Raw genomic sequence first — 57,671 nt, 5'->3', positions numbered from 1 at the left:
ACTGATCGCACGGTTTGCCGAGCTGAAAAATCAGCATGGTTTCTCACTCTTACACATTGCCTGCTGTCAGGAAACGGAAGAAGATCGCGGCACGGTGCAATATCTGCAGGATTGTGCGCTGGAAGCGGAACTGGCGAGCGAGTTTCTGTATATCGAAGAGATCGGCCTGGGCGAGCGCGGGCAATTTACCGATCCGCAGGATCAGGTAATTTCCAATCTGTTTAAGCTTTATCCGTGGGAATTTATGTTCCGCGAGATCTTCGCCACCAAGCTGGAAGATGCCGGTGTACGCTGGCTGGAACCCGCCTGGAAAGCCATTCTTTCCAACAAAGCATTACTGCCGTTGCTGTGGGAAATGTTCCCGGATCACCCGAATCTGTTACCGGCGTATTTTGCCGAAGACCCGCATCCTGAACTGGATCACTACGTGGTGAAACCGCTGTTTTCACGCGAAGGGGCTAATATCAAGGTCATCGAGAAAGGTCAGGAAGTGGCCCGTGTCGAGGGGCCGTATGGCGCGGAAGGGATGATTGTGCAGCAGTTCCACCCGCTGCCGGTGTTTGAAGGCAGTTACACATTGATCGGCAGCTGGCTGGTTAACGATCAGCCTTGCGGGATCGGCATCCGTGAAGATAAAGCGCTGATCACACAGGATCTGTCACGTTTCTATCCGCATACCATCGTCGGATAAAAAAACTAAAAAGGGATAATGTGATCTTTCATTATCCCTTTTATTCACCGAATTAACCTGCCTGAACGGACAACATCGACAACGATCCCATGACGATCCCGTCGGTTGGCTGCGTGATCGGCTCTTCACCGTTCCATGCCCCTAAAATATATAACAATGGCAAATAGTGATCCGGTGACGGATTCGATAACGCCCCCCCTTCATGATCCATAAAGTTCACCAGAGGATGATCCTTCGCCTCACCCTTCCAGCTCAGATTATCTTTCACAAAGTTCTCGAAAGAAATCGCCCACGGATAAGGCTCGCCCTTTCCGTCCCATTTCACCATGCGCAGGTTATGGACCACGTTTCCGCTGGCGACGATCATCACCCCTTCGTCACGCAGAACCGCAAGTTTTTTACCCAGCTCATAGTGATATTCCGGCGGTTGGGTTCCGTCGATACTCAACTGGATCACCGGAATATCGGCCTGCGGATACATCTTGATCAACACACCCCAGGTTCCGTGGTCGAAGCCCCATTCACTGGTATCAGACAGAACATGTATCGGGCTGAGCAATTCCTGGACGCGTTTTGCCAGTGCCGGTGAGCCCGGAGCAGGATAACGTTTGTCGAACAGCGCCTGCGGAAAACCACCAAAATCGTGAATGGTGCGCGGGTTTTCCATTGCCGTCACGGCGGTTCCACGGGTAAACCAGTGTGCAGATACCGCCAGAATCGCCTTTGGTTTCGGTAGTGATTCGCCCAGCGCATGCCAGGCACGGGTATACGTATTATCTTCCAGCACGTTCATCGGGCTGCCGTGACCTAAGAAAAGTGCGGGCATACGTTGAGTCGTCATCATGAATTCCTTACCGCAAATGAAAGAGAGCGGGTGGTGAACCACCTTCCGCGTAATGCCAATACGGTACTCTTTTTGACTGGCGGTGACAGCCGGATAACGGTGAAGGAGATGTTCAATAAATTTGAAGGGAAAAATCAAAGGTGATGCGCAGACATGATGTTAAAAAAGGCGGTAAAGACAAAATTCGGGAATAAAAAGCAAAAAGGCCGCATAAGCGGCCTTCGAACGGGAATAACGCTCTGTCAGCTTGCCTGACGGGTCTGCGCCTGACGATATTCCACCAGGTCCGCGATCGTAACAACGGGCATATTATGTTGTTTCGCAAAGACAATGGCTTCAGGCGCATGCGCCATGCTGCCGTCATCGTTGGTCAGCTCACACAGCACGCCGAAAGGTTTAAGCCCGGCCAGTGTCACCAGATCGATAGACGCTTCGGTATGGCCGCCACGGGTCAGCACACCGCCAGCCTGCGCGCGCAGCGGGAAGATATGCCCCGGGCGGCTCAGGTCGGAAGGTTTCGCGCCATCTTTGATGGCGGTGCGAATGGTGGTGATGCGGTCAGCGGCAGAAACACCGGTCGTCACGCCTTCAGCTGCTTCAATGGTCACGGTAAAAGGTGTCTGGAACTGGCTGGAGTTGTTCTCCACCATCATCGGCAGATCGAGCTTTTTACGGCTGTCTTCGTTCATGGTGAGGCACACAATCCCGCTGCCGTGACGAATGGTCAGCGCCATTTGTGCAACGGTCATGTTTTCAGCGGCAAAGATTAAATCGCCTTCGTTTTCACGATCTTCGTCATCCAGTACCATCACACCAACGCCGTTACGAATAGCGTCAATAGCACGCTCAACGCGTTCAGCGGGTGTACCGAATTCGGAAAGTAGGGTCTGATTCATGGTAAAAATAACCTCATGTTCTGTATGTGGATTACCAGAATCAGGGCGTCTTGAGGAGGCTAGCTGCAGCGGCCTGATGGCGTGCTACAGTTATAAAAAATAACGCAGCGGACAAAGCTTGTCCGGCTTGAATCGTTACTCTCTCCCATCCGGACTTTAACCGTCGGCCCCGGAATTACACCGGATCTGCTGACCTCTAACCCCGAAGGATTGAGCGCTCGCGGGCTTCCACGTGGAAGGATTTATGGCCTTCCGGTACGCTGTGGTTTACCGCCGGTGGGGACTTTCACCCCGCCCTGAGAATAAGCAAACCAACTATAACGCCAATAAATGACCAGAGCAATCCTGCGGTTTGGCCAATTAGTGCCCCGAAAGGTTTATAGAAACGTCATCAGCGATTACACTAGTCAAAAGCATCTCCTTCGAGAAAAGGAAATAATATGATTGACCCGAAAAAAATTGAACAAATCGCCCGCCAGGTTCACGAATCCCTGCCAAAAGGGTTCCGCGAGTTTGGTGAGGATGCCGAAAAGAAAATCCGCCAGGTATTGCAGGCACAGTTCAGCCGCATGGATTTAGTCAATCGCGAAGAGTTTGACGTACAGACGCAGGTTCTGCTGCGCACCCGCGAAAAACTGGCCGTGCTGGAGCAACGTCTGGCCGCGCTGGAAACGAAACTGGCTGACGCAGAAAAACCACAAGATCCGGTTTGATTTTTCAGTACCCCAGAAATGACCAAGGCCTGCACAGCAGGCCTTTTGCTTTTATCACACTCAGAAATTATCGCGTGTGAAGCACGGTTTTCGCGCGGGGCAGCAGCAGCCACAGCGCAGCAAATATGATCAACGCATACGAGGCTTTCCAGCCCACCATCGCCAGCAATCCGCAACACAGCACCGCGCCAAGCCGCGCCATCCAGATCGAACGCCCTTTCAGGATCCGCGAGCCCGCCAGCATGCATAATAAATAGATCAGGATGAAGATCCCGTTGGCATAAGTGATCAGCGCATCGAGCGGCAAATGTAGCCAGTAAATCAGCAGAGTAAACAACACGCAGCAACCGACCACCAGATTGAGTGCCGCCACCGGCACGCGCTGAGCCGAAAGTTGTGCCAGCTTGCTCTGCGGTTTCAGTTGCGCCTGTGACCACACCAGCCGGGCGAAGCTTTGAGTATAAATATTGACGCTGGCGAAGCACGCCAGATAGCCAATAATGCAGGCCACCCACAACGCTTTCTGCCCGAACAATTGCACCACGATGCCTGGCAACGACGCGCCCGCTTCCCGCCCCTCACCCCAGGCTTGGAATTTCAGCACCGCCACGGTACATCCCCAGTAGACCGCACCTGCGACCAGCATACCGATGAGTAACGCGCGCGGAAAATCGCGTTCCGGATGACGAAACTCCGTCGCCAGATGGGCAAAAGCTTCCAGGCCGACGAAGCACCAGAACATCACGGCCAGCGCGTCAAACAGGTTCGATGGCGAGATATCGTGAATGGCGGGCAGCGGAATTTGCGGCAATGAAATATCCCCTTTCCACCAGATCGCAACAACCAGTGCAATCACCAGCGCTGCAATCAGCGTCTGAATATTGGCGCTGGAACCGGCGCTGCGCGTGCCGAGGAACCAGATGACCAGCAGTGTGCCAAGCTGGACAAGCAGCAGATTTTCACTGCTCCAGCCAAATGCTGCCTGCCAGAAGCCAGCGGCGATGTGCAGCGCGGCAGGCAAACCGACCGGGATCACCGACAAAAAGAGCCAGCCGGTGACCCTCGCCATGTGCGGGCCAAAGGCTTTCCCAACGAAATGTGCCGCACCGCCTGCGCTGGGGAAATGTCGTCCGAGCGCGGCAAAACCAATGGCAATGGGAAACACCAGCAGGATCAGCACCGGCCATGCCCACAGGCTGTCGTTTTGCGCCAGCTGTGCCGCCAGCGCGGGCACGGCGAAAACACCGGTACCGAGTAACGAGGTGGAAAGCAATCCGACGCCCTGCGCCAGACTTAATTCCTGTTTTAATCCGCTCACAACTGAGTCATTTCCTTTTGGCGTCTGTAATTCAAAAGCTAAAAAAAAGGGCTTATCAGATAAGCCCTTCGGTCAGCGTGTGGATGACAGGATCACTCCTGTGATTTGATCTGATTGATGATTTTGGTGGTCGATAATCCGTCTTCAAAATTCAGCACGCGGACTTCACCGCCGTTAGCCCAGACTTCTTCACTGCCGGCAATCTGCTCCGGTTTATAATCGCCGCCTTTGACCAGCAGATCCGGCAAGATCCCGGCGATCAAACGCTGTGGGGTGTCTTCTTCAAACGCCACAACCCAGTCCACTGCGCCCAGCGCGCCCAGCACGATCATGCGGTTTTGCAGCGCATTCACCGGACGGGTTTCCCCTTTCAGACGTTTGGTGGACGCATCGCTGTTCACCGCGACAATCAGACGATCGCCCAGCTTGCGCGCGTTCGCCAGATAGGAAACGTGGCCGGCATGCAGGATGTCAAAAATGCCGTTGGTCATCACCACTTTCTCACCGCGCTGACGCGCCATGGCCACAGCGGCTTTCAGTTGCTCTTCAGTCATCACGCCGAAACCGACGTCAGAACGGCCACCGATAGCATTTTCCAGTTCGACCGGAGATACAGTTGATGTTCCGAGTTTACCCACCACCACGCCCGCCGCGGCGTTAGCCAGGAAACAGGATTCTTCCAGCGTATTGCCTGCCGCCAGCGCCGCCGCCAGCGTACCAATGACGGTGTCACCGGCGCCGGTCACGTCATACACTTCCTGCGCCTGCGTAGGCATATGGAAAGGTGCTTTGCCCGGCTGTAACAACGTCATACCGTGCTCAGACCGCGTGACCAGTAATGCGGAAAGCTCGAAACTGGCAATAAGTTGCATACCGCGCGAGACGATTTCTTCTTCGTTTTTGCAGCGACCGACGACCGCTTCAAATTCGGACAGGTTTGGCGTCAGCAGCGTGGCACCGCGATAACGCTCAAAATCAGATCCTTTAGGATCGACCAGTACCGGCACACCGGCTTTTCGCGCCAGCTGAATCATCTTCTGCACTTCTGTCAGTGCGCCTTTGGCATAATCTGACAGCACCAGCGCGCCGCTTTCCGGCAAAGCCTGTTCGATTTTAGTCAGCATCGGTTGCAGATCGACGCCTTCAAAACCTTCTTCAAAGTCGAGGCGGATCAGTTGCTGGTTGCGCGACAAAATACGCAGTTTGGTAATGGTCGGGTGCGTCGGTAAGGCGACAAAATCGCAGTGAACCTTCACTTCTGCCAGACGCTCGCCCAAGGCGCGCGCCGCATCGTCCACACCGGTCAGGCCGATCAGACGCGAAGAGGCACCCAGGGATGAGATGTTCATCGCCACGTTAGCCGCGCCGCCGGGACGTTCTTCGATGGTATTCACCTTCACGACCGGTACCGGCGCTTCCGGTGAGATTCGGTTGGTCGGGCCATACCAGTAGCGGTCTAACATTACATCACCGACCACCAGCACACCGGCACGGTGAAAATCAGGCAAAGTCACTTTCATCCCAAGACTCCAAAACAGGTAAAACCAAACAGAGAAAAATAGTGCGCCGGATAATATCACAAGCACCTATTCCCCCACTAAAAACCCTCAGCCGAGCCATTTCGCCCAGCTGGCGCGGATTTGCTCACGTTCTGTCGCAAAACTGCCTGCGGCGACTTTGCTGCCGTGTTCCTGCAGCGCGAGGTGATGGATTTCATCGCGCAGCGTGACGTAAGCCTGCGTCAGATTTCGCGCTTCGTCTTCAGGCATGATGTCATTTTGCGCCATCAGTTCGAAAATACGGACGTTATCCGACCAGCGTGTCAATTTCGGCTTCTCATGTGCAAAGCGTAAGACCAGATATTGTGCAATGAATTCAATATCGGTGATGCCACCCGGATCGGCTTTCAGATCAAATTCAGCGGACTTTTTACTGCCGAGGTGGGCATACATTTTTTCCCGCATCTCGCGGACTTCTTTTCGCAGCCCCTCCCCCTCACGCTCGCGGCAGAGAATGTCGTGACGCGTGGCGTTGAACTGCTGCGCCAGCTGCGGATCGCCGTACACCACCCGCGCGCGCACCAGCGCCTGATGTTCCCAGGTCCAGGCTTCACTGGCCTGATAATCGGCAAACGCTTCGATGGTGCTGACCAGCATGCCGGAAGCACCGGAAGGACGCAGCCGCGGATCGACTTCATAGAGAATGCCGGAGGCGGTACGCGTGCTGAATAAATGCATAATGCGTTGCGCCAGACGCAGGTAAAACTGACGTCCGTCGATGCTACGTTCGCCGTCAGTCATCACTTCTGGCGCGCAATCGAGCAGGAAGACCAGATCCAAATCTGAGCTGTAACCCAGCTCCCAGCCGCCCAGTTTTCCATACCCGACCACGGCAAAACCGCGCCCTTCGCGCTGCTGAAGGTGCGCCGGCTGGCCGTATTTGACGACCATCTGATCCCATGCCTGCTGCACAACCACGTCCAGAATGGCTTCGGCAAGATAGGTTAAATGGTCGCTCACTTTCATCACCGGCAGTGCGCCGGAAATATCACCGGCGGCAATGCGCAGATGTTGTGCCTGCTTGAACTGCCGGACAGCTTCCAGCTGTTGCTCTTCGTCTTCCGTCGGCACACGCATCAGGTACTGACGCAATTCATCACGGTACGCGCCGGGCTCAATCGGATGATAAAGGGTGCGGGAATCGAGCAGTTCATCGAGCAACAGCGGGTGTCGCGCCAGCTGTGAGGCGACCATCGGTGAGGCGGCGCACAGCCGGATCAGCTGTTTGAGTGCGCCGGGATACTCCACCAGCAGTTCTATATAGGTCGTGCGCGTGACGATGTTCAGCAGCAATTGCATCAGACGTTGCAGGGTGACATCGGCATTTTTATAGGTACACACCTGCGCCAGTAGACGCGGCATCAGCAAATCAAGCTGATCTCGTCCACGCGGTCCGATGGTCCTTTTATCGACATCACGACGGAATTCGGCAATCTGCTGCAGGATATGACGTTGAGCATTGTCGTCCAGCAGCGGCACCCACGGCGCCAGCTCGGAAGGCTCCAGCGTATCGATCCACAAACTGCTGAATTGCGACTGCTGCTGATCGTCGTCGACGTCCGGTGTGTCATCACCAATCAGATCATTAAATACCGCCCGCACGGCCTGCATGTGAGCATTTACGGCATCAAGAAGCTGCGGCCAGTCCGGATAATTCATTCCCCAGGCCAGACGCGCCTGATTCAGTTCATCCGCGGGCAGAGTCTGGGTTTGTTCGTCGGCGATCGCCTGTAAAAGGTTTTCCAGACGACGCAGGAACAAATAGCTGCCGCGCAGTTGCAGAACCTGCTCAACGGGCAGCAGTCCAAGTTTTTCCAGCGCCTGCAAGGTCGGCAGCAGGGCACGTTGTTGCAGGGCCGGTTCGCGCCCGCCACGGATCAGCTGGAAAACCTGCACGATAAATTCGATTTCGCGGATACCTCCGGCGCCCAGCTTAATATTATCTTTCAGACCACGGCGACGTACTTCGCGGGCGATCATCCCTTTCATGTTGCGCAGGGACTGGATCACGCTGAAGTCGATATAACGGCGGAACACGAACGGCTTCAGCATCTTGCGCAGTTCCTGGCTGCTGCTGTCCTCCGCGCCGCCCATCAGACGCGCTTTGACCATCGCGTACCGCTCCCAGTCACGTCCTTGTTCCTGGTAGTAATCTTCCAGTGCAGAAAAACTCATCACCAGCGGCCCGCTTTCACCAAACGGACGCAGGCGCATGTCGACCCGGTACACAAAACCGTCGATGGTTGGCTGATCCAGCGCTTTAATCAGGCGCTGCCCGAGACGCACAAAAAACTGCGAATTTTCCAGCTCACGGCGACCACCGCGCGTCTGGCCGTTTTCCGGATATGCAAAAATCAAATCGATATCCGAAGAGAAATTCAGCTCACCGCCACCCAGTTTCCCCATGCCGAGGATCAGCATTCGCTGCGGTTCACCCGCCGCATTCACCGGCGTACCAAACTCACGGCAACAGGCGTCATACAGCCAGTCGCGGGCGCTGACGATCAGTAACTCCGCAAGCTCGCTCAGCTGTTGCAGCGTGTCTTTCGCTTCGCTGGTTTGTGCCGCCTGTGACCAGGCAATGCGGGAGAGAATTCGCCGGCGAAACAGGCGCAGCGCCTTCATTAAACCGGCTTCATCACTGACGCCGGTTAGCGAGGCTTCCAGCCACTGGCGGTAAAACTGCCATTCCTGCGACTGCGGCGGATTTTGTTCGATTTCATGCCACCACTGCGGAAACGCCAGCAGGCTGTCCGTCACGAACTGACTGCTGGCCAGCACCGCCAGCGCAGCCTCGTCGGGAAGGGGCAGATGTTCAGGATGTTCACGCCATTGCTCAAGCAAACTCCGGGCGTGGCTTTGCAAAACAGGGGAAAGTGGCAACATGAAATCAGATTCCTTGCAAAAAAAAAGCCCGGGCAATGAGCCCAGGCTTATCAGTCAATTAACGTGGCTGGCCGTTTAGCCAGAAGGCATCCATCATCAACGCCTGCGAACGGGCAGAATCCTCCAGCGCCAGTTGCTTCTGGATAATCGCCTGTTGCAGCTCGGTCCAGCCCGCCAGATACGCGGCAACGTCACGCTCAGGGTAGGCACCTGACAGCAAATGGAAGGTGATGATCTGACGCTTCAGGCGTGCCAGCTGGTCGCGGTAACCTTCTTCGGTCAGCGGTTGTGCAAAGGCTTCTTTCAGATCGGCAGCGGTACGGCCAAGCATGATGTCGGAGAAGCGTTTGAAAGAACCTTCGAGCTTCTTCGCTGATTTATCATCGATAAACGGCGTCCAGCCCGACGTTGTCAGCCATGAGGTGAGCACTAACTTACATTTCAGATAGGCAGCGCTGAAGCAGACTTCCTGCGCATCGGCGGATTTCTGTTCCAGCACCGGCACCAGGTCTGTCAGCAAGGTGCGCAGCTCAGCAGAAGCCTTACGCGGCACCAGCCCGCCAAACAGCACCAGAATCTGACGCACAGTCTCTACGGCCTGCAACACTGCCGGACGCGCCAGTTTATCGCCGCGCACCCACAGTTCTTCGTGATACTGCCAGTGATCAAGCGCCAGCTCGAACATCCCTGCCATCGCCTGTTCCACGGTGGCTTTCGGTTTGGCCTGGAAAACCGGCAAAGGTTTGATTTCACGTACCGGATTGCCTTTCGCCAGATGGTAACCGCGCGCTGCTTTGCTGAACCCACCCTGACGTAAACCGCCGTGCTCAGCGATTTCTGCGGCCAGCGCCAGTAAATCTGCGGTGTTACCTTTTTTCAGCTCGAGTTCGATTTCAGACAGCGGCTCAGACAATTCACCCACCACCACCTCGCCCAAATCAAGACCCAGTTCGATCTCGCTTTCGCCGTAAGTGATCACCCACTTCTCACGGGTGAAATCCGTGCGGAATAACGGTGCCAGCGCTTTTTGCAGCGCCGCTACCTTGCAGCCTTCCGGCCAGATATCTTTCGGGAATGCGCTGAGCTTAAGCACCGGCTTTTTTAGCTCAACATTATACTCCGGCCGCTGGTGTAAACCGCCCACCACTTTGCCGGCGGTTTTAAGGGTCATTTCATACTGATCGTCGAAACCGCGGATACGTAAGCCAATGTCGTGCGAACGTAAATAGTTTTCCGCAGTCTCAAAATAGATGTTGGTGAGTTTCGTAGGCGCGGTGTGCTCAGTGGTAAAACGAGCAAGTTGCGCGGGTAACTCGGCAATGGTGGCCGGGGTGGCGATAAATTTTAATTCTATTTCTACGGTCATAAGGGTCTTCACACCGATTCTTTGCTGCCAAAAGGGATAAATGCGTCTGTCCAATTCTACCATAAGCACTGCGCGCAAGCCGCATGTTGCGGGATTGTAAGATAGTTCTCATTCCGGTTTATGCATTGCGTCGTCACACTGTTGCCCTTACTATCGGTCACCAAATTAATGCGATCGCTAATAACTGCGGTTGCCAGAAGACGTATCCTGATAAGACGGATCCACACTTCACGTTCCCTAAATTCACAAAGAAACGATGAAATAATGCATAAATTACGCCTGATTGGTTTCGCTTTGCTTGGCTTAAGCATCACTTGGGGCGCTCATGCCGATGAGAAGCGCTACATTTCCGACGATTTGATTACGTATATCCACAGTGGTCCGGGTAATCAGTATCGCATTGTTGGCACGCTGAATGCCGGTGATGAAGTCACCTTACGCAGCGTCAATGACAGCACTAAGTACGGTGAAATCATTGACTCAAAAGGGAAAACCGCCTGGATCCCTCTCGATCAGTTAAGCAATCTGCCGAGCATCCGTACCCGCGTGCCTGATCTTGAAAATCAGGTAAAAACGCTGACGGACAAGCTGACGAATATCGATTCCAGCTGGAACCAGCGTACTGCGGAAATGCAGAGCAAAGTGGCTTCCAGTGACAGCATTATCAACGCCCTGAAGAAAGAAAATCAGGAGTTGAAAAACCAGAAGATCATCGCCGAGAAGAAGGTTAACGCGGTGAATGTTCAGCTCGACGACAAGCAACGCACTATTATTTTACAGTGGTTTATGTACGGTGGCGGTGTGGCGGGCGTAGGTTTGGTTCTGGGTCTGCTGTTACCGCACCTGATCCCGCGCCGCAAGAAAAAAGATCGCTGGATGAGCTGACAGGCTAACGCCTTCACGGGTTCCTGTTCAGAGTTAACGCTAAGGCACTTCGGTGCCTTTTCTTGTTTCCATTATCCGGTAAACAAACAGCACTTACCGGCGATGATGAAGACCAGGTTTGCTATGATAACGTCAGAGTCCATTCTTTATTTTCAGCGCCGAGATGTGCTGAATTGACCTTACTTCAGGAGTTATCGCGTGGAGATTTACCTGGTTGGCGGCGCAGTCCGAGACAGTTTATTAAACCTGCCTGTGTCTGAACACGATTGGGTGGTCGTAGGCGCTACGCCTGAATACATGCTGGAAAACGGTTATCAGCAGGTCGGTAAAGATTTTCCGGTCTTCCTGCATCCGGTCAGCCGCGATGAATACGCGCTGGCGAGAACGGAACGTAAATCAGGTGCCGGTTACAACGGATTTACCTGTTACGCCGCGCCGGACGTGACGCTGGAACAGGATCTGATGCGTCGGGATCTGACCATCAATGCCATCGCCAAAAGCAAAGAAGGCGAACTTATCGATCCTTACCACGGCCAGCGTGATATCGGGCTGCGCCTGTTGCGCCACGTTTCCGACGCTTTCGGCGAAGATCCGCTGCGTGTTCTGCGCGTTGCCCGCTTTGCCGCGCGCTTTGCGCATTTAGGTTTTACGGTTGCCCCGGAAACCCGCACGCTGATGCAGCAGATGGCAGAAAGCGGTGAACTGGAAGCCCTGACGCCTGAACGTGTGTGGAAGGAGACGGAGAAAGCGTTGCAGACGCAGGATCCGCAGGTGTTTTTCCAGGTGCTGCGCGACTGTGGCGCCCTGAAAGTCCTGTTCCCGGAAATTGACGCGCTGTTTGGCGTACCCGCGCCGGAGAAATGGCACCCGGAAATCGATACCGGCATACACACCCTGATGACGCTGAAAATAGCCAGCCAGCTGACGCCAGATGTTGATGTGCGTTTTTCGGCGCTTTGCCATGATTTGGGCAAAGCCCTGACACCGCCGCAATTCTGGCCAGCCCATCACGGCCACGGCCCGGCGGGCGTGAAACTGGTGGAGAACCTCTGCCAGCGGCTGAAAATCCCGACGCATATTCGTGATCTGGCCAAGCTGGTGGCAGAGTTCCACGATCTCATCCATACCGTGAATAAATTGCGCCCGGAAACCCTGTTAAAACTGTTTGATACCATCGATGTCTGGCGTAAACCGCAGCGTCTTGAGCAAATGATCATGACCAGTGAAGCCGATGCTCGCGGGCGTACAACCTTTGAAAACAATCCCTATCCGCAGGGAGATTACCTGCGTGAAGCCTTTAACATCGCGAGCAGTATTTCGAATAAAGAAGTGCTCGATGACGGTTTTCAGGGGATAGAAATCCGTGATGAGCTGAAAAAGCGACGGACGCAGATTCTGGCACAATGGAAAGCCGCGCAGGAACCCGCAATCTGATCATCCGGTGCGGCGGAAAACGCATGAAAAAAAGCCCCGGACATTGTCACGGGGCTTTTTTATATTCGCTGAAATCAGGCAATAAAGACGAAGTAAACCGCCAGTGCCACGAAGAAGCGGTAGATTGCGAACGGAATAAACGAGATGCGCTTGATCACGGCCAGGAAGGTTTTGATCGCAAACAGCGCGACGATAAACGCTGTCACAAAGCCGGTGGCGAACATCGGCAAATCGGCCATGCTCAGGAAACCATAGCTTTTATACACATCCAGCACCGTGGCGCCCAGCATCATCGGCACGGCCAACAGGAAGGAGAATTCGGACGCGGCAAAACGGCTGACGCCGAGTAACATCCCGCCACCAATGGTCGCTCCCGAACGGGAGAACCCCGGCCACAACGCCAGACACTGGAACACACCGATCAAAAATGCCTGTGCGTAAGTCATGTCATCCAGCCCTTCAGCACGCGGCTTCTTCGGCTTGAACAGTTCGGCGGCAATCAGTAAAAAGCCGCCGACGACCAGCGCATACATCACATTTTTAGGTTCAAACAACGATTTGATCTGCGAGTGCAACAACAACCCCAGCACTGTCGCCGGGATCATGCCCAGAAGGATATGCAGCAGATTCAGACGGCGGGTTCCTGTGCCTTCGTGAACCGGTGGCTTACCAAAGTGCAGACCAATCATGCCGAACAGGCGACGCCAGAACATCACCACCACGGCCAGAATAGAACCCAGCTGGATGATCACTTCGAATGATTTCGCTTTATCCCCGGTGAACCCTAAAAGATTACCCACAATGATCATATGCCCGGTGGAGGAAACCGGTAAAAACTCGGTCAGCCCTTCCACCACTCCCATAATAACGGCAACCAGCAAAGAATGACTTTCAGCAATCATTAGCTTACCCAACCCCATCAGATACCCGCTTGCGGGAAAATATGCTGCACAGCAGACAATAAAAAAGCGACATCGTACTGAGCCGCTTCAATCAGCAGAGGCCTGTGAACCGGCATCTACTTTTAACGCTTCTTTATGACAATCAATAGACAAGCAGTTTCTGATTTCTATCCATCACCGGAATTAAAAACGTTGGCCGCGCTCGATGATCACCCCGACGTTCGCCGCCTGCGCCACTGCGCCGGGCTTGCTGAGTTTGATCCGCACCCACGGAGAATTAAATCGTTGCAGAAGCAGCGTCGCCACTTCTTCTGCGACACGTTCCACCAGAGCAAAGTTTTGCGAGGAAACATGCGCGATCACGGCGTCACTGACATCCGCGTAGCTTAAACAGTCATTCACATCATCGCTGGAAGCCGACTTGCGGTTATCCCACGCCATTTCGATATCGAACACTAGTTTCTGTTTAATGGTCTGTTCCCAATCGTAGGCACCAATAGTAGTGATTACATTTAGTTGCTCAATAAATACGATATCCATCACGCGTTTCTCTGTTTTTAGCCAAGCCGGATACCACTTCCAGCAGAAAATGCGTATTATCCATGGATGTTGCGATTAAAACGACCCTTATTAGACGGAACGGCTTTATGAGTGCTACCGCGCTTGGAATGATTATTTTCGCCTACCTTTGCGGCTCGATTTCCAGTGCGATTCTGGTCTGCCGGGTAGCCCGTTTGCCTGATCCACGCACCGCAGGATCCTGTAATCCCGGCGCGACAAATGTGTTGCGGCTGGGCGGACGCCTGGCTGCCGCTGCCGTCCTGATCTTCGATGTGCTCAAGGGTATGCTTCCCGTCTGGCTTGCCTACAGTTTCCACATTCCACCGATGTATCTTGGCCTGACGGCCATTGCGGCCTGCCTCGGTCACATTTACCCGGTCTTCTTCCGCTTTAAAGGTGGCAAGGGCGTAGCGACAGCCTTCGGTGCTATCGCCCCTATCGGCTGGGACCTGACCGGCCTGATGACCGGTACATGGCTGCTGACAGTGCTGCTGAGTGGTTACTCGTCACTTGGCGCCATCGTGAGCGCGCTGATTGCACCGTTTTATGTCTGGTGGTTTAAACCCGAATTCACCTTCCCGGTGGCCATGCTTTCATGTCTGATTCTGTTGCGCCATCACGACAATATTCAGCGCCTGTGGCGTGGTCAGGAAGGGAAAATCTGGGATAAGCTGAAAAAGAAACGTAAAGCGGCGAAAGACAATAAAGACGAATAACCTCGCGTTTCATACATAAAAAAACGACCTCATGTGGGTCGTTTTTTTATGGGTTTATACCCCTGTAACGCCTGAATTTGACAGCATCGGTTTGCTCAGACTGGCGGTAATTCAGCCAAAGGCCAGCGCGGGCGAACCGTTACGCCCAGGTCTGGCGTTGCACCGGTTTTCAACCGAACCATACCCGCATAGGCGATCATCGCGCCGTTATCGGTACAAAATTCAGGGCGGGCATAGAAAACTTCGCCACCGCGTTTGGTCATCATCTCGGCTAATTTCGCGCGCAGCGTACGGTTCGCACTGACACCCCCGGCCATGACCAGCCGTTTAAAACCGGTCTGTTCCAGCGCGCGTTTACACTTAATCGCCAGCGTATCCACGACGGCATCTTCGAAAGCACGCGCGACATCCGCATGCGTTTGCGCATCGCTGTCATTGCCGCGAATAGTATTCGCCGCAAAAGTTTTCAGGCCCGAGAAGCTGAAATCCAGTCCGGGACGATCGGTCATCGGACGCGGGAACGTAAATCGCCCAGCCACGCCTTCGGAGGCCATTTTCGACAAAAGCGGGCCGCCGGGATAATCCAGACCTAACAATTTTGCCGTTTTATCAAATGCTTCGCCTGCGGCATCATCAATGGATTCGCCCAGCAAGGTGTATTCACCGATCCCCGTGACGCTGATTAACTGCGTATGACCGCCAGACACCAAGAGCGCAACGAACGGAAAGTCAGGGGGATTATCTTCAAGCATCGGCGCCAGCAGATGGCCTTCCATGTGATGGACGGGCACTGCGGGCACATTCCAGGCGAATGCCAGAGAGCGGCCAATGGTCGCCCCCACCAGCAACGCGCCGACCAGGCCAGGGCCTGCGGTATACGCGACACCATCAATATCCTGTGCGGTCAGCCCGGCTTCTTTGAGCGCAGCCTGAATCAGAGGTATTGTTTTACGGACGTGATCTCGCGAGGCCAGCTCTGGCACGACGCCGCCGTAATCTGCATGCAGTTTTACCTGACTATACAATTGGTTAGCTAACAAACCGGTTTCGCTGTCATAAACTGCAATTCCGGTTTCATCGCAGGACGTTTCAATACCCAGTACTCGCATCACTCTTTCCGTCATAGTTTCAGGCTAACTTGCGGCGCGCAGTTTAGCACACAAGCACCTGCGGGCGCTGCATCCGCGTAGTCATTCCTGCCAGTTACTTCCCCCCTCAGTATCAATCATCGTTACGGCCAATTAATGTCGAGCAATTTGGGTTGATTGGTATATAATCGGCGCCCGACGCAAAAGCGAGCGCACAATGTTGCAGAAGGGTTGCAGAAAGCACCCGTTTCAATTTGCCGTTATGCTTTACAAGGCGACGCGAATTGGAGTAAAATTCCGCACCATTTTGAAATGTGCTGGTACAACATCAGCAAACAAACCGATTTTATCGAGGTGAGAGGCACATGCCTGTAATTAAAGTACGTGAAAACGAGCCGTTCGACGTAGCTCTGCGTCGCTTCAAACGTTCCTGCGAAAAAGCAGGTGTATTAGCCGAAGTTCGTCGTCGTGAGTTCTATGAAAAACCGACTACTGAACGTAAACGCGCTAAAGCATCTGCAGTAAAACGCCACGCCAAGAAACTGGCTCGCGAAAACGCACGTCGCACTCGTCTGTATTAATCTTCGGGGGTAACCCCAATCGCGTGATTTGCAATATTAAGAACGCGCAGACTGCGTAGTAGCATACGAAGGCCGTGCTTTCCGAAAGGGATGCGCGGCTTGTTCTCGTTTATAGGCTAGTGAGTAAGGGGCTTATGGCTGGGAGAATTCCGCGCGTATTTATCAATGACTTGCTGGCCCGCATCGATATCGTCGATTTGATCGACGCCCGAGTAAAGCTCAAGAAACAGGGTAAAAACTATCACGCGTGCTGCCCTTTCCACCATGAGAAAACACCCTCATTTACCGTAAATGGCGATAAGCAGTTTTATCACTGTTTCGGCTGTGGTGCCCACGGCAATGCCGTCGATTTCCTGATGAACTATGACAGACTTGAGTTTGTCGAAAGCATTGAGGAACTGGCGACAATGCAAGGTTTGGAAGTGCCGTATGAAGCAGGCACGGGTCCAAGCCAGATGGAACGCCACCAGCGTCAAAGCCTCTACCAGTTGATGACCCCGCTCAGCGAGTTCTATCAACAGTCGCTTAAACAACCTGCAGGTGCACCCGCGAGGGAATATCTTGCCCAGCGTGGTTTAAGTGCAGACGTCATCCAACATTTTGCCATCGGTTTCGCCCCGCCGGGTTGGGACAACGCCCTAAAGCGTTTTGGTAAAAATGCCGATGACAAAGCATCACTGATTGACGCCGGTATGTTGGTCACCAATGACAACGGACGCAGCTATGATCGCTTCCGCGAACGGGTCATGTTCCCGATCCGCGATAAGCGTGGCCGCGTGATTGCATTTGGTGGCAGGGTTTTGGGTGACGGTACCCCGAAATACCTCAACTCACCGGAAACTGAAATTTTCCATAAAGGCCGCCAGCTCTATGGCCTTTATGAAGCGCAATTGAAACACCCGACTCCGACGCGTTTGCTGGTGGTTGAAGGGTATATGGACGTCGTGGCACTGGCGCAGTTCGGCATTGATTATGCCGTCGCATCACTGGGAACATCCACCACGGCCGACCATATTCAGCTGATGTTCCGCAGTACGGATACCGTCGTTTGCTGTTATGACGGTGACCGTGCAGGGCGCGAAGCCGCGTGGCGTGCGCTGGAAACAGCGTTGCCGTATCTCAATGATGGGCGTCAGCTGCGGTTTATGTTTTTACCCGACGGCGAAGATCCGGACACTCTGGTGCGCAAAGAAGGTAAAGACGCGTTCGAACAACGAATGGAACAGGCAATGCCGCTGTCCACATTCCTGTTTGATTCGCTGATGCCGCAGGTCGATTTGAGCAGCCCTGACGGGCGGACCAAATTGAGTATGCTGGCATTGCCGCTGATCCGTCAGGTACCCGGTGAAACATTGCGCATGTATTTGCGTCAGCAGTTAGGGAACAAGCTCGGCATTTTGGATGACAGTCAGCTCGAAAAGCTGATGCCCAAACAGGCCGAGAATGGCAATAGCTATCAGGCGCCCCAGCTAAAACGCACAACCATGCGTATACTTATAGGGTTACTGGTACAAAATCCACAACTGGCTACACTTATACCCTCGCTGCAAGGTTTGGAACAAGCGAAGCAACCTGGACTGGATTTGTTCAGCGAGTTAGTCAGCACTTGCTTAGCCCAACCGGGGCTGACAACCGGCCAGTTACTGGAACTTTATCGCGACAATAAGTTCTACCAACAGCTTGAAACTCTGGCGACATGGAACCACATGATCGTAGAGGACATGGTCGAAGAAGAATTTCGTGCCACGCTCGCCAGCCTGTATGACTCAATTTTAGAGCAACGGCTTGAAACCTTGATAGCAAAAGCCAGGACGCACGGCCTGAGCCCGGAGGAACGCACAGAAGTCAGTTCCCTGAATCAGGTATTAGCGAGAAAGAACTAAAAATTAGAACATATCGGTAGCGCGTGAGGCGCTATCTCAGAACACGGCTTAAGTGCCGATTAAAAGCGGGGCATGGCCCTGCGCAGAGCCGCCCTGGTGGGCCGCGGCACAATAAACGCCCCTAACGTTATTGTTGGCGATATCACCCGACCGACACGAACCCAAATACTCTGAAGTGTGGATACCGTCTTATGGAGCAAAACCCGCAGTCACAGCTTAAGCTACTTGTCACCCGTGGTAAGGAGCAAGGCTATCTGACCTTTGCTGAGGTCAATGACCATCTGCCGGAAGATATCGTCGACTCCGATCAGATCGAAGACATCATCCAGATGATTAACGACATGGGCATCCAGGTTCTTGAAGAAGCGCCGGACGCCGATGATTTGATGCTGGCCGAAAACCGCCCTGATACCGATGAAGATGCTGCAGAAGCCGCGGCACAGGTACTTTCAAGCGTTGAATCCGAAATTGGTCGTACTACCGATCCTGTGCGTATGTACATGCGCGAAATGGGTACCGTTGAACTTCTGACCCGTGAAGGCGAAATCGACATCGCCAAACGTATCGAAGACGGTATCAATCAGGTGCAGTGCTCCGTTGCTGAATACCCTGAAGCTATCACCTATTTGTTAGAACAATATGACCGTGTGGAAGCAGGTGAAGCTCGTCTGTCTGATCTGATCACCGGTTTTGTTGATCCTAACGCTGAAGAAGAAATCGCGCCGACCGCCACTCACGTGGGTTCTGAACTGACCACCGAAGAGCAGAACGACAACGACGACGATGAAGAAGATGACGACGATGCTGAAGACGACAACAGCATCGATCCTGAACTGGCGCGCCAGAAGTTCACCGATCTGCGTGAACAACACGAAGCGACCCGTGCCGTTATCAAGAAAAATGGCCGTAACCACAAAAGCGCTGCTGAAGAAATTCTGAAGCTGTCCGATGTGTTTAAACAGTTCCGTCTGGTGCCTAAACAGTTCGATTTCCTGGTCAACAGCATGCGTTCCATGATGGATCGCGTCCGTACTCAGGAACGTCTGATCATGAAGGTGTGCGTTGAACAGTGCAAAATGCCGAAGAAAAACTTCGTCAATCTGTTCGCCGGTAACGAAACCAGCGATACCTGGTTTGATGCGGCTCTGGCAATGGGTAAACCATGGTCTGAGAAGCTGAAAGAAGTCACCGAAGACGTGCAACGCGGCCTGATGAAACTGCGTCAGATCGAAGAAGAAACGGGCCTGACGATTGAACAGGTCAAAGACATTAACCGTCGCATGTCGATCGGCGAAGCGAAAGCCCGTCGCGCCAAGAAAGAGATGGTTGAAGCAAACTTACGTCTGGTTATTTCTATCGCGAAGAAATATACCAACCGTGGTCTGCAGTTCCTTGATCTGATTCAGGAAGGTAACATCGGCCTGATGAAAGCCGTTGATAAGTTTGAATATCGCCGTGGTTATAAGTTCTCAACTTATGCGACCTGGTGGATCCGTCAGGCTATCACCCGCTCCATCGCCGACCAGGCGCGTACCATCCGTATCCCGGTGCATATGATTGAGACGATCAACAAACTCAACCGTATCTCCCGCCAGATGCTGCAAGAGATGGGCCGTGAGCCGACGCCGGAAGAGCTGGCTGAACGTATGCTGATGCCGGAAGACAAAATCCGCAAAGTGCTGAAAATTGCGAAAGAGCCAATTTCCATGGAAACGCCAATCGGCGACGATGAAGATTCGCATCTGGGTGATTTCATCGAGGATACCACCCTTGAGCTGCCACTGGATTCTGCCACGTCTGAAAGCCTGCGTTCTGCAACGCACGACGTACTGGCTGGCCTGACCGCACGTGAAGCGAAAGTTCTGCGTATGCGTTTCGGTATCGATATGAACACTGACCACACGCTTGAAGAAGTGGGCAAACAGTTCGACGTAACCCGTGAGCGTATCCGTCAGATCGAAGCGAAAGCGTTGCGTAAACTGCGTCACCCAAGCCGCTCTGAAGTGCTGCGCAGCTTCCTGGACGACTAGTCGTCCCCAGGCTGACAGCCATTAAAAAGCCCCGCCCTTCTGTTGAAGTGGCGGGGCTTTTTTATTCTGTCTATCTGACGTCTCAGGCGTTCAGAGCGTCATACAATTCTTTGTAAGACGCGACCAGGCTGTCGAGTGTCGCACGATTCAGCCCGCTGGGATTAGGCAGCACCCAGACCTCTGTGTCACCGATTTTCAGAGCCTGACGCCCCCAGTTCACCTTGCTGATACCAAACGCTTTACTGAAAGCCTGCTTGCCCAGCACCGCCAGCGCCCGCGGCTGATAGCGTTCAATCTTCTCTGTCAGTGCCGCCCCGCCTTCCCGCAGCTCATCGCGCACCAGTTCAGTCGCTTCCACTGTAGGGCGCTCTACCAGCATGGTGATACCACAACCGGTATCCAGCAGATGCTGCTCTTCTTCAGGCTTAAGAAGACGCTCAGTAAACCCGGCCTGATGGATAACTTTCCAGAACCGGTTATTGGCGTTAGCAAAATGATAACCGTGGTGCGCTGTCGACAGACCAGGATTGATACCGCAAAAAACCACGGTCAGATCCTTATCAATAATATCAGTAATCATAATCTTGCCCTGAAACGTATTTGCAGTGATTATCGATAAAATAGTTAACGATCACAATATGCTGCAACTGCGCACAAAACGCGCATACACACCGAACACATATAGACCTCTGAGCAAAGTTTACCGTATAATCCCGCACCTCGGCCCTTTAGCTCAGTTGGTTAGAGCACGCGACTCATAATCGCTTGGTCGCTGGTTCAAGTCCAGCAAGGGCCACCAAATTTTAGCTTTAAAATCATATAATTAAGCCACTTCTCGCGAAGTGGCTTTTTTGTTAGCTAAATTCATTGCCCCAAAAGTGACGCCCTAAAATCAGAGCACGCCCTGCGCCAGCATCGCGTCCGCCACTTTGACGAAGCCTGCGATATTTGCGCCACGCACATACTGCGTCTGCCGGCCTTCGCCGCCGTACTCGACGCACGACTGATGAATATCCAGCATGATGTGACGCAAACGCGCATCCACTTCTTCGGCTTTCCAGCTCAGACGCGCGGCGTTCTGTGCCATCTCCAGCCCGGACGTCGCCACGCCGCCGGCGTTCGCCGCTTTGCCCGGCGCGAACAAAACGCCCGCGTCGGTGAACAAGTCGGTCGCTTCAATGGTGGTCGGCATGTTCGCGCCTTCGGCTACCGCTTTCACGCCATTGGCAATCAGCACGCGCGCCGCTGCGGCATCCAGTTCATTTTGCGTGGCACATGGCAGCGCGATATCCACCGGCACATTCCACGGTTGCTGGCCTTCGAGATACGTCAGCCCGAGTTTTTGTGCGTAATCGGCTACGCGGCCATCGCGGCTGGCTTTGATTTCCGTCAGCAGCGCCAGTTTTTCAGGGGTGAAACCGGCTTCATCGACCACGGTGCCGTTAGAATCAGATGCGGTGATCACCCGCGCACCCAGTGACATGGCTTTTTCAATCGCATATTGCGCGACGTTACCGGAGCCGGATACCGCTACGCGCATGCCTTCAAAATCCAGACCGTGGCGTTTAAGCATCGATTCAGTGAAATAAATCAGGCCGTAACCGGTGGCTTCCGGGCGGATCAGACTGCCACCGAACGACAAGCCTTTGCCGGTGAACACGCTGGCCGTATTGTTGGAGAGCTTTTTCATCATCCCCGCCATATACCCGACCTCACGCCCGCCGACGCCGATATCGCCCGCAGGCACATCGGTATCAGGACCAAGATGACGATACAGTTCAAGCATCAGCGCCTGACAAAAACGCATGATCTCGCCTTCGCTTTTGCCTTTCGGGTTGAAATCACTGCCGCCCTTCCCGCCGCCCATCGGCAACGTGGTCAGCGCATTTTTGAAAGTCTGTTCAAAGCCGAGGAATTTGAGAATCGATAAATTAACCGACGGATGGAAACGCATTCCGCCTTTGTACGGGCCGATGGCCGAGCTGAACTGCACGCGCCAGCCACGGTTCACCTGCACCTGATTTTTGTCATCCACCCACGCGATGCGAAACTGAATGACACGCTCCGGCTCCACCAGACGCTCCAGTAAAGCAGAACGGCGGTATTGCGGATGTTGTTCGAGGAAAGGCCACAGCGTAGTCATGACTTCGCGTACGGCCTGGGAGAATTCGACCTGATGCGGGTCGCGTTGCTGGACTGAGGATAAGAACTGTTCGAGGGATTGAATCTGATCCATTAATGTAGAACTCCGTCTGTAAGTGATGTTGTCTTTTTTATTTACTGCTTATTTTTTGACTATGCATCGACTGACAAGCGGACTTCAAGCAATTTATTTCCCGATAAAAACCCTACGATTTACGACCTTCTAGTTTTAATAACAATGCCTTGTTATCCAGCCCGCCTGCAAAGCCGCTTAACTTACCGGAAGCACCAATCACACGGTGGCAAGGCGCCACAATAGAAATGGGATTGCGGCCATTGGCGGCACCGACGGCGCGAACCGCTTTAGGGCGGCCGATACGCCGGGCAATATCGCTATAACTGCGCGTCTCGCCAAACGGGATTTCCAGCAACGCCGCCCAGACTTCTTTCTGGAATGCGGTGCCGGTAAAATCGAGCTCCAGCTCAAAACGCGTGCGTTCGCCGGCGAAATATTCGTTCAGCTGTTGCTCGGTTTTCAGCAGGATGGGAAACGCCGGGTCTTCGGTCATCTCACCCAGAGGCACGCGTCCGTCGATTTCACATTCCCACAAAATAGCCGTCAGTTTGTCGCCTTTCGCCGCCAGGGTCAGCAACCCGACCGGTGACGCCATTCGCTTGAATCTGTATTCCATCAGTCCCTTCCTCTGCGAGTTTTACGCCCCACACTTTACCGGAAAGGCAGGAACTGACGAAAATTATTTCAGGCCCAGCTGGGTGCGAAGTTCTGTTTTTGCCGCATCGAATTCCGTTTTGAAATCCGGCTGCTCTTCCATTTTTTGTGCGATCAACGCAGCACCGGTGCGGCTCATGACGGTATCAGAACGGTAATGGAAACCGGCCACCAGACGGTTTTCCGCGTAACCGGCCGCACGGGTAAACAGCGCGTTGCGTTTTTCCGGCACCATTTCGCCCAGCACCGTCGCCATCAGATACCCTACCGTTGAATGACCGGAAGGCCATGAACCGGATTTGGATTTTTTCAGCAGCGGATGGATTTGTTCATCGAGCATGTACGGGCGCGGGCGGTTGAAGGCTTTCTTGGCGTGATCGTCCACCACGTCTTCGGTCGCGATAACCCGGTCAAACAGCGCGGCAGTTTTCGGCAGTTTCGCGGCGTCAAAATCCGGCCCCATCACATCGGCAAAACGCCAGACGTTTTCTTCAGCATCGGCAATCGCCGCTTTTTCCTGCTCCGGCGTGCGGGTGGCCTGAATCTCCAGCAATTCTTTCAGTTCCGCTTTGGTCTTTGCCGAATCATCCGCCGGCGGCGCAGGCAGATATTTGGTCAGATCCAGTTCCTGAGCCGTGATAAAGGGTTTGGCTTCGTCAGCAGCCTGAACGGCAAAGGTGGAACCGAGGGTGAAAAGCAGCAGAGCAATGAGGGACTTACGCACGGTGAAACTCCTGATAGTAGTGTGAATATCAGGAGAGTAGAGAAGGAATGTGACGGTTAAATGACAGGCATCAGCCCAGTAATCCCAGTTTGCCGGTCAGCTTGCGGACCCCTTTTTTATTTCCGGCCAGCGCGATCCCCAGCAGTTGCAGGCTTTCTGTCGGCACCACTGAAACCGCCTCACGAAAGGCTGCGTAGTCGGTGGTTTGCTGCCCTTCGACCGGGAAAATAATGCCGTCCATTTCATCGTCATTGAGCAGATGCTGATGCAGTTGAGTCAGTTGTTCAGCATCGGCCACTAACACGCTGATACCGATCGGGATCAGACCCGGATGCTCGCGGTTATCGGCATCAATCAGCGGCGCGCCCACCAGCGACGGATGGCGTTGTCCGAGCGTCAGCGCCAGTACTGCTGCGGCATTGGCGGCGTGTCCGGCGGCCAGTTGCTGGTTGATGACAATCACGCAGCGTTCAGGCAGCGAAGGTAAAAGGGTGGCAGGCGTATTCATTATGACAGGCTCCGTTTCAGTTGAAATCTGAGCTTAACCCGTCACTTTTTCTCAATCTGGAAGATTTGTGCACAGACGCCGGTAATGTGCCGGCGTGAGCTGATAGGCGCGGCGGAACCAGCGCCCGAGATGACTTTGATCGGCAAACCCTAAATCGGCTGCGACGGCTGCTGGCGTACGCCCGAGCGCCAGCCCTTCCCGCGCGCGGGTCAGTTTCAGCTGAATAAGATAGGCGTGCGGCGGTAAACCGAATTCAGCTTTAAACGCACGGCTGACCACAAAACGGCTTTCACCGGTCGCCGCCGCCAGTTGCTCAAGGCCAATGTCTTCATGCAGATGCGCATGCAGATAATCGCGCGCCTGATGCGCCACGCGTGACCACGGCGCTTCGCCCTGCAAACGCGGCGGCTGCCAGGTGAGATGCCCGCCCAGCGCGCTAATTAATCCGTCGAGCGCGGTCTGACGCACAATGCGCAGTTCCTTGCCGTGCAACGCCTGAAACGCCAGCGAGATCGCCTGCGCCAGCTGCGGATCCTGCGCTAAGGTATTTTCAAAACTCGGATCACCGGCAGATGAAAGGAAATCGCGTCGTGCTGCCAGTTCGCGGCTCAGCCATTGCGGATCGAGATATAACATCTGATAAGTAAAACCGTCGGGCTGCACGGCATCGCCATCGTGGATTTCGCCCGGCTCGAGCATAAAGACTTTCCCCGGCAGGCTCTGATGTTTCTGACGACGGCAGCTGAACTGCTGCAATCCGTATTGGGTCACGCCGACTAAATAGCTGTCATGCCAGTGAGGATCGTACGCATGGCCTTCGAAATGGGCGTGGATCGTCTCGATCCCGCTGTCTTTATCTTTCGATAAATCGACCCAGTTTGCAGACGCCATAAATCCCCCGCTGATTGAATTAACAACAGGGTAACAAACAGGTGGGGGAAAGAGAAAGGGAGAGATGTAGCGCCTCTCCTTTCACAGGGGGAGGCGCTGAAAAACTCAGTGCTTCACGCTTTCAATAAAGGTTTTACGGGCGGTTTTTGAACCCAGGCGTTCGGCTTCATCGAGCAGTTTCAGGGCTTTATCGACGTCCCCTGCTTTCACCGCTTTCCTGATCGCGTCGTTGAAGTAGGTTTCTGAATCGCTGAGCATTGGCTCCGACGGTTTGGCCGGGGCTGGCGCAGGTGCCGGAGCTTGTGTGCTCCCGACAACCACCGGCGCGGCCGCCGCAGGGGCGGAAGACGGGAAGATCTGACCAATCATCACGTTACCGGTTTTCTGCTCGGCGGTAACTTTCAGGCTCAGCGTACCGGTCGGTGTATGACGGGCAATCGGATCCGGGATATCCGGTACCGCGTTACCCACGCCAGCGGCAAAGGCTTTGGCCGGGTTGACCATCTGCGTGGTCGCTGCCAGATCCTGACGGGTGGTGTACACCAGCAGATAAATTTGTTTCTGACCCAGGGCTGGCGTCAGTTTCAGCGTGCCTTCCAGACGGTCGCTGGAGACGATCCCCGGTTTCTGATACGGGAAATAGCTGGAAGGATAAAAGGCCGCCGGACGCATCTGCTCATCCAGCACCAGAACATTTGGCGCATACAGGGTTTTACCTGTCGCGATACTGGTCAGCGTGATCTCCAGCGAGCCACGGTCGGCAGGCAATGCGAATGCCCCGACGGCGCCCTGAATTTGCCCCTGATTAATCTGTACGCTGGTCGTCCCGAGCGTCACATCCTGCGTCACTGGCGGCACCAGCGGCGTCCATGAAAGGTTGCGTAAGGTCTGGCTGGAAATCGCCGGAGCGGTATTCGCATCATTCTGCGCGGCATTCACCACCGCAGGGGCAGCAGCCAGCAGGCTCAGCGACAGACACAGTGACAGCAGATTCTTTTTCATTATTGTTTCCTTTGAAATCACCATGAAGGCTGGCGGTCATCAGCGATAATCCGCCAGCCAGCACATCTTCTTTACTGCGATTTTTTTTAAAGCTTACATTGCCATTTTTCCAAACTCTTTCGGGTTGCCGGAAGGCGGCAAGCGTCCAAGTCCCCGGGAGCGTAGACCACTACGTGACCGGGGCGAGGACGCGCAGCCAACGCATCGGCAGCGCGAAGGAGGAAGGAAAAAATTACCACCAGATTTCCATCTGGGCGCCGAATGTCACTTCATCGTCATTACCACGGCTGAAGGTACGGGTGCTGGTGTCGTTCATGGCTAAGCCATTGTTTGAACCGCTGTCGGTGTCGTAGCCCCATTTTTCATCCCAGTTTGCATAGGTTGCAAACACACGGATGGCCGGACGTGACCAGATGCTGTCGCCAGCCTGCCACTGTTGCGCGAGGGTGACTTTGTACTGACCGTTGCGATCGCTGGTACGCTGAGACTTCACGTTGTCGTAACCGACTTCCAGCAAGGTGCTCATGATCGGGGTCCATTTGTACATCGGACGAACACCGACGGTATACCAGGTGGTGCCGTTGTTGTTATCGCGGTCAACGTCCTGATACATCGCCACATACATCAGGCTCCAGGTGTCGTTGAAGTCGATAGCACCGTGGTCGAGAACGCGGATCATGCTGCCGTTGTTGTCGATGGCCGCACCGTTAGAGTGGCCGTTCGCTGCGCCCTGGCCCGGATCAGTCATGGAATCAGAGGCGTATTGCAGGACGAATTTGTTGTAGCCGTTATAGATGCTCTGCGTGTGTTCCGCAGTCACCAGGAAGCCGTCTTTGGTGGCATTGTCAGCAAAGGAATAACCGTCACGCGCATTGGCACGACCGTAATCCACACCTAACTCCAGCACGCCGCCTGGGTTAGTTTGCAGGCCTGCCAGACGAACGTCGAACACGTCGTTGGACGTTGGCACTTCGTTGCGCTGATCGGCGATATAGCCGTAGGAGCCGCCGCTTTCGGTGTTACGGGTGGCTGCCAGAGACAGTTTACCGAAGCCCAGATCCACATCTTCCAGACCCGCACCAGGACCTGAAATATCCCAGTAGTAGAAGTCGATCATGTGAACGTCATGACGTTGGTAGAAACGCTTACCGGCCCAGATGGTGGAACCCGGCAGCCATTCGATCAGGTTCTTACCCTTCACGTTGGCTTCGCGGAAAGCCGGATCGGTTGACTCCCAGTCGTTCTGCTGTGATACGGAATACGCCACGTTGGTGTCGAAGTAGAAGCTCTTATCCCCTTCTTTCCAGACTTCCTGGCCGAGTTTTAACTCTGCGTACGTCTCACATTCGTTACCGAGACGATATTTGCTGTCTGCGCCTGTCGCTTTAAAACATTGCTGCTCGCCACCGCTGCCGGTCCAGCCAATACCCGAACGGGCATAACCGGTGAAATCAACCGCCATTGCTTGTGTAGAAAGGATGCCAGCAGCCACTGCCAGCGCCAGGGAAGAACTACGCATTGTGATCATCATTTTCTCCTGTAGGGGATCGCGTGCTTTCAAACACCAGGTTCGGGGTGTAACCGGCGACAGGCTGTTCCGTCTTCGCGGAACAGATGGCAGCGGTGTGGCGGCAAACCGATGGCGAATGTTGCACCTTCTTCTACCAGCACCACGTCGTTCTGGCGGTACACCAGGTTCTGACGAATTGCCGGAATTTGGATGTGGATCTGTGTTTCGTTACCCAGTTGCTCGACGACCTGCACTTCGCCGGAAAGCGTCACTTCAGCGACGTCGCTTGGCAGAAGATGTTCAGGACGGATACCCAGTGACAGATTGCTGCCGACTTTCACGTCGGTGCCTTCGACGGGCAGCCAGACTTGCTGGCGGTTTGGCAACTCGACCTGCACGCGCGCAGGCTCAGTACCGGTGACTTTCACCGGCAGGAAATTCATTTTTGGGGAGCCGATAAAACCGGCGACAAAACGGTTGGCAGGATAGTGATACAGCTCGAGCGGTTTACCGACCTGCGCGATATGTCCGGCGTCGAGCACCACGATTTTATCGGCGAGCGTCATCGCTTCGACCTGATCGTGAGTCACGTAAATCATGGTGCGTTTCAGGCGCTTATGCAGGCGTGAAATCTCAATACGCATTTGCACACGCAGCGCGGCATCTAAGTTGGAAAGTGGCTCATCGAGCAGGAATACGGTCGGTTCAGCCACCAGCGTACGGCCAATCGCCACGCGCTGACGTTGTCCGCCGGAAAGGGCTTTAGGACGCCGGTCAAGCAGGTGCGCCAGCTGCAACACTTCGGACACCTGATTCACCCGCTGAGTGATCTCTGCTTTTTTCGTCCCGGCCAGCTTCAGGCCGAAAGACATGTTTTCTGCCACCGACAGATGCGGATAAAGCGCATAAGACTGAAACACCATGCCAATGCCGCGTTCGGCAGGGGGCACTTCGTTCATGCGTTTATCGCCAATCTTCAGTTCGCCGGACGTAATGTCTTCCAGACCGGCAATCATGCGCAGGAGGGTTGATTTGCCACAGCCGGACGGCCCGACAAACACCACAAACTCGCCTTCTTCTATTTCCAGATTGATGTCGCTGGAAATCACGGTGTCGCCAAAGGCTTTGTACACGCTGTTAAGGGAAACGCTCGCCATCCTGAACTCCTGTACTTGCTGCCAGCGATGAAACTCAATGCAACGAAGAGTGAAGGAATAGCGGCTAAGCGTAATCATCCGTAACAAAGTTTTTCATGGGGGAGGAGCAGGGAGGATGACGCTTTCGCGCAACCGGATGAAAGTTCACAGCAAAAATCAAATTCGTGATCTGAATGGCAAAAAACGAAGCATATTTTTGAGTGATGAACCACATAACGCCTGAGAGTGTCGGCGGGATCACATTCTGAGAGCCGGGGGCGTAGACGGGGGGATGATGAAGCGCTGCCGGGTTGAATCCACACTGGCGGCGTACCCTGAATTTTCCGTCTAAGACGTTAAAAAAACCGACTACAAAAGGATTGGATTATGACCCTCAGCATTAAGGCTCCTTTCATCAAGAAAGTCGTGAAACACACACTGGCACTCTCGGCGCTGGCTACGCTGGTGCTGTCATCTTCCGCCTTCGCTAAAATAGAAGAAGGGAAGCTGGTCATCTGGATCAACGGTGACAAGGGCTATAACGGCCTGGCGGAAGTCGGTAAGAAATTCGAAAAAGACACCGGCATTAAGGTCACGGTAGAACATCCGGACAAGCTGGAAGAGAAATACCCGCAAGTCGCGGCGACCGGCGGCGGCCCTGACATCATCTTCTGGGCGCATGACCGTTTTGGCGGCTACGCACAGTCCGGCCTGCTGGCTGAAATCAGCCCGGACCAAACCTTCAAAGACAAACTGTTCCCGTTCACCTGGGATGCTGTTACCTTCAACGGCAAGCTGATCGGCTACCCGGTCGCGGTGGAAGCGCTGTCACTGATTTACAACAAAGACATCATTAAAGAAGCGCCAAAAACCTGGGAAGAGATCCCGGCGCTGGACAAAGAGCTGCGCGCCAAAGGCAAGAGCGCCATCATGTGGAACCTGCAGGAGCCGTACTTTACCTGGCCAATTATCGCGGCTGACGGCGGTTATGCGTTCAAGTATGAAAACGGCAAATACAACATTAAAGATACCGGCGTGAATAACGCAGGTTCGCAGGCTGGCCTGCAATTCATCATCGATCTGGTGAAAAACAAACACATCAACGCCGATACCGATTATTCCATCGCCGAAGCTGCCTTCAACAAAGGCCAGACCGCGATGACCATCGACGGCCCGTGGGCGTGGTCAAACCTCGACAAGAGCAAAATCAACTACGGCGTGACGCTCTTGCCAACCTTCCACGGCAAGCCGTCTAAACCGTTCGTCGGCGTGCTGACGGCCGGTATCAACGCCGCCAGTCCGAACAAAGAACTGGCGAAAGAGTTCCTGGAAAACTACCTGATCACCGACGAAGGTCTGGCGGTGGTGAACAAGGACAAACCACTGGGTGCCGTGGCGCTGAAGTCTTATCAGGAACAGCTGGAAAAAGACCCGCGCATTGCCGCCACCATGGCTAACTCGCAGAACGGCGAAATCATGCCGAACATCCCGCAGATGAGCGCCTTCTGGTATGCAGAACGCAGCGCAATCATCAACGCGGTGAATGGCCGTCAGACCGTTCCGCAAGCGCTGAAAGACGTAGAAACACGCATTACCAAGTAATGCCAAAGCATTAGCTCAATGAACGGTGCGCAGCTTTCGGGTTGCGCACCGCCACCACAAGGATTGTCCTTATGCCAGTAGCCAAAAAAAGACCGTTGGGCAATGCGTTCAAGTGGCTGGTCATCGCCCTGCTCGCCTGCTTATCCGGTTATCTGATCGTGCTGATGTATGCGCAGGGCGAAACCCTTTTTGCCGTTCTGGCGCTGATTCTCTCCAGCCTCGGCCTGTATATTTATGGCAACCGCCGCGCCTACTCGTGGCGCTACGTCTACCCCGGCCTGGCCGGGATGTCGTTATTTGTGCTGTTCCCGCTGGTTTGCACCATCGCGATTGCCTTCACCAACTACAGCAGTACCAACCAGCTGACCTTTGAGCGCGCGCAGTCGGTGCTGATGGGCCGTGAATTCCAGGGCGGAAAAGCACTGAACTTTGCGCTCTACCCTGCCGGTGACAAATGGCAGCTGGCACTGACTTTGGCAGATAACAGCGAGACGCTGGTTTCTCCGCCTTTTGCCTTTAACGCCTCCGCGCCGCAAACGCTGGAGATGCTGCCGCAGACCGCCCCTTCCGCTGAAAAAGCCGGGCTGCGGGTGGTGACGCAAAACCGCCTGGCGCTGGGCCAGATTTTGGCGAAATTACCCGACGGAGAAACGCTGCGCATGAGTTCCCTGCGCCAGTTCTCCGGCACGCAGTCGTTGTACAAACGGGGTGACGATGGGAAAGAACTGACCAACGTTCAAACCGGCACCATTTACCGTCCGAACATGGACACCGGTTTCTATCAGGCAGTGAACGCTCAGGGTGAATGGCAGGCAGAAAAACTCAGCCCCGGCTTTACCGTCGGCATCGGCTGGGGCAACTTCCTGCGCGTATTGCATGACGAAGGGATCCAGAAACCCTTCCTGTCGATTTTCGTCTGGACCGTGGTGTTTGCCCTGCTGACCGTGGTGCTGACCGTGGCTGTCGGCATGGTGCTGGCCTGCGTGGTGCAGTGGGAAGAGCTGAAAGGCAAAGCGGCGTACCGCATCCTGCTGATCCTGCCTTACGCCGTTCCCGCGTTCATCTCAATTCTGATTTTCAAAGGGTTATTCAACCAGAGTTTTGGTGAGATCAACCTGATGCTCAGCGCGCTGTTTGGCATCAAACCGGCATGGTTCAGCGACCCGTGGACCGCCAAAAGCATGATCATTATCGTCAACACCTGGCTCGGTTATCCGTACATGATGATCCTGTGTATGGGCCTGCTGAAAGCCATTCCCGACGATCTTTACGAAGCCTCGGCGATGGACGGCGCGACGCCGATGCAGAACTTCTTCCGCATCACGCTGCCTTTGCTCATCAAACCGCTGACGCCGCTGATGATTGCCAGCTTTGCCTTTAACTTTAATAACTTCGTGCTGATTCAGTTACTGACCAACGGCGGACCGGACATGCTAGGCACCACCACGCCAGCGGGCCATACCGATTTGCTGGTCAGTTACACCTATCGCATCGCCTTCGAAGGCGGCGGCGGGCAGGACTTCGGGCTGGCGGCGGCGATTGCCACGCTGATCTTCCTGCTGGTCGGTGCGCTGGCTATCGTGAACCTGAAAGCCTCACGCATGAAATTCGACTAAGGAGAAACAGACAATGCCCATGGTTAAACCTAAGTCGCAGAAAGTCAGATTGCTGGTGACGCATCTTTTGCTGCTGTGCTTTCTGGCGCTGATCCTGTTCCCGCTGCTGATGGTGTTCGCCATCTCGCTGCGGCCGGGTAACTTCGCCACCGGCAGCCTGATCCCGGATCAGGTGTCGTGGGATCACTGGAAACTGGCGCTCGGTATCGCCGTCACTAACAGCGACGGCAGCATCACGCCGCCGCCGTTCCCGGTAATGCTGTGGCTGTGGAACTCGATCAAAATCGCCGTGATTACCGCGATCGGGATCGTCGCCCTTTCCACCACCTGCGCCTACGCCTTTGCCCGCATGAAATTCCGCGGTAAAAGTTCGTTGCTCAAAGGAATGTTGATCTTCCAGATGTTCCCGGCGGTGCTGTCGCTGGTGGCGTTATACGCCCTGTTCGACCGCCTCGGCGTGTACGTGCCGTTCCTCGGCCTGAACACCCACGGCGGCGTCATTTTCGCGTACATGGGCGGCATCGCCCTGCACGTCTGGACCATCAAAGGCTATTTCGAAACCATCGACGGCTCGCTGGAAGAAGCCGCCGCGCTGGACGGCGCCACCCCGTGGCAGGCTTTCCGTCTGGTGCTGCTGCCGCTGTCGGTACCGATTCTGGCAGTGGTCTTTATTCTGTCGTTCATCGCGGCCATCACCGAAGTGCCGGTGGCGTCGTTACTGCTGCGTGACGTCAACAGCTACACCCTGGCGGTCGGGATGCAGCAATACCTGAACCCGCAAAACTACCTGTGGGGCGATTTCGCGGCGGCAGCCATATTGTCCGCCATCCCGATTACGGCAGTGTTCCTGATTGCCCAACGCTGGCTGGTCGGCGGCTTAACGGCAGGCGGGGTGAAAGGTTAACGTAAGGCTAATGCGCTTGTTCCACTTGTAAGATTCCCTGTGTCTTGGGCGGCTGAATAAGCCGCCTTTTTTTTATGTTTGCAGATATCGTTGATGTAAAAGTCCTGAAAATAAGCAGACCTGTTCCGGGGCTGGCTTCTTTTTACCAGTACTGGGGATTTATTTATGACGAGCATGGGGATATGAAAGTTAACAAATCGCACTTGTTAAATAAATTACGCCATTTAGGTCAGCGAGGTGGAGTGCATGATTTTGAGTGGCCTGACGCGGGGCTTAGCTGAACCGGTATAGGAAATGCATTATTAAAACAGTAGAGTGTTCAAAAATCACACTTAAGGAAGAGTTATGAGAACAATTGATGAGATTTTAAAAACGTTACCCCCTGAAATAGTGGCTAATTATCATAGAAATAAAGAGCAACGGCGCATCGTTGGCGACATGATGTTTACCATCCTCGATCCCTGCGACATTCTGGTGGGCATTCTTGCTCAAGGCGAAGAAACAGCAACGCATTCTTCCTGTTAGACCACACGTAAAAAAGCCCCTTGCGGGGCTTTCTTGATCCTTCTCTCAACTTCAGCTCACCGACACTTTTCGGCGGCGTTTATCGAGGTCCTTGATCAGCTTATTCACCTGCTCATCGGCAAACATCTCTTCGAGCGTGTGGGAAAGCTTGCGACGCCAGTTCGGGTATTCGTCGCTGGTGCCGGGTACGTTGACCGGTGCGTCCATGTCCAGCCAGTCTTCCGGTTGCAGGCCGAGCAGGGCACAGGCGCTGTCGGCGACGTAGCGTTGCAGGCCGCGGTTAAGCACCGGGGTCATCTCCATCAGCGCGGCTTTACGCCCGGTTTTCTTCGGGATGCAGTCGTAATGATGCAGCCCGTCGAGCAGACCCTGACGCGCACGGGCGCGGTCGGCGTACAGCTCTTCTAAAACTGCGTCGTCGCGGTACAAACCCAGGGTTTTGCCCAGCGCCAGATCATCGCTTTGCCAGTAACCGCGCAGCGTCGGCAGGTCATGCGTGGTGATGGTCGCCATCGCCTGCACCGGATACGACTGCGGCGCGCGGAAGTTGTTTTCCTCATCGCGCTCGAAATACAGCACTTTGTAGGAATAGACGCCGCTTTCACGCAGCTTACTGACGATCTCCACCGGTACCGTGCCCAGATCTTCGCCGATCACCATGCAGCGGTGACGCTGGCTTTCCAGCGCTAAAATCGCCAGCAAATCGTCCACCGGATATTGCACGTACGCGCCTTTATCCGCCGTTTCACCGGCCGGGATCCACCACAGGCGCAGCAACGTCATCACATGATCGATACGCAATGCGCCGCAGCTGGTCATGTTGGAACGCAGCAGATCGATAAACGGCTGATAGCCGCGCCTGACCATCACGTGCGGATCCATCGGGCGCAGATCCCAGTTCTGACCGAGCGGACCGAGAATATCCGGCGGTGCGCCGACCGAGGCTTTCAGGCAATAGAGTTCGCCATCTCCCCAGGTTTCGGATCCGCCTTCGACGACGCCGACCGCCAGATCGCGGTACAACCCCATCGGCATATCCTGCTGCTGGCTGGTGTGATAACAACGGGCGAACTGGGTTTCCGCCAGCCATTGCAGCCACAGATAAAACTCCACATCTTGCGCATGTTGCTCGCAAAATGCCCGCACGGCTGGCCCGCGTGCATTGTGATATTTCTCCGGCCAGCGGTTCCAGCCCAGCGCCACATCGGTTTCTTTCGCCAGATGCTCGTACAGCGCATCAAACGCCGCCTGAAGGTACAGACTTTCACCGCCCTGTTTGACGAAATTCGCCAGGGATTTCACCTGCGGATCCTGCGTTTTCCGGCCAAGAAAATGGGCGTACGCCAGCCGTAAACCTTCCAGTTTCAGCGGCATCACGCCGGCATAATCGACCCAGTCATTGGCGCGAACGGCCTGCAAACGTTGCTGCGTCAGCGGCTGATGCCACCACTGCTGCGCGGCGTCGCTCAGCCTGAAATCGTCCACTGCGCCGACGTCGATATAAATGACGTTCAGCCAGCGGCGGGACGACGGGCTGTACGGGCTGGCCGCCACCGGATTGGCCGGATACAGCGCGTGGATCGGGTTCAGGCCGACAAACGCCCCGCCGCGTTCAGCGACGTTTTTCAGTAAGACGTTAAGATCGCCGAAATCGCCGATACCCCAGTTATTTTCCGAACGCAGCGTATAAAGCTGCACGCAGGCGCCCCACAGTTTTTTACCGGCCAGCAAAGCGTCCGGTTCGTAACAGCGTTTCGGCGCAACAATGACCCGGCAATCCCACTGCTGTGCGTCCTGGGTCAGCGTCAGCTGGTGATAACCGGTGGGAATTTTCCCCGGCAGCGCCAGCGTCATTTTTCCGCTCACGCGCCCGTGAGAAGTGGCTCCGCTTTCCAGGCGCAGCGTCCAGCCGTATTCGCCGTCGCCCCCCACCGGCAACGCCAGACGGCTGCCGGTGACGAACACTTTCACCAACGGCACCGGCGTGACTGCCGGGTGGCGTTCTGCCACCCAGCCCATTGCCGATAACAGCTCGCGCTTGGTTTCAGCGGCAATCGCCTGCTGCTTGCCGTGCGCGTTAATAAAGCCAGAGGAAATTCCCGCCTCCCTGGCGGCCTGCTCCAGTGCTTTGTTCTCCATGCGGGCTCCTTATCGCTTCGCCTGCCAGATCCGCTGCTGATAATCTCGGATCGAGCGGTCGGAACTGAACATCCCTACGCGGGCTGTGTTGAGAATGGTTTTACGCGTCCATTCCTGCTGATCGCGATACAGGGCATCGATTTTTTGCTGCGCCGCGCAGTAATCCGCGAAATCGGCCAGCACCAGATAAGGATCGCCGCCGCCGAGCAAACTGTCGAGCATCAGGCTGAACGCCTGTTTGTCGCCGTCGCTGAAGAAGCCGTTTTCCAGTTCTTTGAGGATCTTATCCAGATGCTTGTCTTTCTTGCGGATCTTCAGCGGATCGTAGCCTTTTGCCTGCAGTGCTTTGACCTGATCAACGGTATTCCCGAAGATGAAGATATTGTCTTCGCCGACTTCTTCGGCAATCTCGACGTTCGCGCCGTCGAGCGTACCGACGGTCAGTGCGCCGTTCAGCGCCAGCTTCATGTTGCCGGTGCCGGAGGCTTCTTTCCCGGCAGTAGATATTTGCTCGGAAACATCGGCGGCCGGGATCATCAGTTCAGCCACGGAGACGCGGTAATCCGGGATAAACACCACTTTGATGCGATCACGCACCAGCGGATCGTTATTCACTTTTTCCGCCACTTTATTGATGGCGTAAATGATGTTTTTCGCCAGGTAATAACCCGGTGCCGCTTTCGCGCCGAACAGGAACACACGTGGCACCATGTCCATTTCCGGGTTATCGCGCAGCTGGCGGTACAGCGACAGAATGTGCAGCAGGTTCAGATGCTGGCGTTTGTATTCGTGCAGGCGTTTGATCTGCACGTCGAAAATCGCGTCAGGGTTGAGCGTCAGCCCCATGACGTTCTTCACGTAATCCGCCAGTTTGATTTTGTTCTGGCGTTTAATATCCTGATAACGCTGGCGGAATTTTTTATCATCGGCGAAACCTTCCAGCCCTTTCAGGGCATCGAGATCGTTCACCCACTCGGTTTTCAGCGTCTCATCAATCAGCGATGACAGCGCCGGGTTACACTGTTTCAGCCAGCGGCGCGGCGTGATGCCGTTGGTGACATTGTGGAATTTGTTCGGCCACAGCTGGTGATATTCCGGGAACAGGTCTTTAACCACCAGTTCAGAATGCAGCGCCGCCACGCCGTTCACCGCAAAACCGCTGACCACGCACAGGTTCGCCATGCGCACTTGTTTGTTCTGGTGAACAGACAGTTTTTCCCAGACGGATTTATCGCCCGGCCACTGTTTTTCGACCACTTTTTTGAAGCGGGCGTTGATGGCTTTGATCAGCGAGAAGTGGCGCGGCAGCAGGCTGCGGACCAGTTTTTCATCCCAGCATTCCAGCGCTTCCGGCATCAGCGTGTGGTTGGTGTAGGCAAAAGTCTGGCTGGTGATCGCCCAGGCGGCGTCCCAGTCCAGCTGGTGTTCATCGAGCAAAATACGTAGCAGCTCAGGGATGGCGATGGTCGGGTGCGTGTCGTTGAGCTGGATGACTTCGAATTTCGGCAGATCCTGAATTTTGCGTCCCAGGAAATGATGGCGGCGCAGGATGTCGGCGACGGAACAGGCGCACTGGAAATACTGCTGCATCAGGCGCAGGCGTTTACCGGCGTCGTGGTTATCATTCGGATACAGCACTTTGGTGAGCTTCGCGGCATCAATGCCTTTTTGCTCCGCTTTCAGAAATTCACCGTCGTTGAACAGGGTCAGATCAAACGGATGTACGTCAGTCGCCTGCCACAAACGCAGCGGCTGGGTGACGCCATTTTTGTAACCGACCACCGGCAGATCCCAGGCTTCACCGCGCAGGGTAAACGCCGGATGCCATTGTTCTTCGCCCTTTTCGTTCTTGGTCAGCTTGCCGCCAAAGGCGACATCAACCGACAGTGAGCTGTTGTGGCTGAACCACGGATAACTTTCCCGGTGCCAGTTGTCCGGCGCTTCCTGCTGTTTGCCTTCGCTGAACGACTGGCGGAATAACCCGTACTGATAATTCAGGCCGTAGCCGGTCGCCGGTTGCCCGACGGTCGCCATTGAATCGAGGAAACAGGCCGCCAGACGGCCTAATCCGCCATTGCCCAGCGCCGGATCGGTTTCCTGCTCCAGCACATCGGCCAGCTCAACGCCCTGCTCTTTCAGCGCCTGCTGCACGGTGTCATACCAGCCGAGGTTGATCAGGTTATTCGCGGTCAGGCGCCCGATCAGGAATTCCATCGAAATATAGTTCACGTGCCGCTGCGGCTGCTTTGTCGCTGCGGGCACCGGCTGCGCACTGAGTTGTTCGGATAACGCGGCACTGGTGGCCTGCCACCACTGATGCGGCGTCATGTCCTGCGCCTGTTGTAAACCGAACCCCTGCCACTGGCGTTTCAGCGCGGCTAAAAACTGCGTTTTATCCAAAGTCACCTGCATCACATGCCTCTTTATCCGGGAATTTGTAGGGAAGTCTGATGTTGATTATCACTATGCTGACGCTTGTGTCGGTGAGCGGCATCATCCCGTCACAGATTAGGCGGGGAGGAGAAACGGGGCGTAGCCGGAGGAGACAGGGGGTCAGGGCGAACGGCGGAAAATTTGTATTAAGAAGTGTGATGCAGAGCAACTTAACGGCATGTAAAGACGTAACATTCTTGCAATCAATGTTTCAAAGGAGGACTTTAGGAAAAGTGATTAATTACACGCTGTGAAATAATTAAGCCGCCCCCCAGATTATCGTCAAAAGAATCGAAAAAAATGCTGATCCCGTCAAAACTGAGCCGCCCGGTGCGGCAGCAAAATACTGTGGTTCGCGATCGTCTGCTGACGAAACTCTCGACTGCGCCTAATTATCGTCTGACCCTGGTCGCCAGCCCGGCGGGCTATGGGAAAACGACGCTGGTGGCACACTGGGCGGCGGGTAAAAGCGATCTGGGCTGGTATTCTCTGGATGAAAGCGACAATCAGCCGGAGCGTTTTGCCAGCTACCTGATCGCCGCCGTTCAGCAGGCCTGCGGCGGTCATTGCGTGAAGAGCGAAGCCTTGAGCCAGAAGCATCAGTACGCCAGTTTGTCCGCGTTGTTCGGGCAACTGTTCGTGGAGCTTTCCGACTGGCACCGCCCGCTGTTGCTGGTGATCGACGACTACCATCTGATTTCTAACGATGCCATTCATGAAGGCATGCGCTTTTTCCTGCGCCATCAGCCGGAGAATATGTCGCTGGTGGTGCTCTCGCGTACCCTGCCACCGCTGGGCATCGCCAATCTGCGCGTGCGCGACCAGTTGCTCGAGCTGAACGCTTCCCATCTGGCCTTTACCCACCCCGAAACACAACAATTCTTCGACTGCCGTCTCAGGGATCCGATCGATCAGGCTGACAGCAGCCGTCTGTGTGATGACGTCGCGGGCTGGGCCACCGCGCTGCAACTGATTGCGCTCTCAGCGCGCCAGTCCACCACGCCTGCCCAGCAGTCAACTCAGCAATCCGCCCGTAAACTTGCCGGGCTGAATGCCAGCCATTTATCCGAGTATCTGGTGGATGAAGTGCTGGATCGCGTGGATGCGCCGACGCGTGATTTCCTGCTGCGCTGCTCGCTGCTGCGCTCAATGAATGACGCGCTGATTGTGCGTCTGACCGGCGGAGACAACGGCCAGCAGCGTCTGGAAGAATTAGAGCGCCAGGGATTATTCATCCATCGCATGGATGACACGGGCGAATGGTTTAACTTCCACCCTTTGTTTGCCACCTTCCTGCGTCAGCGCTGCCAGTGGGAACTGGCGGCTGAACTGCCCGCCATTCATCGTGCGGCTGCCGAAGGCTGGCTGGCGCAAGGCTTCCCCGCCGAAGCCATTCATCACGCGCTGGGAGCCGAAGACACCGATATGCTGCGGGATATTCTGCTGCAACACGCCTGGGCGCTGTTTAATCAAAGCGAACTGGCCTTGCTGGAAGAGTGTCTGAACGCGCTGCCGTATGAGCGCCTGATCCAAAATCCCAAGCTGGTCCTGTTGCAGGCCTGGCTGGCGCAGAGTCAGCATCGTTATGCCGAAGTGGAAACCCTGCTGGTGCGCGCGGAAAGTGAAATGCAACAGCGCAGCATTGTGATGGAGCAGGACATGACCGCCGAGTTCGACGCCCTGCGCGCGCAGGTGGCGATCAACGATGGCCGTCAGGATGAGGCGGAAAAACTGGCCGCCGATGCCCTGCGTTTCCTGCCGTATGAAAGCTATTACAGCCGCATCGTCGCCACCTCAGTCACCGGTGAGATTCAGCACTGCAAAGGTGATCTCACCCGCGCGCTGCCGCTGATGCAGCAAACTGAACAGATCGCCCGCCGGTACGAAGCTTATCACTACGCGTTATGGGCGCTGCTGCAACAGAGTGAAATCCTGATTGCTCAGGGCTATTTGCAGGCGGCCTATGAAATGCAGGATCGCGCGTTTGAACTGGTGCGCGAGCAACATCTCGAACAGCTACCGATGCATGAATTCCTGCTGCGTCTGCGTTCACAGTTATTGTGGTCGTGGTCGCGGCTTGACGATGCCGAAGAGGCCGCCCGTGAAGGGCTCAACGTGCTGACCAATTTCCAGCCGCAGCAGCAGTTGCAATGTCTGGCGATGCTGGCGAAGTGCTCGCTGGCGCGCGGCCAGCTCGACAACGCGCACCACCATTTACAGCGCTGCGAGGCCCTGCTTAAAACCGGTCAGTACCATATTGACTGGCTGACCAACACCGACAAGCCACGGGTGATTTACTGGCAGATGATCGGCGATAAAGCCGCCGCGCGACAATGGCTGCAACAGGCCAGAAAACCGGACATGGCGGACAACCATTTCCAGCAGGGGCAGTGGCGCAATATTGCCCGCGTGCAGATTTTGCTGGAGAAGTTTGATGAAGCCGAAGTGGTGCTGGATGAACTGAATCAGAACGCCCGCCAGCTGCGTCTGACCAGCGATCTGAACCGCAATCTGCTGCTGAGTAATCTGCTGTACTGGCATACCGGGCGCAAAAGCGACGCGCAGAAAGTCCTGATCGAAGCGCTCGGGCTGGCGAACCGCACCGGCTTTGTCAGCCACTTCGTCATCGAAGGCGAAATGATGGCGCAGCAACTTCGTCAGCTGATTCAGCTTAATTTGCTGCCCGAGCTGGAACAGCGCCGCGCCCAGCAAATCCTGCGCGAGATTAACCAGCATCACCGCCACAAGTTTGCGCATTTCGACGAAGGCTTCGTTAATAAGCTGCTGACCCACCCGCAGGTGCCGGAACTCATTCGCACCAGCCCGCTGACCCAGCGCGAGTGGCAGGTACTGGGGCTGATCTATTCCGGTTACAGCAATGATCAGATCGCCGGCGAGCTGGATGTGGCGTCCACCACCATCAAAACGCATATCCGTAACCTGTATCAAAAACTCGGCGTCGCACACCGCCAGGAAGCAGTGCAGCAGGCTCAGCATCTGTTGCAGGTGATGGGCTACGGCGCGTAATTCCTTTACCTCATTCCCGCCTTTAATAACGCACGGCCATGAATCAGCTGTGCGTTATACATAAAATGCATTAGCGAGCAATTTTTGCTCATCGCCCCTGCTCATGACGAAAATCTGATGATATAATGTGACATACATCACATTATTGTGTTTCTTCATTTCTTCAGTAAGCCCATTGCCCACCTTGTTTAAACAGCCTTTGCGGCTGATTTTGGCATCGTGCAACCGGCTGTAGTGAGTAAGGATTTTATCAATGGGAACGTTAACTGCCGGAATAGTCATGATGCGCTGGGAATTGCTGAGCGCTTTTTTGATGTTCTGCACCAGCCAGCTCAATATTCTGTGCCGCCAGTCGAGCCGCAACACCATGGCTTTCGTCTGTAGCGGTCTTGGCCTGACGGTGACCTGTTTCTTTGTCATGAGCCTGATGGGCATGACTTACAACGCCGCTGCCATTGCACAATTCTGGTCAATGACCAAAGACGTTTTCTTCGATGTGATGAGTAAAACCCCCACCGATATGCCCTTCTATTATTAATACCGTTTTATTATTGATTCCTGCCTGACAGATTGATCGGCTTTTTCCGGGCTGAGCATCACGCTCTGCCCGGCTCATTGTGCAAAAATCTCCCTTCCCGCGCTATTTCATCGCTCATTACTGAACCGATTTGTCATCTAATCCTAATTGTCTGAAATTGCGGGGTATATCGAACGTCTTTTAGTAGCCATCTGCCCGATTACCTGTAAATTGCGATCTGTCTCCACAGGTAAAAGATAATGTGCCGCACGATAAAACTATTGATTGCTAATAGTTGAAGGGTCGTATTAGATTCTCACACTATACTTTTCTTAGAATGATCATTGATTTGTTTGCTTCAGGCTGCTGAATTTTCTCTGTTTTGGCATCCCTGCTTATGGCTGAAGGAATTCCGATGAATACGCATCACATGCTCGGCGCGTTTGTGCTACTGGTAAGTTCTGCTTCTGCTCTGGCAGTAGAAACGGCGGGTATACCTCAGAATCAGGTAAAAGAGCGCAACGCGTTCATTGCTGATCTGATGAAAAAAATGACCCTTGATGAAAAAATTGGTCAGTTGAATCTGGTGACCGTCGGGACTGATTATCCGAAAGAAGCGATCATGGCCGATATTCGCGACGGCAAAGTCGGTGGCGTATTTAATACCGTGACCAAACCCGATATCCGCCGCCTTCAGGATGAGGTGAAAAACAGCCGCCTGAAAATCCCTCCTTTCTATGCGTATGACGTGGTACACGGCCAGCGCACTATTTTCCCGATCAGCCTCGGTCTGGCAGCCAGCTGGGACATGCAGGCCGTGGCCACCAGCGCACGCATTTCTGCAAAAGAAACCGCAGCCGATGGCCTGAACATGACGTTCTCGCCGATGGTAGATGTGACCCGCGATCCACGCTGGGGCCGTGTTTCCGAAGGTTTCGGTGAAGACACCTATCTCACTTCACGCCTCGCGCATGAAATGGTTACCGGTTATCAGGGCAAAGACCCGTCTGCCCCTGACGCGGTGATGGCAAACGTCAAACACTACGCGTTGTACGGCGCTGTCGAAGGCGGCCGGGAATACAACACCGTGGATATGAGTCTGACGCGTATGTTCAACGACTACATGCCACCGTACAAAGCCGCTGTCGATGCGGGTGCGGGCGGTGTGATGGTGGCGCTGAACAGTATCAACGGCACGCCTGCCACCTCCAACACCTGGCTTTTAAAAGACATTCTGCGTGACGACTGGCAATTCAAAGGCCTGACCGTCAGCGACCACGGCGCTATCGGCGGCCTGGTCAAACACGGCGTAGCCGAAGACGATCGTCAGGCGGCGGCCATGGCATTGAAAGCCGGTGTCGATATGGACATGGCGGATAACATGTACGGCAAGTATCTGAAAGGCCTGCTCGCCGACGGCATGGTCAGCCAGAATGATATCGACCGCGCGGTGCGTGACGTACTGGCCGCAAAATGGGACATGGGCCTGTTTGTGGATGAGTACCGTCATTTAGGGCCGCAGTCGAGTGACCCGGCGGATACCAACGCCGAAAGCCGCCTGCACCGCAACGAAGCGCGCGAAGTGGCGCGAACCTCGCTGGTGCTGCTGAAAAACAGCAATCAGACATTACCGTTGCAGAAAGCGGGCACCATCGCCGTGATCGGACCGCTGGCTGACAGCAAACGTGACGTCATGGGCAGCTGGTCTGCCGCCGGTAAAGCGGCTCAGGCGGTAACCGTCCTGCAGGGCATGAAGGATGTGCTCGGCGATAAAGGCAACGTTCTTTATGCACGCGGCGCTAACGTCACTGACGATCAGGCCATGGTGGATTTCCTCAACTCTTACGACAAGCAGGTGATCAACGACACACGTAAACCGCAGGAAATGATTGATGAAGCCGTGAAAACCGCTGAAAAATCTGACGTTGTGGTCGCGGTCGTTGGTGAAGCGCAAGGTATGGCGCACGAGGCGTCCAGCCGTTCTGAACTGAACATCCCGCAAAGCCAGCGCGACTTACTGAAAGCCCTGAAAGCGACCGGCAAACCGCTGGTCATTGTTCTGATGAATGGCCGTCCGCTGACGCTGTCATGGGAAAATGAAATCTCCGACGCGATGCTGGAAACCTGGTTCAGCGGCACCGAAGGCGGTCATGCGATTGCTGACGTGCTGTTTGGCGATTACAACCCGTCAGGCAAATTGCCGATGACCTTCCCGCGCGCAGTAGGCCAGATCCCGCTGTATTACAGCTTCCTTAATACCGGACGTCCGTTTAATCCGCAGCATCCGGATAAATACACCACCCGCTATTTTGATATCACTAACGGCCCGCTGTTCCCGTTCGGTTATGGTCTGAGCTATACCGACTTCAGCGTCTCTGACGTCAGCCTGTCTTCCACCACCATGGATGCCAAACACCCGCTGACCGCCAGCGTGACGGTGAAAAATACCGGTAAACGCAGTGGCGCGACCATCGTGCAGCTGTATTTGCAGGACGTCACCGCGTCCATCAGCCGTCCGGTCAAGCAGCTGAAAAACTTCGAGAAAATCGAGTTGCAGCCGGGTGAGCAAAAAGTCGTCACCTTTACATTGAACGAACAGGATCTGCGTTTCTACAATGATCAGCTGAAATGGGCTTCCGAGCCTGGCAAGTTCAACGTCTTCGTTGGGCTGGATTCAGAAAACGTCAAACAAACCAGCTTCCTGCTGAAGTAATCTCGAAAGCGATCTCCGGGCGGCATGCTCGCCCGGAGATCGGTCAAAAGCCCCTCAGTGCTGACGGCATCCGGCAATGTGTGTCGTCAGCACTGGGCGGCAATTTCTGCCCGTAAACTGGATATATAACGGACAGTTGCTAACCTTAATTTCAATGTGTTATGCCCTTTTGCCTTTATCCGCCGGATGCGGAGCGTTGCGAGTGGGCTCAACAGAGTAAGCTCCGTCTGTGCTGACTGTCGCCAGGTCACTGCGCAGACGGCGTTTTGCGTTCTTTGCGGAGAAACATTCCATGGTCGACTCACAAGATGCCTCCATCCTGTACCTGCATTTTGGTACGCCCCGCCCATACTGGCGACTGGGTTCAGACAGCAACGCGCTGGAGTTATCTGCTGAGAAAGGCATCGTCAACGTGGCGATCTCCCTGACCCAATGGCAGGCAGGAAAGATCAGGCAACTGACCGGGATTACCTCAAGTTTTACGCTGGACATCACGCTGTTCGGATCACAGGTGCGCCTGTTTCTGGTGGGTCGAAAAATTGATGGTCAGGTCTGGGCCGGCACTGCGTCGGCCTATCAGGACACCGAGTCAGTCGCTCACGATTTAGAGGTCGGACTGACCTTTGCAGAGCAGGTCGTTTCCGAAGCCAATTCCGTGATCGTCATTATCGATCAGGAAGGCAAAATCCACCGTTTTAACCGGCTGAGCGAAGAGTACACCGGCCTGCGTGAAGAGGATGTTATCGGGCGCAGCGCCTACGATTTATTCATGTCGATGGAAGAAGGTCTGGCCTCACGTCAGAACATCAGCAGTTTCTTTCAGAACCAGCAATCCTACGAAGTCGAACGCTGGATCAATACCGTCAAAGGCCAGCGGCTGTTCCTGTTTCGCAATAAATTCGTTCACAGCGGCAGCGGCAAGCAGCAAAAATTTCTGATCTGCTCAGGCTCAGACATCACCGACGAACGTAAAGCGCAGGAGCGTTTACGCGTGCTGGCAAACACCGATCTTGTTACCGGTTTCGCGAATCGTAACGCGTTGCAGGAATCTCTGGCGACGGCGCTGAAAGACCGGGGTGACACGAAAGTCGGGCTGATTTACCTCGATCTCGACAACTTCAAAAAAGTTAACGACGCCTACGGGCATATGTTCGGCGACCACCTGCTGCGCGCAGTGTCAGATGCGATTCAGGATTGCCTTTCAGCCAACGATAAACTGGCCCGTCTTGGCGGCGATGAATTCATCATTCTCAGCTCAAATGCTGAAATCAAAACGATGGAAGCGCTGAGTCAGCGTGTTTTACACCGTCTGAGTATGCCGTTTCGTATCGGGCTGATTGAAGTCTACACCGGCTGTTCCGGCGGGATTGCCATTTGCCCTGAACATGGCACCGACGGCGATACCCTGCTGCAAAATGCCGATACCGCCATGTACGTGGCGAAGGAAAAGGGCAAAAACTCGCACTGCGTATTCTCTGTGGAAATGAATCAGAAAGCGGCGGAATACATGTGGCTGGACACCCATCTGCGTAAAGCGCTGGCGGAAAAAGATCAGCTGGTGCTGTATTACCAGCCGAAGGTGTCGCTGTACGGCGCGGTCAACAGCGTCGAGGCGCTGCTGCGCTGGCAGTCCCCGGAGCGCGGGCTGATTCAGCCGCAAAGTTTCATTCCCTACGCTGAAGAGTCCGGGCTTATCACGCCGCTTGGAAAATGGGTCATCGAAACCGCCACCCGTCAGGCGACAGAATGGCAGAAAAAAGGCCTCAACCTGCGCGTGGCGGTCAATCTTTCCGGGCGTCAGCTGAATAACGGGTCGTTCATCACCACGCTGGCAGAGGCCATGAAAACGTCAGGCATGAAAGGCTGTTTGCTGGATTTTGAGCTGACAGAAAGCTGCCTGGTGGAAGACGAAGGCGCAGCGGTCACCATGATTAATCAGTTACATAAGCTGGGCGCCCAGGTGCATCTGGATGACTTCGGCACCGGGTATTCTTCGTTGTCACAACTGGCGCGCATCCCGCTGGACTGCATCAAGCTCGACCAAAGTTTTGTGCGGGGAATCAATGACAATCCGGTGTCTCAGGCGCTGGTGCGGGCCATTGTTGCAGTGGCAAAAACGTTGCAACTGACGGTGGTAGCCGAAGGGGTTGAAACGGCGGAAGAAGAAAAGCTGATCGACGAAATTGGCGTGGACAGCAAACAAGGTTTTCTTTACGCCAAGCCAATGCCCGCAACGGAACTCGAGCACTGGCTTGATGATAAAAACGTTGCTTCACCCAATGTTTTTAAACATAAAGCCAAACAGAAATAGCACCAGTGACGGGCTTTTCTGTTTGCTGCTAGCCGGTTTTACGCAATGACGCCGTATGCCGGTTTTGCAGCATGACCAGCCGCTCCATGTAACTCAGATCTTTCTCCTCCAGCGTAAATGCCGCATCCACCCAATCTTCCGTGATATCCATCAGTTCCGAACGCGACAGCTGCAATACACGCTGGCGTGCGCGGAGCATCGCACGTATCCCGTTAAGTTTTGGCCGCAACGTATCCATAAAGGTACGCGTGGCGTTAAACGCCTCACCGGGCTGGAACAGGACATCCACCAGGCCCCGGCTTTCGAACCATTCCGCCGTATGCGATTCGCCGGTAGTGATCAGTTCCTCCGCGAGCCGCATCCCGGCTTTACGTGATACCAGCGAATATCCCCCCATGCCGGGGAACAGGTTAAACGCGATTTCAGGAAAACCCATCCTGGCCGTGTTCTGCGCCAGCACGTAATGGTGCGCCAGTGCCGCTTCAAACCCGCCTCCCAGCGCCGTTCCTTCAATCATCGATAAACTGATGGCACCGACATCAAACCCGCGCGCGGCGGCGTGTACGCAGTCCACACAGGCTCTGGCGTAAGCGCGCAATGCTTCGCGCTTGTTGTTTACGATGGAATCGACGAAGAAGCTGAGATCACCGCCGACGTTGTACATATTGGGGACCAGCGAGCCGGTGACCCAAAAGTCGAAACGCAGCCCCGACGCTTTCGCGGCGTAGGTCAGCGTCATGATGTCTTCGATAAGCTCCTGATTAAAACAAGGACGTGGATAAGACCTGAGCATCATCCACATGACATTACGGCCTTCTTCATAATAGGCAGCAATTTGCGACAAATGCCCGGCTTCGGTAAACGGACGGCAGGCTGTATGGTCAATAAGATTCATAGTATATATCCAGGTTAGAATTGAATTTTAGGGTGAAGCAGCTCCAGCCTAGTCCAGCTCTAACCCGAACTGAATCGATTCGAGGTGTTTTTATAAGAATATTCCTAATACACGAAATTCAATAAAAAAATGTTAAAAATAAACAACCTGCAATCAATCAATGTTGTGTAAAAACAGTGAAATAATGATTTCCCCCGCAAAAAAGCATTCGTTCGCCTCCTCAGTAATAATCTGTTAATTAAATAAACCCGATTAATAATATGAGGAAGAGTTAATAAAACCTTTCCGTTTTGCCACAGTGATACACGTCACAATCATGGCGCGCCCGCTTTCCAATTCTTCTGCCACCCGCTAAATTGAATTCATCTCCTCCGACCACTTAAGAGAATTCCATGACTGAACGCGCTTCGCTGTTTTATCCGCACCTGCTGGCGCCGCTGGATTTAGGCTTTACGCAGCTGAAAAACCGCGTGCTGATGGGATCCATGCACACCGGTCTTGAAGAGCTGGAAGACGGGCCGGAACGGCTGGCGGCTTTTTATGCCGAGCGTGCCGCAGCGGGCGTCGGGCTTATTGTGACCGGCGGTATTTCGCCCAATGCGCAGGGCGTGGTTTATCAGGGCGGTTCGATCCTTGCCGAACAGCAACACATCACCCACCACCGCGTGGTAACCCGTGCGGTGCACGCCGCCGGGGGGAAAATCGCGCTGCAAATTCTGCACGCCGGACGCTACAGCTATCAGCCAAATCCGGTCGCGCCTTCTGCCCTGCAGGCACCGATTAACCGTTTTACGCCCCATGCGTTGAGCGAAGAAGAGATCGAGGCAACGCTGGAAGACTTCGCGCGCTGCGCAGCGCTGGCGAAGGAGTCAGGTTACGACGGCGTGGAAATTATGGGCTCGGAAGGCTATCTGATTAATCAGTTTCTGGCCGCCAGAACCAATCAGCGCAGCGACCGCTGGGGCGGTTCGGCTGAAAACCGGATGCGTTTTGCTATCGAAGCCGTGCGCCGCGTGCGTGAAACCTGCGGGCAGGCATTCATCATTATTTATCGCTTGTCCATGCTGGATCTGGTCGAAGAAGGCTCGGACTGGCAGGAAGTCGAAACGCTGGCGCAGCGCATTGAACAGGCGGGCGCGAGCATCATCAATACCGGTATCGGCTGGCACGAAGCGCGGATCCCGACCATCGCCACCATGGTGCCGCGCGCTGCGTTCAGCTGGGTGACGCAAAAACTGATGGGCAAAGTCGGCATTCCGCTCATCACCACCAACCGCATTAATGACCCCGACGTGGCTGAGAAAATTCTCGCAGAAGGCTGCGCGGACATGGTGTCAATGGCGCGTCCGTTCCTCGCCGATCCGGCGTTTGTCGAAAAAGCCGCACAGGGCCGGGCTGATGAAATCAATACCTGCATCGGCTGCAATCAGGCCTGTCTGGATCAGATTTTCGCTGGCGAAGTGACGTCCTGTCTGGTGAATCCGCGCGCCTGCCGGGAAACGCAGTTGCCGGTGATCCGCGCGCAGGTCCCCAAACGCCTGGCCGTCGTCGGTTCGGGCCCCGCCGGGCTGGCCTTTGCCACCACTGCCGCCAGCCGCGGGCATCACGTCACCCTGTTCGACGCACACAATGAAATCGGCGGGCAATTTAATGTCGCCAAACAGATCCCCGGCAAAGAAGAGTTTTATCAGACGTTACGCTATTACTCGCGCCAGCTGACGCTGCTTGGCGTGACGCTGCGCCTCGGCGAAACCGTCGGCGCCAGCCAGCTGACCGGCTATGACGAAGTGATCCTCGCCTGCGGTATTTCACCGCGCCTGCCGGACATCGCGGGCATAGATCATCCGTGCGTGCTGACCTATCTCGACGTGTTGCGGGATAAAAAACCGGTCGGCCAGCGCGTCGCCATTATCGGCGCAGGCGGCATTGGTTTTGATACTGCCGAATACCTGATACATAACGGCCCGTCGTCGAGCCTGAGCGCTCAGGCCTTCAACCACGAATGGGGGATCGACCAGAGCCTGACGCACCGTGGCGGGCTGGCGCCGTCTGGCCCGCAGCCGGAACCCGCCGCGCGGGATATCGTGTTGCTGCAACGCAAAACCACTAAAGTCGGCGCAGGACTGGGCAAAACCACCGGCTGGATCCACCGCGCCAGCCTGCTGCAGCGTGGCGTGAAAATGCAAAGCGGCGTGAGTTACGAGCGCATCGACGACGCAGGTTTGCACCTTGTCATGAACGGTCAGCCGGTATGTCTGGAAGTGGATAACGTGATTATCTGCGCCGGACAGGAGCCGCAGCGGGCGCTGTATCAGCCATTACAGGCGGCGGGTAAAACCGTGCATCTGATTGGCGGCGCAGACATCGCCGTCGAGCTGGATGCACGTCGGGCAATCGATCAGGGCACGCGGCTGGCACTGAATATTTAGACAACCGCCCTGGAGAATCACAGACGAAAAAAAAGCCGCGTGAGCGGCTTTTTTACTTCAGGACTTCAGGCTAAGGCATCAATCAGTGATGCGACGCCGTTTTCACCGCGCGCAGAATGACGAATTTCTGGTTGGTGGCGATAGTCGTGCAGTTACCGAACAGGCGACGCAGTTTCTGGTAGTAATCGAGATGACGGTTGCCGACGATGCGCAGTTCGCCGCCGGTTTGCAGGCAACGTTTGGCATCGCAGAACATGCGCCAGGCGGTGTCATCGCTGACGACCGTGCCCTGATGGAATGGCGGGTTACACAGCACCGCGTCCAGGGTTTCGCGTTCAACACCGGCCAGCATGTTGTTCACTTCGAAATGACAGCGGCTGACATCCTGCGGCAAATTGTTTTCGACGTTGATACGGCTCGATTCCACCGCCATATAAGATTCATCGACGAACAGCATTTCCGCGTCCGGGTTCAGTGCCAGGGCTGTCATGCCGATGACGCCGTTACCGCAGCCTAAATCCACCATGCGTCCTTCAATGCCTTCCGGCAAATGTTGCATGAAGAAACGCGCACCGATGTCCAGACCGCCGCGCGAGAATACGTTCGCGTGGTTGGAGATACGGAACTCACTGTCGTCCAGCGCCCATTCGGCGATCACCGGTTCGGCGGCCTGCGCTGGCAAGGTGGCTTCGCAATGGATCAGACGCGCTTTTTTCCACGCCAGACTGGTTTTGGTCGGGCCGAGGATTTTTTCAAACAGTTGCAGCGTGGAGGTGTGGATATCACGGGCTTTCGCCCCGGCGATAATCTGGGTGTCGGGCGTCACGACTTCGCGCAGCGCCAGCAGTTGCTGTTCCAGCAGCGCCAGCGTTTTTGGCACCTTGATGATGACCAGACCCGGATTGATCGGCAACGGCACCAGGCTGCTTTGCGCTACCACGGCATCTTCGTCAAAACCGTTCAGACGCAAGTTGTGGCGCGTGGCCAGCTGGCTCATGAAAGAGTCATTGATGCTGGTCGGACTGAACGCCTGCAATGCGCACGCCAGCGTGCCAAAAGCATCGTTGAAAATCAGCAGCGGACGGCCATTGAGCTCACCGGTGTTCAGGGTTTGCAGCAGATATTCATCAGCAGCTTCCCATGCCTGCAACTGCGTTGCCGCTTCGTCCTGCGGATAACGTTCCAGATCCAGTTGCAGTAACTGCCCACCTACTTCGGTTTCGAATTGGCTCATTGGCCCTCCTCAATATTCAATTTGCGCTGTTTATCCCCTAAATTGGGCTATCAGTAAAATGTTTTTTCAGTTAAAAAGGGGTTTATCTGCCGGATCCCTGCGATCGCGCTAAAATCCACGTTTATCGTTACGGCATCTTTTCCCCGTCAATAAGAGACAAAGCAAACAGTTATGCCTGAATTGACCTATCTGCAAGGCTATCCCGAGCACCTTCAGGCTCAGGTGCGTCAGTTAATCGACCAGGAACGTTTAGGTAAAGTCTTGCTGACGCGGTATCCGCAACCGCACGAGCTGACCACCGATAAATCGCTCTATCAGTATACGCTGGACCTGAAAAATCAGTTTTTGCGCAGTTCATCACCGTTAAGCAAAGTGGCCTACGACAATAAAATCCACGTGATGAAGCACGCGCTCGGCCTGCATACGGCGATTTCGCGTATTCAGGGCGGCAAGCTGAAAGCCAAAGCGGAAATCCGCGTGGCGACGGTGTTTAAAAGCGCGCCGGAAGCTTTTCTGAAAATGATCGTGGTGCACGAGCTGGCGCATCTTAAAGAGAAAGATCACAACAAAGCCTTCTATAGCCTGTGCTGTCATATGACGCCCGACTATCATCAGTTAGAATTCGACACGCGCATGTATCTGACGCATCTGGAAATATTCGGCAAGTTGTATCAATAATTAACCTACCAATAGGGAACACGCATGATTCGCTTTGCTGTCGTCGGCACCAACTGGATCACCCAACGTTTTATTGATGCCGCGCACGAGAGCGGAAAAATGAAGCTCACGGCGATTTATTCACGCACGCTGGAAGGTGCCAAAAAGCTGGGCGAGGATTATCCGGTCGGGCACTATTTTGATTCTCTTGAAGAAATGGCGGCGTCTGACCTGATTGATGCGGTCTACATCGCCAGCCCGAATTCCTTGCATTACGCCCAGTCTCTGCTGTTCCTCAGCCATAAAAAACACGTGATGTGTGAAAAGCCGCTGGCCTCTAATCTGCGTGAGGTTGAAAGCCTGATGGCCTGTGCGAAAGAGAACAACGTGGTGCTGTTCGAAGCGTTTAAAACCGCGTACCTGCCGAACTTCCTGCACATGAAAGGGGCGCTGAACCGCATCGGTAAATTGCGTAAAGCCATTTTGAATTACTGCCAGTATTCATCGCGTTATCCGCGTTATCTGGCGGGTGAAAATCCAAACACCTTTAACCCGGCCTTTTCCAACGGCTCGATCATGGATATCGGCTATTACTGCCTGGCCAGTGCCGTGGCGCTGTTTGGCGAACCGTTGTCCATCAATGCCACCGCCACCTTGCTGGAAAGCGGTGTCGACGGCCAGGGGACGGTGATCTTGTCTTATGCCGATGACTTCGTCGTGGTCATTAACCATTCCAAAATCAGCGACTCTCATCTGCCAAGCGAGATTCAGGGTGAGGAAGGGACGCTGCAAATGGAAAAAATTTCCGAATGCCAGACGCTGAGCCTGACGCCGCGAGGCAGCCAGAAGCTGGATCTGACGCAGCCACAGCACATCAACACCATGCTGTATGAAGCAGAGACGTTTGCGATTCTGGTGGATAACCAGTTTGTCGCGCATCCGGGGCTGGAAGTCTCGCGCATCACTGCCAAAGTGCTGACGGAAATCCGCCGTCAGACCGGGGTGGTGTTCCCTGCCGACCATCAGCCTTAACGATTATCACCCATTCGGGAGTCACAGATGACCGCACCCAGTCTGAAGCCGTTGTTGATTTTGCAAACCGGCCACGCGCCGGAGCCTGTCCGTCGGGCGCACGATAATTTCCCGCAGATGTTTATTCGTCAGGGCAATATCGACGCGCAGCAGGTGGTGATTGTGGATTTACAGGCCGGTGAGCGCCCGCTGCCGCCGGAACATTATTGCGGAGCGATCATTACCGGTTCGCGCAGCATGGTGACGGAGCATCTGGCGTGGAGCGAAGAAGCGGCGGACTGGGTACGCCTCGGGATGTTGCAGGAATTGCCGATGTTTGGTGCCTGCTACGGTCATCAGCTGATGGCTTACGCGCTGGGCGGCGAGGTGGATTACCATCCGCAGGGCATTGAACTCGGCACGCATGAAGTCACGCTGACGCCTGCCGGACATCTTGATCCGCTGGTATCGCAGCTTCCGGCGCAGTTCGCGGCGAACCTGATCCACCTGCAAACCGTGATCACTCCGCCCGCGACGGCAACGGTGCTGGCGAAAACGCAGCACGATCCGCATCAGATTTTGCGCTACGGCCCGAACGCCATCAGCACGCAGTTCCATCCGGAATTCAGTCTGGCGGTGATGAAGACCTATCTGACCTGGCTGAGTTCGATCGCCGAGGACGACCGTGTAGACTTTGCCCATCAGGCTCAGCAACTTAGCGAAACACCGCTCAGTCAGGGTTTGCTGCGGGCGTTCGTGGGTGCCTTGGGTAAGCGACAGGCACTGGCGGGATAAAGTGCAAAGATATGTCAAAATGTTGACAGCAGTTACACTTTGAATTAGTTTTTGGATCGCAAAGGGGAGTAACTTCTTCGTCGGATAATCGTCATTACGGTGTCTGGACCCGCGCTCACAGCAGCGCTGTCTCAGTCACCCGGTTACCGGGGCAACCAGAATCGTATTCTTTGGATGAATACATCTCGTTGTAAGTGAGACCTTGCCGGATGGCGAGGTTTGCTTACAGCTCAGAGAGAGCGGCTAACGTCTTCCGACGCTGGCCGTTTTTTTTTGATGTTTTTCGGAGGACAACGTAATGATGAATTCAGTAGGCAACCCGATGTTATGGGGCGCATTTGCCGTTGTTGTGGTGATTATGCTCGCGTTCGATCTGCTGTTGCAGGGCCGCAAAGGCGCGCAGGTCATGACCATGAAAAGTGCCGCGGTCTGGTCGCTGGTGTGGATTGGCCTGTCGTTGTTATTTAACGTCGGCTTCTGGTGGTATCTCAACGGCGAGTTTGGACGCGAAGTCGCAGACGCCCAGGCCACGATGTTCCTGACCGGCTATCTGCTGGAAAAAGCGCTGGCGGTGGATAACGTCTTCGTCTGGTTGATCCTGTTCAGCTACTTCTCCATTCCGGCCAACCTGCAGCGCCGCGTGCTGATCTACGGCGTTCTGGGTGCGATCGTGCTGCGTACCGGCATGATTTTCGCGGGCAGCTGGCTGGTGGGTCAGTTCAGCTGGATTTTGTACGTGTTCGGTGCGTTTCTGCTGTTCACCGGGATTAAAATGGCGCTGACCAAAGAAGATGACGGCGAGGTGGGAGAGAAGCCGGTGATCCGCTGGCTGCGCAGCAAAATGCGCATGACCGACGAATTGCACGGTGAGAAATTCTTTATACGCCGCAACGGCATTCTGTTCGCCACACCGCTGCTGCTGGTGCTGATTATGGTGGAACTGAGCGACGTGATTTTCGCGGTCGACAGTATTCCGGCCATCTTCGCCGTGACGACCGACCCGTTCATCGTGCTGACGTCTAACCTGTTTGCCATCCTCGGCCTGCGTGCGATGTACTTCCTGCTGGCGGGCGTGGCGGAACGTTTCTCGATGCTGAAATACGGTCTGGCGGTGATCCTGATTTTCATCGGTATCAAGATGCTGTTGCTCGACGTGTTCCATATTCCGGTCGGCGTTTCGCTGGGCGTGATTGCTTCGATTCTGATCATCACCCTGCTGATTAACACCTGGGTGAACCGTCGTAACGATCGCAGGAACAACGCACAGTCTTAATATTTTCGACAGATTAATGCAAAGCGCGGCCACTTCACCGGTCGCGCTTTATTTATTACTGGCCCTGCTGCTGCCCCGCTACGCCGTTAAGCAATACCTCCAGCGGATACACCACGGCGATCACCAGTTCGTCCTGCACTTTTGCCGCGTCGTCCAGCTTCGCCTGCGCCTGCTGGCGTTCCTGCGCTGTCAGCGTTTCGCCTTTTTGCAGTTTCTCCACCCATATCAGCCCTTGTGAAGACAAATCGCCTAACTTTTCCGCCACCGGCTGCAACGGTTTCAGCACGCTATTTTGGGCCAGCACCGGTTTTACCAAATCCGCGCTGCGCTGCCAGCTTTCCAGCTGTTCACGCACGGATTGCGCGACCTGCGCGTTTTTCGGATCCTTCACCAGCCCAGTAATTAGGGCTGCAAACTCGCGCACCGCGTTGCTTTCTGCCGGTAGCGCATCCGCCAGCCGGTTCAGCGGTTCAGATTGCGTGTAATGCCCCGCCTGGAATTTGATGTGCTGACGGGTGTAATACTGCGCCGGTTCCAGCGCGGTGGAGAAGCTGAGCAGCGGCGCGATGTCGGTGCTGTTCGCCAGACGCGTCATCAGGCGTGCGGTTTCCACATGCTGTTGCAGCCCGACTGACACCACCGACCAGGCGTCGATTTTCGCCAGCCGCTGGTACATATTGCCGGTGTCTTTGACGTCCTGCGCCGACCACAACCGTTCCGCCACCACAAAGCCGCGCGGCCACAGTTTCAGATCCAGGATCTGCGCCGTGATATTTTCCTGCCACAGCGCCGCTTCGCCGCCGAGAATATTTTTCATGCCTTGCGCGTCAGGCACCACCGGCGGAAGGCCGTCCGGCACCTGACTCAGCGGCGCGCCGGTCACCGGATATCGCGCGTTGCCGATGATGAAATAGCCCGACAATGCGCCGTCTTTGAGGCGCAACACAGGCCGCGTATCGCCCATCCAGGTATCGACCGCAAAACTGACCGGCCCATCGCTGCGCCAGACAATGTCACGCACCGCGCGGCGCGTTTTGCCGGTGAAATCAATAAATCCGCGCCAGCCGTCTTTTCCCTCAATCAGCGTAAAGCTGCCGTCCACCGGTTTGCCTTTCAGACGCGGCATAGTGAATGACCAGCTTTGTGCTTTTTCCCCTTCCGCCACGTTCTGATCCACACCTGAAGGCTGCGGCAGAATTTCGTTGCGGTAATGATAGGCCGCGCTGTGCGGCTGATCGAGATAGAAGCCGGTGGACAAAATGCCCTGATAACCTTGCTGCGCGCTGGCGCCGAGCGAATCCGGCCCCTGCCAGGACTGGATCACGATGTCATGCGGCAGATCCGGGTGGAAAATCTCGTCCCAGCCGACCATTTTGCGCTGGTACTGATGCAGGATCTTTTGCAGACGGGTGTTGAAGTAAGCCTGTAAGGCGTGCGTGTCGGCGATGCCCTTCTCTTTCATAAATGCCTGGATCGGCTTCGACGCTTTCCACTGGGTGGCGTCCACTTCGTCACCGCCAATATGCAGGTAGGGATCGGGGAAGATCTGCGTCAGTTCACCGACGATGGCCTCCGCAAAGGCATAGACTTTTTCATTGGTGGGATCGAGGGTCGGGGCGTGCACACCCCAGGATCGTTCCATTTTGTACGGCCCCGGCGCGCTCAGCAGTTCGGGATACGCGACCGCAATCGCCGACGCGTGACCCGGCATATCGATTTCCGGCACCACGCGGATCCCCCGCTCCGTGGCGTAAGCCACCACGTCTTTCATTTGCGCGACGGTGTAAAACTGCCCGTCGCTGGCGAGTTCCTTTAGTTTTGGATACTTTTGCGATGCAAAGCGCCAGCCCTGATCGTCACTCAGATGCCAGTGCAGCACGTTGAGTTTTGCCGCCGCCATGCCGTCGAGCTGACGTTTAATATCGGGCACCGGCAGGAAATGACGGGCGGAATCGAGCAGCACGCCGCGCCAGGCAAAACGCGGCTGGTCGTGAATACTGACCAGCGGAATAACGGTATTTTCGCCGTCGTTCTGCACCAGTTGCAGCAGCGTTTCCATGCCGCGTAACGCGCCAAAACGGGTGTTGGCGGTCAGCACCGCGCCCTGCGGCGTGACATCCAGCTGATAACTTTCGTCGCTGTCCGGCATCGGCTGCGCACCGGTTTTCTGTTTAATGATGACAGTGATCGCCGCCGGACCGCTGGCCGTTTCGCTGTTTTGCGGCAACAGATACCAGCCGGTTTGCTGCGCCAGACGCTCTCGCCAGCGGTTCACTTCAGGCATCAGCGCATCGCCTTTGACCTGAATCTGCAACGCATCATTGAGAACAAATTTACCCGCAGGTGAGGTGACATCCACCTGCTGCGGCCACGGCATCAGCGGTAAATTACCGGCCGGCGCGGCATAAGCGGAAACACAAAGCAGCAGGGATGAAGCCAGAAAGGTACGGCGGAAAGGCACTCGCATCGGTGAAATTCCTCAGAGTAAAAAAGCGCGCCATCTTAGCCCGCTGAATCTAAAGGAATAACTATAGTCTCTGGATAAAAAAAAAGCGGTGACTGCGTTAACAATCACCGCCTTTATGATGAATGCA

Annotated in this window: 45 protein-coding genes, 1 tRNA gene and 1 riboswitch (1 of these 47 cut by a window edge); of the genes, 23 read left to right on the top strand and 23 right to left on the bottom strand. The window is 54.9% G+C overall.

From position 1 onward, the window contains the following. On the top strand, positions 1 to 691 hold the 3' portion of the coding sequence (locus J1779_RS10175; protein ID WP_217203688.1) for a glutathionylspermidine synthase family protein. It extends 470 nt beyond the left edge of the window; only the last 691 of its 1,161 coding nucleotides appear in the window; its start codon lies off the left edge, out of view; the stop codon is at positions 689 to 691. A 52-nt stretch (positions 692 to 743) separates the two neighbouring features. Here the strand turns inward: J1779_RS10175 and ygiD are convergent, their stop codons facing one another. Together ygiD and ribB are read right to left on the bottom strand one after the other, a co-directional pair. Beyond that, on the bottom strand, positions 744 to 1,532 hold the full coding sequence (ygiD, locus tag J1779_RS10170; RefSeq protein WP_217203705.1) for a 4,5-DOPA-extradiol-dioxygenase: 789 nt from the start codon (positions 1,530 to 1,532) through the stop codon (positions 744 to 746). A gap of 245 nt (positions 1,533 to 1,777) precedes the next feature. Continuing rightward, positions 1,778 to 2,431, bottom strand: coding sequence for a 3,4-dihydroxy-2-butanone-4-phosphate synthase (gene ribB / locus J1779_RS10165; RefSeq protein ID WP_056772983.1), 654 nt, complete (start codon positions 2,429 to 2,431; stop codon positions 1,778 to 1,780). A 133-nt stretch (positions 2,432 to 2,564) separates the two neighbouring features. Beyond that, a riboswitch (FMN riboswitch) is annotated at positions 2,565 to 2,739 on the bottom strand. A gap of 132 nt (positions 2,740 to 2,871) precedes the next feature. On the opposite strand from ribB, the gene ubiK reads away from it, so the two are divergent. Beyond that, positions 2,872 to 3,144, top strand: a complete 273-nt coding sequence (gene ubiK / locus J1779_RS10160) for a ubiquinone biosynthesis accessory factor UbiK (RefSeq protein WP_056772986.1) — start codon at positions 2,872 to 2,874, stop codon at positions 3,142 to 3,144. A gap of 67 nt (positions 3,145 to 3,211) precedes the next feature. Here ubiK and yjeH read toward each other — a convergent pair whose 3' ends face one another. The 4 genes from yjeH to J1779_RS10140 form a co-directional block, all read right to left on the bottom strand. Beyond that, complete coding sequence (gene yjeH, locus J1779_RS10155; RefSeq protein ID WP_217203687.1) at positions 3,212 to 4,462, bottom strand: L-methionine/branched-chain amino acid transporter; 1,251 nt, start codon at positions 4,460 to 4,462, stop codon at positions 3,212 to 3,214. Positions 4,463 to 4,554: 92 nt separating this feature from the next. Continuing rightward, entirely contained in the window at positions 4,555 to 5,982 is a 1,428-nt protein-coding gene (hldE, locus tag J1779_RS10150) for a bifunctional D-glycero-beta-D-manno-heptose-7-phosphate kinase/D-glycero-beta-D-manno-heptose 1-phosphate adenylyltransferase HldE (protein ID WP_217203686.1), read from the bottom strand. 87 nt (positions 5,983 to 6,069) lie between these two features. Then, positions 6,070 to 8,907, bottom strand: coding sequence for a bifunctional [glutamate--ammonia ligase]-adenylyl-L-tyrosine phosphorylase/[glutamate--ammonia-ligase] adenylyltransferase (gene glnE, locus J1779_RS10145; RefSeq protein ID WP_217203685.1), 2,838 nt, complete (start codon positions 8,905 to 8,907; stop codon positions 6,070 to 6,072). Between the two features lie 58 nt (positions 8,908 to 8,965). Then, positions 8,966 to 10,273 (bottom strand): CYTH domain-containing protein, encoded by a 1,308-nt coding sequence (locus J1779_RS10140; protein ID WP_217203684.1) that lies wholly within the window; start codon positions 10,271 to 10,273, stop codon positions 8,966 to 8,968. Positions 10,274 to 10,537: 264 nt separating this feature from the next. Between J1779_RS10140 and J1779_RS10135 the strand changes: the two genes are divergently transcribed. Together J1779_RS10135 and J1779_RS10130 are read left to right on the top strand one after the other, a co-directional pair. Then, a complete protein-coding gene (locus J1779_RS10135; RefSeq protein ID WP_056773002.1) occupies positions 10,538 to 11,158 on the top strand; it encodes a TIGR04211 family SH3 domain-containing protein in 621 nt (206 codons plus the stop codon). A 198-nt stretch (positions 11,159 to 11,356) separates the two neighbouring features. Next, positions 11,357 to 12,592: a multifunctional CCA addition/repair protein gene (locus tag J1779_RS10130; protein ID WP_056773004.1), complete on the top strand. Its 1,236-nt coding sequence runs from the start codon at positions 11,357 to 11,359 to the stop codon at positions 12,590 to 12,592. A gap of 74 nt (positions 12,593 to 12,666) precedes the next feature. Here the strand turns inward: J1779_RS10130 and bacA are convergent, their stop codons facing one another. Continuing rightward, positions 12,667 to 13,491 (bottom strand): undecaprenyl-diphosphate phosphatase, encoded by an 825-nt coding sequence (gene bacA / locus J1779_RS10125; protein WP_056773091.1) that lies wholly within the window; start codon positions 13,489 to 13,491, stop codon positions 12,667 to 12,669. Positions 13,492 to 13,677: 186 nt separating this feature from the next. Further along, positions 13,678 to 14,034 (bottom strand): bifunctional dihydroneopterin aldolase/7,8-dihydroneopterin epimerase, encoded by a 357-nt coding sequence (gene folB, locus J1779_RS10120; RefSeq protein ID WP_217203683.1) that lies wholly within the window; start codon positions 14,032 to 14,034, stop codon positions 13,678 to 13,680. 107 nt (positions 14,035 to 14,141) lie between these two features. On the opposite strand from folB, the gene plsY reads away from it, so the two are divergent. Then, entirely contained in the window at positions 14,142 to 14,771 is a 630-nt protein-coding gene (gene plsY, locus J1779_RS10115) for a glycerol-3-phosphate 1-O-acyltransferase PlsY (protein WP_122096473.1), read from the top strand. Between the two features lie 95 nt (positions 14,772 to 14,866). Here plsY and tsaD read toward each other — a convergent pair whose 3' ends face one another. Continuing rightward, positions 14,867 to 15,880, bottom strand: a complete 1,014-nt coding sequence (gene tsaD / locus J1779_RS10110; RefSeq protein WP_217203682.1) for a tRNA (adenosine(37)-N6)-threonylcarbamoyltransferase complex transferase subunit TsaD — start codon at positions 15,878 to 15,880, stop codon at positions 14,867 to 14,869. A gap of 344 nt (positions 15,881 to 16,224) precedes the next feature. On the opposite strand from tsaD, the gene rpsU reads away from it, so the two are divergent. The 3 genes from rpsU to rpoD all read left to right on the top strand — a co-directional run bounded on the left by rpsU (position 16,225) and on the right by rpoD (position 20,353). After that, positions 16,225 to 16,440 (top strand): 30S ribosomal protein S21, encoded by a 216-nt coding sequence (gene rpsU / locus J1779_RS10105; RefSeq protein WP_001144069.1) that lies wholly within the window; start codon positions 16,225 to 16,227, stop codon positions 16,438 to 16,440. A gap of 134 nt (positions 16,441 to 16,574) precedes the next feature. Further along, positions 16,575 to 18,323, top strand: a complete 1,749-nt coding sequence (gene dnaG, locus J1779_RS10100; RefSeq protein ID WP_056773016.1) for a DNA primase — start codon at positions 16,575 to 16,577, stop codon at positions 18,321 to 18,323. A 191-nt stretch (positions 18,324 to 18,514) separates the two neighbouring features. Then, the gene (rpoD, locus tag J1779_RS10095; RefSeq protein WP_056773019.1) at positions 18,515 to 20,353 is read left to right on the top strand and encodes an RNA polymerase sigma factor RpoD; all 1,839 of its coding nucleotides are present in this window, start codon (positions 18,515 to 18,517) and stop codon (positions 20,351 to 20,353) included. A gap of 82 nt (positions 20,354 to 20,435) precedes the next feature. Here rpoD and mug read toward each other — a convergent pair whose 3' ends face one another. Beyond that, positions 20,436 to 20,933, bottom strand: a complete 498-nt coding sequence (mug, locus tag J1779_RS10090) for a G/U mismatch-specific DNA glycosylase (RefSeq protein ID WP_056773022.1) — start codon at positions 20,931 to 20,933, stop codon at positions 20,436 to 20,438. A gap of 142 nt (positions 20,934 to 21,075) precedes the next feature. Here mug and J1779_RS10085 point away from each other — a divergent pair. After that, positions 21,076 to 21,152, top strand: a tRNA-Ile gene (locus J1779_RS10085). A gap of 93 nt (positions 21,153 to 21,245) precedes the next feature. Here J1779_RS10085 and gdhA read toward each other — a convergent pair. The 8 genes from gdhA to malK form a co-directional block, all read right to left on the bottom strand. Next, entirely contained in the window at positions 21,246 to 22,589 is a 1,344-nt protein-coding gene (gene gdhA, locus J1779_RS10080; RefSeq protein ID WP_056782375.1) for an NADP-specific glutamate dehydrogenase, read from the bottom strand. 112 nt (positions 22,590 to 22,701) lie between these two features. Further along, positions 22,702 to 23,187: a methylated-DNA--[protein]-cysteine S-methyltransferase gene (locus J1779_RS10075; RefSeq protein ID WP_274388805.1), complete on the bottom strand. Its 486-nt coding sequence runs from the start codon at positions 23,185 to 23,187 to the stop codon at positions 22,702 to 22,704. A 63-nt stretch (positions 23,188 to 23,250) separates the two neighbouring features. Beyond that, positions 23,251 to 23,949 (bottom strand): acid phosphatase, encoded by a 699-nt coding sequence (locus J1779_RS10070; RefSeq protein ID WP_217203681.1) that lies wholly within the window; start codon positions 23,947 to 23,949, stop codon positions 23,251 to 23,253. Between the two features lie 70 nt (positions 23,950 to 24,019). Next, positions 24,020 to 24,457, bottom strand: coding sequence for a DUF2000 domain-containing protein (locus tag J1779_RS10065; RefSeq protein ID WP_217203680.1), 438 nt, complete (start codon positions 24,455 to 24,457; stop codon positions 24,020 to 24,022). Positions 24,458 to 24,508: 51 nt separating this feature from the next. Next, the gene (locus J1779_RS10060; protein WP_217203679.1) at positions 24,509 to 25,348 is read right to left on the bottom strand and encodes an AraC family transcriptional regulator; all 840 of its coding nucleotides are present in this window, start codon (positions 25,346 to 25,348) and stop codon (positions 24,509 to 24,511) included. 105 nt (positions 25,349 to 25,453) lie between these two features. Beyond that, positions 25,454 to 26,350: a maltose operon protein MalM gene (gene malM / locus J1779_RS10055; protein WP_122096244.1), complete on the bottom strand. Its 897-nt coding sequence runs from the start codon at positions 26,348 to 26,350 to the stop codon at positions 25,454 to 25,456. A gap of 232 nt (positions 26,351 to 26,582) precedes the next feature. Next, positions 26,583 to 27,881: a maltoporin gene (locus J1779_RS10050; RefSeq protein ID WP_162997873.1), complete on the bottom strand. Its 1,299-nt coding sequence runs from the start codon at positions 27,879 to 27,881 to the stop codon at positions 26,583 to 26,585. Between the two features lie 26 nt (positions 27,882 to 27,907). Continuing rightward, on the bottom strand, positions 27,908 to 29,017 hold the full coding sequence (gene malK / locus J1779_RS10045) for a maltose/maltodextrin ABC transporter ATP-binding protein MalK (RefSeq protein WP_056782382.1): 1,110 nt from the start codon (positions 29,015 to 29,017) through the stop codon (positions 27,908 to 27,910). A gap of 366 nt (positions 29,018 to 29,383) precedes the next feature. On the opposite strand from malK, the gene malE reads away from it, so the two are divergent. The 5 genes from malE to J1779_RS10020 all read left to right on the top strand — a co-directional run bounded on the left by malE (position 29,384) and on the right by J1779_RS10020 (position 33,643). Then, on the top strand, positions 29,384 to 30,598 hold the full coding sequence (gene malE / locus J1779_RS10040) for a maltose/maltodextrin ABC transporter substrate-binding protein MalE (protein WP_056782383.1): 1,215 nt from the start codon (positions 29,384 to 29,386) through the stop codon (positions 30,596 to 30,598). Positions 30,599 to 30,669: 71 nt separating this feature from the next. Then, on the top strand, positions 30,670 to 32,214 hold the full coding sequence (gene malF / locus J1779_RS10035) for a maltose ABC transporter permease MalF (RefSeq protein ID WP_217203678.1): 1,545 nt from the start codon (positions 30,670 to 30,672) through the stop codon (positions 32,212 to 32,214). Between the two features lie 13 nt (positions 32,215 to 32,227). Continuing rightward, complete coding sequence (malG, locus tag J1779_RS10030; protein WP_056782385.1) at positions 32,228 to 33,118, top strand: maltose ABC transporter permease MalG; 891 nt, start codon at positions 32,228 to 32,230, stop codon at positions 33,116 to 33,118. 74 nt (positions 33,119 to 33,192) lie between these two features. Beyond that, entirely contained in the window at positions 33,193 to 33,399 is a 207-nt protein-coding gene (locus tag J1779_RS10025; RefSeq protein WP_217203677.1) for a hypothetical protein, read from the top strand. A 64-nt stretch (positions 33,400 to 33,463) separates the two neighbouring features. Further along, positions 33,464 to 33,643: a hypothetical protein gene (locus J1779_RS10020; RefSeq protein WP_122096248.1), complete on the top strand. Its 180-nt coding sequence runs from the start codon at positions 33,464 to 33,466 to the stop codon at positions 33,641 to 33,643. Between the two features lie 51 nt (positions 33,644 to 33,694). Here the strand turns inward: J1779_RS10020 and malQ are convergent, their stop codons facing one another. After that, positions 33,695 to 35,782, bottom strand: coding sequence for a 4-alpha-glucanotransferase (gene malQ, locus J1779_RS10015; protein WP_056782386.1), 2,088 nt, complete (start codon positions 35,780 to 35,782; stop codon positions 33,695 to 33,697). Between the two features lie 9 nt (positions 35,783 to 35,791). Then, positions 35,792 to 38,194: a maltodextrin phosphorylase gene (gene malP, locus J1779_RS10010; RefSeq protein WP_217203676.1), complete on the bottom strand. Its 2,403-nt coding sequence runs from the start codon at positions 38,192 to 38,194 to the stop codon at positions 35,792 to 35,794. Positions 38,195 to 38,515: 321 nt separating this feature from the next. Here malP and malT point away from each other — a divergent pair, with 321 nt between their 5' ends. The 4 genes from malT to pdeR all read left to right on the top strand — a co-directional run bounded on the left by malT (position 38,516) and on the right by pdeR (position 46,783). Beyond that, positions 38,516 to 41,242 carry an HTH-type transcriptional regulator MalT gene (gene malT / locus J1779_RS10005; protein WP_056782388.1) on the top strand — a complete coding sequence of 909 codons (2,727 nt, stop codon included), beginning with the start codon at positions 38,516 to 38,518 and terminating at the stop codon, positions 41,240 to 41,242. A gap of 253 nt (positions 41,243 to 41,495) precedes the next feature. Then, positions 41,496 to 41,780 (top strand): YjcB family protein, encoded by a 285-nt coding sequence (locus J1779_RS10000; protein WP_056782389.1) that lies wholly within the window; start codon positions 41,496 to 41,498, stop codon positions 41,778 to 41,780. Between the two features lie 394 nt (positions 41,781 to 42,174). Further along, positions 42,175 to 44,472: a beta-glucosidase BglX gene (gene bglX / locus J1779_RS09995; protein WP_217203675.1), complete on the top strand. Its 2,298-nt coding sequence runs from the start codon at positions 42,175 to 42,177 to the stop codon at positions 44,470 to 44,472. Positions 44,473 to 44,764: 292 nt separating this feature from the next. Further along, the gene (gene pdeR / locus J1779_RS09990) at positions 44,765 to 46,783 is read left to right on the top strand and encodes a cyclic di-GMP phosphodiesterase (RefSeq protein WP_217203674.1); all 2,019 of its coding nucleotides are present in this window, start codon (positions 44,765 to 44,767) and stop codon (positions 46,781 to 46,783) included. 28 nt (positions 46,784 to 46,811) lie between these two features. Here pdeR and J1779_RS09985 read toward each other — a convergent pair whose 3' ends face one another. Further along, positions 46,812 to 47,678: a crotonase/enoyl-CoA hydratase family protein gene (locus J1779_RS09985; protein WP_056782392.1), complete on the bottom strand. Its 867-nt coding sequence runs from the start codon at positions 47,676 to 47,678 to the stop codon at positions 46,812 to 46,814. Between the two features lie 392 nt (positions 47,679 to 48,070). On the opposite strand from J1779_RS09985, the gene J1779_RS09980 reads away from it, so the two are divergent. Continuing rightward, positions 48,071 to 50,107 (top strand): NADPH-dependent 2,4-dienoyl-CoA reductase, encoded by a 2,037-nt coding sequence (locus tag J1779_RS09980; RefSeq protein ID WP_274388804.1) that lies wholly within the window; start codon positions 48,071 to 48,073, stop codon positions 50,105 to 50,107. A gap of 82 nt (positions 50,108 to 50,189) precedes the next feature. On the opposite strand, the gene rlmG is transcribed toward J1779_RS09980, so the two are convergent. Beyond that, complete coding sequence (gene rlmG, locus J1779_RS09975; RefSeq protein ID WP_217203673.1) at positions 50,190 to 51,341, bottom strand: 23S rRNA (guanine(1835)-N(2))-methyltransferase RlmG; 1,152 nt, start codon at positions 51,339 to 51,341, stop codon at positions 50,190 to 50,192. 171 nt (positions 51,342 to 51,512) lie between these two features. Here rlmG and J1779_RS09970 point away from each other — a divergent pair, with 171 nt between their 5' ends. From J1779_RS09970 to J1779_RS09955, 4 genes are all read left to right on the top strand, one after another. After that, complete coding sequence (locus tag J1779_RS09970; protein ID WP_056782395.1) at positions 51,513 to 52,019, top strand: M48 metallopeptidase family protein; 507 nt, start codon at positions 51,513 to 51,515, stop codon at positions 52,017 to 52,019. 24 nt (positions 52,020 to 52,043) lie between these two features. Then, positions 52,044 to 53,030 carry a Gfo/Idh/MocA family protein gene (locus tag J1779_RS09965; protein ID WP_056782396.1) on the top strand — a complete coding sequence of 329 codons (987 nt, stop codon included), beginning with the start codon at positions 52,044 to 52,046 and terminating at the stop codon, positions 53,028 to 53,030. 27 nt (positions 53,031 to 53,057) lie between these two features. Next, entirely contained in the window at positions 53,058 to 53,804 is a 747-nt protein-coding gene (locus J1779_RS09960; RefSeq protein WP_056782397.1) for a glutamine amidotransferase, read from the top strand. A gap of 298 nt (positions 53,805 to 54,102) precedes the next feature. Then, positions 54,103 to 55,077 carry a TerC family protein gene (locus J1779_RS09955; RefSeq protein WP_274388803.1) on the top strand — a complete coding sequence of 325 codons (975 nt, stop codon included), beginning with the start codon at positions 54,103 to 54,105 and terminating at the stop codon, positions 55,075 to 55,077. A 55-nt stretch (positions 55,078 to 55,132) separates the two neighbouring features. Here J1779_RS09955 and J1779_RS09950 read toward each other — a convergent pair whose 3' ends face one another. Continuing rightward, positions 55,133 to 57,544 carry a beta-N-acetylhexosaminidase gene (locus J1779_RS09950; protein ID WP_217203672.1) on the bottom strand — a complete coding sequence of 804 codons (2,412 nt, stop codon included), beginning with the start codon at positions 57,542 to 57,544 and terminating at the stop codon, positions 55,133 to 55,135. Between the last annotated feature and the right edge of the window lie 127 nt (positions 57,545 to 57,671).

The sequence above is a fragment of the Rahnella rivi genome, from assembly GCF_019049655.1.
Lineage (GTDB): Bacteria > Pseudomonadota > Gammaproteobacteria > Enterobacterales > Enterobacteriaceae > Rahnella > Rahnella rivi.
This window is presented reverse-complemented; position numbering and strand designations above follow the sequence as displayed.

What these genes read in the sequence shown, in the direction of transcription:
- J1779_RS10020 (WP_122096248.1), top strand. Translation starts at nt 33,464, where the DNA reads ATGAGAACAATTGATGAGATTTTAAAAACGTTACCCCCTGAAATAGTG.
- glnE (WP_217203685.1), bottom strand. Translation starts at nt 8,907, where the DNA reads ATGTTGCCACTTTCCCCTGTTTTGCAAAGCCACGCCCGGAGTTTGCTT.
- J1779_RS09965 (WP_056782396.1), top strand. Translation starts at nt 52,044, where the DNA reads ATGATTCGCTTTGCTGTCGTCGGCACCAACTGGATCACCCAACGTTTT.
- J1779_RS09955 (WP_274388803.1), top strand. Translation starts at nt 54,103, where the DNA reads ATGATGAATTCAGTAGGCAACCCGATGTTATGGGGCGCATTTGCCGTT.
- malQ (WP_056782386.1), bottom strand. Translation starts at nt 35,782, where the DNA reads ATGGAGAACAAAGCACTGGAGCAGGCCGCCAGGGAGGCGGGAATTTCC.
- J1779_RS09960 (WP_056782397.1), top strand. Translation starts at nt 53,058, where the DNA reads ATGACCGCACCCAGTCTGAAGCCGTTGTTGATTTTGCAAACCGGCCAC.
- J1779_RS09950 (WP_217203672.1), bottom strand. Translation starts at nt 57,544, where the DNA reads ATGCGAGTGCCTTTCCGCCGTACCTTTCTGGCTTCATCCCTGCTGCTT.
- malK (WP_056782382.1), bottom strand. Translation starts at nt 29,017, where the DNA reads ATGGCGAGCGTTTCCCTTAACAGCGTGTACAAAGCCTTTGGCGACACC.
- J1779_RS09970 (WP_056782395.1), top strand. Translation starts at nt 51,513, where the DNA reads ATGCCTGAATTGACCTATCTGCAAGGCTATCCCGAGCACCTTCAGGCT.
- J1779_RS10050 (WP_162997873.1), bottom strand. Translation starts at nt 27,881, where the DNA reads ATGATGATCACAATGCGTAGTTCTTCCCTGGCGCTGGCAGTGGCTGCT.
- hldE (WP_217203686.1), bottom strand. Translation starts at nt 5,982, where the DNA reads ATGAAAGTGACTTTGCCTGATTTTCACCGTGCCGGTGTGCTGGTGGTC.
- plsY (WP_122096473.1), top strand. Translation starts at nt 14,142, where the DNA reads ATGAGTGCTACCGCGCTTGGAATGATTATTTTCGCCTACCTTTGCGGC.
- rlmG (WP_217203673.1), bottom strand. Translation starts at nt 51,341, where the DNA reads ATGAGCCAATTCGAAACCGAAGTAGGTGGGCAGTTACTGCAACTGGAT.
- rpsU (WP_001144069.1), top strand. Translation starts at nt 16,225, where the DNA reads ATGCCTGTAATTAAAGTACGTGAAAACGAGCCGTTCGACGTAGCTCTG.
- J1779_RS10075 (WP_274388805.1), bottom strand. Translation starts at nt 23,187, where the DNA reads ATGGAATACAGATTCAAGCGAATGGCGTCACCGGTCGGGTTGCTGACC.
- malP (WP_217203676.1), bottom strand. Translation starts at nt 38,194, where the DNA reads ATGCAGGTGACTTTGGATAAAACGCAGTTTTTAGCCGCGCTGAAACGC.
- ygiD (WP_217203705.1), bottom strand. Translation starts at nt 1,532, where the DNA reads ATGACGACTCAACGTATGCCCGCACTTTTCTTAGGTCACGGCAGCCCG.
- rpoD (WP_056773019.1), top strand. Translation starts at nt 18,515, where the DNA reads ATGGAGCAAAACCCGCAGTCACAGCTTAAGCTACTTGTCACCCGTGGT.
- malT (WP_056782388.1), top strand. Translation starts at nt 38,516, where the DNA reads ATGCTGATCCCGTCAAAACTGAGCCGCCCGGTGCGGCAGCAAAATACT.
- dnaG (WP_056773016.1), top strand. Translation starts at nt 16,575, where the DNA reads ATGGCTGGGAGAATTCCGCGCGTATTTATCAATGACTTGCTGGCCCGC.
- tsaD (WP_217203682.1), bottom strand. Translation starts at nt 15,880, where the DNA reads ATGCGAGTACTGGGTATTGAAACGTCCTGCGATGAAACCGGAATTGCA.
- ribB (WP_056772983.1), bottom strand. Translation starts at nt 2,431, where the DNA reads ATGAATCAGACCCTACTTTCCGAATTCGGTACACCCGCTGAACGCGTT.
- bglX (WP_217203675.1), top strand. Translation starts at nt 42,175, where the DNA reads ATGAATACGCATCACATGCTCGGCGCGTTTGTGCTACTGGTAAGTTCT.
- ubiK (WP_056772986.1), top strand. Translation starts at nt 2,872, where the DNA reads ATGATTGACCCGAAAAAAATTGAACAAATCGCCCGCCAGGTTCACGAA.
- gdhA (WP_056782375.1), bottom strand. Translation starts at nt 22,589, where the DNA reads ATGGATCAGATTCAATCCCTCGAACAGTTCTTATCCTCAGTCCAGCAA.
- malG (WP_056782385.1), top strand. Translation starts at nt 32,228, where the DNA reads ATGCCCATGGTTAAACCTAAGTCGCAGAAAGTCAGATTGCTGGTGACG.
- J1779_RS10025 (WP_217203677.1), top strand. Translation starts at nt 33,193, where the DNA reads ATGTTTGCAGATATCGTTGATGTAAAAGTCCTGAAAATAAGCAGACCT.
- J1779_RS10135 (WP_056773002.1), top strand. Translation starts at nt 10,538, where the DNA reads ATGCATAAATTACGCCTGATTGGTTTCGCTTTGCTTGGCTTAAGCATC.
- malF (WP_217203678.1), top strand. Translation starts at nt 30,670, where the DNA reads ATGCCAGTAGCCAAAAAAAGACCGTTGGGCAATGCGTTCAAGTGGCTG.
- J1779_RS10065 (WP_217203680.1), bottom strand. Translation starts at nt 24,457, where the DNA reads ATGAATACGCCTGCCACCCTTTTACCTTCGCTGCCTGAACGCTGCGTG.
- J1779_RS10140 (WP_217203684.1), bottom strand. Translation starts at nt 10,273, where the DNA reads ATGACCGTAGAAATAGAATTAAAATTTATCGCCACCCCGGCCACCATT.
- malE (WP_056782383.1), top strand. Translation starts at nt 29,384, where the DNA reads ATGACCCTCAGCATTAAGGCTCCTTTCATCAAGAAAGTCGTGAAACAC.
- malM (WP_122096244.1), bottom strand. Translation starts at nt 26,350, where the DNA reads ATGAAAAAGAATCTGCTGTCACTGTGTCTGTCGCTGAGCCTGCTGGCT.
- pdeR (WP_217203674.1), top strand. Translation starts at nt 44,765, where the DNA reads ATGGTCGACTCACAAGATGCCTCCATCCTGTACCTGCATTTTGGTACG.
- J1779_RS10000 (WP_056782389.1), top strand. Translation starts at nt 41,496, where the DNA reads ATGGGAACGTTAACTGCCGGAATAGTCATGATGCGCTGGGAATTGCTG.
- J1779_RS10060 (WP_217203679.1), bottom strand. Translation starts at nt 25,348, where the DNA reads ATGGCGTCTGCAAACTGGGTCGATTTATCGAAAGATAAAGACAGCGGG.
- mug (WP_056773022.1), bottom strand. Translation starts at nt 20,933, where the DNA reads ATGATTACTGATATTATTGATAAGGATCTGACCGTGGTTTTTTGCGGT.
- folB (WP_217203683.1), bottom strand. Translation starts at nt 14,034, where the DNA reads ATGGATATCGTATTTATTGAGCAACTAAATGTAATCACTACTATTGGT.
- J1779_RS09980 (WP_274388804.1), top strand. Translation starts at nt 48,071, where the DNA reads ATGACTGAACGCGCTTCGCTGTTTTATCCGCACCTGCTGGCGCCGCTG.
- J1779_RS09985 (WP_056782392.1), bottom strand. Translation starts at nt 47,678, where the DNA reads ATGAATCTTATTGACCATACAGCCTGCCGTCCGTTTACCGAAGCCGGG.